Genomic DNA, 42446 nt, shown 5'->3' on the forward strand with positions numbered 1-42446 from the left:
CTGGAAGGGCAGATCGTTGTAAGTGAAGACGCCGGTCGCGGCCACCACGTTCACTCCGGACTCGCGCGCCACCCGCGCCACCCTGTCCACCTTGCGGCCGGTGCCGAAGACCGAGACGTCGAAGATCGTGTCCACACCGAGTGCACGCACCTCCCGCAGTCGTGCGACGGCCCGGGCGACCTGGGCCTCCTCGTCCCAGTCAGGCAGGAAGTTCAGGCGGTAGTCCTCGTCGACCAGGAAGATGCGCTCGTGCGGCAGTACCCGGCCGAGCCGCTCGGCGTCGATCGGTCCGGTGACCGTGTTGACCGTTGGCATGTCTCCCTCTGCTCAGCCGTCCACCCGCCGGCCTCCCCTGCCGAGCACTCCTTGATGAGAGTCAGCCTAGAGTTCGCGCGGCGGCGCCCGTACGCGATTGCCGGTACTCGAGACGGACACGGGCGAACGTGCTAGCCGCGCCCCGGTCCGGGCGTGCCGGGACGATCCGGCCGAGACGATTCGGTCGAACGACGGAGCCGATGCCTGGCGGTAAGGTGACTCGCATGCTGAACCCAGGCCAGATCTTCGCCGGCTACCGCGTCGTCCGTCTGCTTGGAGCGGGCGGGATGGGGGAGGTGTACCTGGCCGCGCATCCGCGCCTGCCGCGGGAGGACGCCCTCAAGGTTCTGCCGGCCGAACTGACCAACGACCCGATGTATCGCAAGCGGTTCACCCGTGAGGCCGAGCTGGCCGCCGGGCTCGATCATCCGAACATCGTGAGCGTCTACGACCGCGGCGAGGATCAGGGGCAGCTCTGGCTCACCATGAAATACGTGCCGGGCAGCGACGCCGACCGACTGATCAAGGAGAGCGGGCCGTTCTCCCCGGCAGCCACCGCCGAGGTGGTCTCGGCGGTCGGCGACGCGCTCGACTACGCCTACGGGCGGGGCCTGCTCCACCGGGACGTGAAGCCGGCCAACATCGTCATCGACCGCACCGAGGCCACCCGGCGCAAGATCTATCTCACCGATTTCGGCATCGCCCGGACCGTGGGCAACGAATCGCGGATCACCGCCGCCAACCTGACGGTCGGATCCATCCAGTACACCTCGCCCGAGCAGCTGGCCGGCGCCGACGATCTGGACGGCCGGTCCGATCAGTACTCGCTGGCGTGCACGGCCTTCAGACTGCTCACCGGACGCCCGCCCTATGCGGCGGCCTCCACCGCCGACGTGATCAATGCGCACCTCAGTAACCCGATTCCGTCGGTCACCGAGCGGCGCCCCGAACTGCCGGCCGCCGTCGACGCGGTGCTGGCCCGGGCGATGAGTAAGGACCGGTCCGGGCGATACCCCACCAGCAGCGACTTCGCCCGCGACCTGGCCGCGGCTCTGCGCGGCGATCAGCCCGCGGGGGTGGCACCGGTGCCGCCGCCGAGCGGAGGGTCGACCCCGGCCTACCAGCCCACGCTGATCGCCGGGGCGGCCGGGGGCGCCGGGGCGGCAGCGGCGCAGGGTGCACAGCCGGCGTCGGGCCGGCCCCACCCGGCGGCGCCGGGCGTGCAGCCGCCCGGCCGGCAGACGCCCCCGACCAAGCAGATGCCCCCGACCAAGCAGGAACCACCGGCGAGTTACCCCGGCTACGGGCCGTCGGGGCCGAATCCGGGGACTCCCGGGCAGCCCGGCTATCCCGCGTACTCCGCGCAGCAGTCCGCCCCGCAGCCTGCCGGCTACCAGCCGGCGGGCTACGGCTACCAGCCCGGGTACGGGGGTCCGGGCGGTCCGGGAGGACCCCCGCCCTACGGGCCGGGCGGCGCCTCCGGCGACGGCGGCGGCAGCAAGAAGTCGCTCCACATCATCCTCGGCCTGATCGGTCTGGTGGCGGTGATCGTCGCGGTGAGCCTGGCGGTCCTGTTCACCGGCGACGACGAACCGGCGAAGACCGCCACCAGTTCGTCGACGTCCACGACGACGAGCACCTCGACCAGCTCGCGGTCGAGTACCACCACCACCACGAGCGGTCCGGGCCTGAACGTCCCGGTGGCCAACGGGGTGCCCACCCGGTGCGTGGCCGGTAATGCGACCGGCTCCGGAAGCCGTGCCGGAGTGCGGACCGGTCCGATCCGGATTCCGGGATCGGACCTGCCGTCCGCGACGGACTGGCGGGGCGATCCCGGCAGCCGTCTGCCGTTCCTGGAGCAGGCCGACGGCATCATCGCCACCCGGCCCGCCGGGGAGACCGGCTGGATGGCGCAGATTCTGGTCGCCACGCTGCCGGCCGCGGTGACCGGCGACCCCACTGCCGTGGGCCGCAAGTTCCTCGAATGCCTGCCCGCCTCCACCGGGTACACCTCGGCCGGACCCGGACGGATGCAGATCACCAAGGAGGAGCCGGGCACCCTGGACAACAGCTCCACCAAGCTCACCCTGTTCCAGGCCTCCCTTCCGGTCCGTGACCGGCCGGGCATCGCCGGCGACGACTTCTTCATCGTCGTGGTGGACTCCGCGCCGATGAGCATGGCCATCGGCATCAGTCCGATCAACGATCAGGCGACCAGGGGAGAGGTCACGAAGGCGATCAGCGGGCTGAAGGTGCTCACCGGCAACTGAGTCCGGGGCCGGTCAGCCGGTCGCGACGGCGGCCGGCGGCTCCTCGCGGTGGTGCCGGTACTCGATGATGAAGTGCACCAGCACGATCAGGCTCAGGAAGGCTGCGAAGGTGCACCACAGCGAGGCGAAGCCCGCAGCGTTGAGCAGGGCGGCGGCGGTCATCGCGATCAGATTGCCCAAACCCATTGCGAACACGTACCGGTGGCGGCTGAGCATGGGCGCCAGACAGGTCGCGAAGACATACGGCACCGCGAGCCAGGCCGGGCTGTAGCCGATTCCCATATGGTAGTCGAGGTTGCCGTCGACCACCTCCACCCGGATACCCGGCTGCACGGAGAGATAGAGCAGGTACAGCGCCAGCGCCGTGCCGACGGCGAACGGGACGGCGATCAGCGAGCGCCGGCGGCCGGGCGGCTCCATCAGCCAGGCCGCCCAGGGCACGAAGAAGGGCAGCAGCGCCCAGGCGAAGAGCACCCAGGTGTGCACGCCCGGACCGGTCAGGCAGGCATCGGTCTGGTCACCGAGTTCGAGCCAGGTCCAGCCCTCGGTGAACTGGTGCAGTCCGAACAGCAGGGGCAGCGCGGCGAACGGCAGCTGCCGGACGTCGCGGACCAGGGCCAGGGTGCCCACCCCTGCGGCGGTGATCACCCCGGCGCCGACGAAGCTCGCCGTCGCACTGAAGCACATTCGGACATTCTCGCACGGTGCCCGGGGCCGCCGGGGTCAGGCGGCGTGATGTGCCACGTGCGCCGAGTCGCCGATGGCCACCGGGTCCCCGGCCATCGTGCGCATGAAGACCTCGCTCTCGGCGGCACCCCGCTCGGCGGCCAGGGTCAGCCCGCCGGGCCGCAGTTTGGCGATCGAGCGCATCAGGTTGATCGGCAGGCGCAGCGCCGGATACCACGGCAGCACAAAAGGATTGAGCCCCAGCGTCCGCATCGCCCGCGGCCCCAGGAAGCCCGCGGTGATCGACAGATGCTGACTGCGGGCGATCCGGCGGTGCAGCTGCGGGGCGCGGTCGTAGTGCCACTGGCGGGGGTCGTCGGCCATGGGCCGGGCGAGCAGTTTGGAGGTCTCGTCGGGGATGGCCAGCGCCGACGAGGTGTGGATCAGGATGCGCAGCGCATCCCGGAAACTGTGCGGCAGCAGGTCGTCGCGCACCCCCATCAGCCAGCCCACGTACCGGGTGAGGTGGGCGACGGCCTCGTACTCGCGGGGCCGGTTGATCAGTCCCATGCCGATGCCGCCGACGCTGGGTGCGACCAGCGCGCCGACCAAGGTGGCGGCCATGTCGGTCTGGTTGATCGGCAGCCCCCACTCGTGGTCGTCCCAGTCGGGCATCGCCTCGACGTGGCGGCGGACCATCGAGTGGATGAAACGCACATGCAGCGTGGACCTGTAGCCGCGTCCGAGCGGGCGCAGTTCGTCGGGATGAATCACGTCCAGGGCCCACTGCGAGGTCTCGGCGAAGCGGGCGTTGGAGCCCTTCTCCAGTGCGCCGGTGCGCAGCAGGGTCTGGTTGAAGCCGGAGTACTGGTAGCCGCCGATGAGGGCGACGTCGCGGGCGATGTAGAGCCCGTCCGCGCCGCCGCACCGCATCACCTGCGCCGCCAGCGCCAGCTTCTCCGGCTCGACCCAGTCGGGCAGTGTCTCGTAGGTCGCGAAGAAGGCGCGCAGCGGTTCGGGTGCGTCGGGCACGGCCGCGATGCCCTCGGTCAGTGCCCGCTGGAACAGCGGCTTGGTGGCGGCCACCCCGGCCTCTAACATCCACTCCACCAGCTCGTCCATCTCGGGGTCGCCGGCGTAGAGCAGCTCGCCGAGCCGCCGGAACTCGTCGGCCGACGGGGCGGGGGCCACACCGAGCAGCCGGCCGATCAGTCGCATCCCGCCGGCCACCGGAAGCGGTTCGGCGGGAAAACGTTTCGGCGGTTCGATACCGGCGCTCGCAGTGGGGGCAGTGCCCTGGCTCATGGATCGGTCCTTCCCCCGGAATCCGTCTGCACAATTTGGACAACGGCTGTGTTCCAAAAACTACGACCAGGATATACTGCTGTCAATGGCACGGGAAGCGGCGGTCCGCGACTACGGCGGTGTGAGCGCGCAGCGACGGCGGGAGCAGCGCCGCCGCAAGCTCATCGATGCGGGCCGGCGGCTGTGGGGGAGCGGCGGTCTCGAGGCGGTCAGTGTGCGCGGGGTCTGTGCCGCCTCGGGGCTGACGCACCGCTACTTCTACGAGCAGTTCGACGGCCGGGATGCGCTGATCGGGGCGGTCGCCGAGGACGCCCGCCGGCAACTGGCTCAGACCCTGCTCGAGCACAGCGCCGCGGCCGGCGGCAGCGTCGACGAACGATTCCGGGCCGCGCTCACCGCCTTCCTGCACACCATGTCCGACGATCCCGAGTTCCACCGCATCATGACCAGCGACCTGGCCGGGGTCGCCGGCCTGGAGAACTGGGAGTACGAGACCCTCGACCTGGTCGCCGACCTGATGGTGCAGGCGGGGGCGGCCATCCCCGGTTTCGCCCTGCCGCCCGGGGCCGAGGCCCGTCGGCGGGCGCGCTTCGTGGTGGGCGGGGTCAATCAGCTGCTGTCCGGCTGGCTCGCCGATCGCGATGTGAGCGCCGCCGAACTCGCGCAGGTGTGCACCGACTACCTGATGGCCCTCGCTCGCGTCCCGGCGGGCCGGAGTACAGTGACCACAGATTCACAGGCGATGGATCCCGCCTGAGGCCTCTGCCGGAGCGCCCGAACCGCCCGACCGGGCTGATGGTTCCTGTCACGCCGAGCGATCGGCGGGCGGGAGCGATGCCTGCCCGCGGAGAGGGACCAGCCGATGACCGACGACGCATTCCGCCTTCACCTTCCCGCTGTGGTGATGGTCTTCGCGGGCGGCATCGCCGGTGCGTGCGGCCGGTACCTGATCAGTGAGGCCTGGCCCGCGTCGACCGCGACGATGCCGTGGTCCACGCTGGGGATCAATGTGGCCGGTGCCGCGGTACTGGGACTGCTGCTCGAGGCACTGTTGCGGGCCGGTCCGGACGTGGGCCGGCGTCGGCGGCTGCGCCTGCTGCTCGGGGCCGGCTTCTGCGGGGCCTTCACCACCTACAGCGGTTTCGCGGTGGAGCTGGCGGAGATGCTGCGCGACGGGCGGCCGGCACTGGCGGCCGGCTACGCCGCCCTCGCCCTGCTGAGCGGGATGGCGGCGGTGGCGGCGGGCATCCTGGCCGGGAGATCACTCGATCGCCGGCTGGGCTGGAGCCTGCGGTGAGCGCGCTGCTGACGCTGGGCGTGGCCGTGCTCGGCGGTGTGGGCGCGGTATGCCGCTACAGCCTGGACCTGATCATCAAGCAACGGGTGAGCAGCGGACTGCCCTGGGGAACCGTCGCCGTCAACGTCTCCGGGTCGCTGCTGCTGGGGCTGATCACCGGATGGATGGTGTACGGCGGGGGCGACGCCGACGCCGGGGCCCTGCTCGGCGCCGGATTCTGCGGCGGCTACACCACGTTCAGCACGGCGATGTTCGACAGTGCCGCGCTTGTGCGCGCCGGCCGGGGCACGGCAGCGCTGGCGGTGCTGCTGGGCACGCTGGCCGTGACGGTGGCCGCCGCCGCGGCCGGCCTGGCGCTGGTCGCCGCGGTCGCTTGAGGTGTTCACGTTCGGGACGACGGCGGCGCGCGGGATTGACACCGGGGCCCGGGCCGGACAGCATGACGCGGACAACCCGGCGGCCTGCGCGGCCGTCCGGCCGGCAGAAGGGGCAGCGCATGGTTCCGACGGTCAAGGCGATGACGGCCGCCGCGGTGGTGCGCGGCCTTCGCCCCCTGGTGGATTCGCGGGCGCGGGCCTCCCGGCAGCCCTATGATGGCGACTGGACCTTTCCCCCGTACGTCGGCTCACGGCGGTTCGCGTGGACTCATTTCGGCGTCTTCGTGCCCGGCCTGCCCGAGCCCCTGCGCTACCTGAACATCATGACCCTGGTGGGCAGCACCGGCACCGAGCTCTTCGACAACGGCACCCTGGCCGCCGACGATGTACGGCAGAACTCGACCGTGCTGGCTTCGACGGCCGCCCCCGGCCACCATCACTACCGGGCGTACGACGTCGCCGCGGAGTGCGGCTTCGCCCCCGACGGATCATCGCTCACCTGGGACGACGATCTGACGCTGACGGTCGGGGCGCACGCCGTCAGCGTCCGCGGCCGATTCGCCGGCTTTTCGGTGGAACTCGACCTGACGCCCACCGACGAGGTCTCCTACTTCGTGCGCACGGGCATCTACGACCATCTGAGTCTGCTCGCTCCGTACCGCGGACAGATCACCGATGCCCGGACGGGCGAGACCACCGCCGCCGACGGCCTGGCGACCTTCGAGTACGCGCGGTGCGCGGGACCGCAGAGCCTGATCCGGCGGGCGGTGCCGCGGTGGGCGCAGCTGCCGGTGGATTTCTTCACCTACCAGATCATCGATCTCGACGCCGAGACGCAGGTGCTGCTCACCGAGGTGCTCGCGCGCGGGGCGGTGGCCCTGCGGGCGGTCCACGTGCGCGTGCGCGGCGGCCGCACCGAGATGCTCGACGACGTGGACTTCGGGGTGCATCGCTACGGTCCGCAGCGGCTCGATCCGGAGGGCAGACCGATGCGGATACCCGAGCGGATGCGCTGGACCGCCCGCCGCGACGGCGCCACCGTGCTCTCGATCGAGGCGACGGTGCATCCCGTGCTCCGATACGGGCACGGTCACGGATATGCGGGCAGCTACGACTACCGCGGAACCTTCGAGGAACGTGACGTCGCGGGTATCGGATACCTGGAATGGATAGACCTGCAAGAGTTTCCACTGCAGGCGGAGCGCAGCGCCCGGTCCGCCGGGAACCGAAAGGATCGCCGATGACGCTGACCGAATACACACGGGCGGGACTGACCTTCGACGTGATCGACCGGGGAACGGCCGACCGGGGCACCGTAGTGCTGCTGCACGGCTTTCCGCAGACCTCCGCGAGCTGGTCGGCGGTGAGCGAACGGCTGAATGCGGAGGGCTACCGGACGCTGGCACCGGATCAACGCGGCTATTCTCCCCGGGCCCGGCCACGCGGCCGTTTCGCTTACCGGACAGGCGAACTCGTCGCCGACGTGGCAGCGCTGATCGATGCGAGCGGAGACGCACCGGTGCATCTCGTCGGCCACGACTGGGGTTCGCTGGTGGCCTGGGCACTCTCGGCCGAGCGCCCGGAGACCGTGGCGAGCCTGACCGCGGTCTGCGTGCCGCACCCGGCCGCCTTCCTGCAGTCGATGCTCAGCAGCGACCAGCTGCTGCGGTCCTGGTACATGGCCGCCTTCCAGATCCCCTGGCTGCCGGAGCTGGCCGTCTCCGATCCCCACCGGCTGCGGAGCGCCCTCGCCGGGACCGGTATGCGGGCCGCGGAGATCGACGCTGTCCAGCGCGACGTGGTCGAGGCGGGTGCGCTCACCGGCGCTCTCAACTGGTACCGCGCCATGGCGCTGAGCACGCCGGGACGGCTGCGCCGCCATGTCACGGTGCCCACCTTCATGGTGGCCGGCGCTCAGGACACGGCACTGGGCGTCCGCGGCGCCCAGCTCAGCGAGCGCTACGTCGACGCACCGTTCGAACTGCACATCCTGGACGAGGCCGGCCACTGGATTCCCGAGCAGCAGCCCGCCGAGCTGGCCGCACTGATCCTGCAGAACGCCGGCCGCTGACGGCGCACCCCGCCCGCGTGCTCAGCGACGATCGGGCAGCGGCTGTTCCCAGCGCTCCTGCGCGAACTCCCAGGGCTGGGCATAGACGCCGGACCGCCGGCGGTAGGGCGTCATCCGGTTCATGAACAACCGGATCGCCGGCACCAGCGGCCGCAGCAGATGCCTCGGCCAGCCCACATGCGCCGAGACCTGTGCCATGAGTTCGTCGAAGCTCACCGTCTGGAATTGCAGCAGCTGCTGGCTGCGGGCGGTGTCCATCCAGTCGGTGCCGTACCAGGCGGCATCGTCACCGGGATCGCCCGGCCGCGTCGGCGGCATGGTGCCGGGGATGCTCAGGGCCGCGGTGATCGCCCGCCCGATGTCCCGCTGCCGGATCAGGTGAGTGGCGTCGCCGCCGATCAGGTACACCGGGTCGTTGTCCGGCCGCAGGGCCGCGTTGACGAAGGCCCGCGCCACATCGGCCACCGCCACCGTGTGGATGCGTCCGTCGCCCGGCAGCATGCCCTCGAAGGCGATCACATCGGCGTCCACCCCGTAATCGCCGGCCGGACTGAGCACGCCGCCCACCCGGAGGATGCTGGCGTCCAGACCGGAATCACGGACGGCCGCTTCGGCTTCGAGCTTGTGCGCCCCGTACAGATCGGACGGCGCGGGCGGGGTGTCGACGGTCACGGGGTCGGGGTGGGTGTGCGGATTGCGGGGGCCGTAGACGGTCACCGAGGAGGCGAGCAGGAAGCGCGGCGTCTCCGGCACCGCCCGGCAGGCATCGAGCAGATGGTGCGTGGCGTCGACGTTGACCCGCCGGGCCGCGCCCGGGGAGGCGTAGGCGGCCGGCGGGATCACCGCGGCGAGGTGGATCACCGCGCGGGGCCGGTGCTGCGCGATCATCGCCCGGACGGCATCCCGGTCGGTCAGGTCGGCCCACGCCGGCACCGGAGCCACCGGATACCGCCGGCCAAGCGCGGCCAGCAGCTTCCGGTCGGACTTCTTGCCGCGGGCGGCGGCGACGGCGGGCAGGCCCCGCGCACCGAGTTCGTGCAATACGGCGGTCCCGACCAGACCGCAGGATCCGGTCACCAGAATCGGCCGGTCGTCCGGGGCCGGGGTGGAAGCTGCGTCAGTCACGGGACAGATCGTACGGACCGGCCCGCGCCGGACGCAGCGGCCTGTGGATAGCTGGCGGGACTTCGCCGACGTACCCGGCTAGCGTTCGCTCCATGGGGGAAGAGAACAAGATCACAGCATCGTTCGGCACGGCCAGTGGGACCGATCCCGGCACACGCTGGCGGCCGGACTGGGGGCCCGAGCATCTCGGTCGGGTCCGTACCGAACTGCTCGCGGCCTATCGGGACATCGAGTGTGCGCTGGCCGACGAACCGCCCGGCTCGCCCGCCCTGCGGATTCTCGAGAACGCCACCCGGGTCCTGGCCGAGCAGGCGCCGGTGTGGGTGTCGGCCCGTGCCCACGAGGAACTGTGGGCGTTGCCGCCGAGTCCGCTCTACAGCGAGGATCTGACCGGACTGTCCGGCTCGGGAATGGCGGTCTTCGCCGACCCGGTGGCGCAGACGCGGCTGAGCGAGCCGGTGCCCTACGGCATCGCCGCCGTCGAAGGGGCCCTGTGGTGGAGTACGACGGCCGGAGAGCTCACCGGCACCGAGGAGGCGCCCGATCCGGGCGCGCCGCTGGTGGTGATCCATCCGCTGGCCCGGCAGGCGCCGTCGGGCACACCGTTCCCCACCGGGCTCTGGGAGGGCTCGACCCTGCGGGACCTGGGCATGGTGGTGGTGCCGGTGGGGTCGCCGATGCTGCCGGAGAACGACGACGATCTCGCACCGCTGCTGTGTGCACTGGCCATGCTCGGGTGCGCGGCGGCCTTCGGTGACGCATCGCTCGAGCCGATCGGGCCGCGGCCGCACTGCCGCGCGGCCGCCCGCCGGCCGGTGTCGGTGCTGCCCCGGCCCGTGCAGGTGCTCGTCGGCTCCGGCGCCGCCGCATGCTGACGGTACCGTCCGGTGGCGGCCGGACCGGTGGAGCAGGTCAGTCGTCGATCCAGTCGACCACCTCGGCGAGCGGGGCGCGGTCGGTGCGGTAGCCGTTGATCGGATGGTCGGCGTCCGGGTAGCCGAACGAGATCCCGCACACGACGGTGCGGTCCTCGCCGAGACCGAGTTCGCGGCGCAGTACCGACGGATACATGGCCAGGGCCGCCTGCGCGACGGTGCCGATGCCCAGTGCCGTCGCCGCACTGAGGAAGTTGGCCACATAGCCGCCGCAGTCCACGGCGCCGTACGCGCCGAGCGCCTCGTCGCAGTGGATGATCGCCACGTGCGGGGCGCCGAAGAAGCGGAAGTTCTCGGCCATCTGCAGAGCCCGGCGCTCCTGGTCGTCGCGTTCGATACCGAGCGCCGAATAGAGCTGGTAGCCGCTGGTGCGGCGCCGGTCCTTGTGCACGCCGCGGTACTCGCGCGGGAAGTCGATGTCGGCGCGGTCGGCGGCCCCGGTGGTGGCCGCCGTGTACAGCGCCGAGCGCAGCCGCTCGGTACCGGCTCCGCGGGTGACGGCCACCTGCCAGGACTGGCTGTTGCACCACGAAGCGGTGCGCTGTGCCGTGGACAGGATCTGCTCGATCGTGCCCGTCGGTACCTGGTCGGGGCGGTACGCGCGGCAGCTGTAGCGCGCGGCCAGCACGGCGTCGAGGGTGCCGAGGGCATCGGCGGGCAGTGCGGTGGTGGGGAGGTCGGAGTGGGCGGTGCTCATCGGAATCCTTTCGCCGGCAACGGTGACGGGCATCTCAGGCGATGATGTCAGGGCCGCCCGGGTCACTGCTCTGCGGGGCCGACCACCCCGGATCGGATCAGCTCGGCGATCCGATCGTCGGGAAGGCCTGCCCGGCGCAGGATCTCGGCGGTGTGCTGGCCGAGGGCCGGTACTGCGCCCATGACCGCGGGGCTGTCGGCGAAGGTGGCCGGGGGCAGCAGCGCCGGGGCCCGCCCACCGGGAATGGTCACCGAGCGCCAGCGGTCGCGGGCGGTCAGCTGCGGATGGTCGACCATGTCGCCGACGAGTTTGACCTGGCCCGCGGGCACGCCGGCCGCCGCCAGCCGGTCATCGAGGTCGGCGGTGGTGAGCACGGCGGTGCGTTCGGCGACCGCGGCATCGCAGGCGGCGCGGTTGGCTACCCGGGCGATGTTGGTGGCGAAGCGCGGATCGTCGGCCAGTTCCGGTGCTCCGAGGACCTGTTCGACCAGATCGCGCCAGCCGCGATCGCTCTGGACGCCGATGAGCACCTCGCCGTCGGTGGTGGGGTAGGAGTCGTAGGGCGCGATCGAGATGTGGCTCACGCCCAGCCGCGGCGGCTGCACCCCCGTGAACATCTGCGTGTACATCGGATGGCCCATCCACTCGACGGTGGCCTCGAGCATCGAGATCTCCACGGCGGCGCCCTCGCCGGTCCGCTCGCGGCGGAGCAGGGCGGCGAGCACGGACTGCGCGCAGTACATTCCCGAGGCGATGTCCGAGACCGGGATCCCGGTCTTGGCGTAACCGTCGGCCGTGCCGTTGATCGAGATCAGGCCGGCCTCGGCCTGGACCAGCATGTCGTAGGCCTTGCGCTGTTCGTACGGTCCGCCGGTGCCGTATCCGGAGATGTCGACGGTGATCAGGCGGGGATTCCCGACGCGCAGCGCGGCCGCGTCCAGCCCGAGCCGGGCGGCCGCGCCCGGCGCCAGATTCTGGACGAAGACGTCGGCACCGTCGATCAGCTCCCGCACGACGGTCCTGCCCTCGGCCGCCTTCAGGTCGACGGCCAGGGACTCCTTGCCGCGGTTGAGCCAGACGAAGTGCGCGCCGGTGCCGTCGACCACGTGGTCGTAGTCGCGGGCGAAGTCGCCGCCGTCGCGACGCTCGATCTTGATCACCCGGGCGCCGAGGTCGGCGAGATTGCGGGTGGCCAGCGGTGCGGCGACGGCCTGTTCGAGGGAGACGACGGTGCAGCCGTCCAGGGGAGCGGTCATGAGACGGACGCTACCGGCTCGCCGACGGGCCGGTGCGCGCTCACGACCCGGGGCCGGGCGACTCCTGCTCGTCGGGATCCCGGCGGCCGGGGTCGCCGGCGCCGTGGTCGCGGTGCGGTCGGAAGCGGACGTCGACGATCTCGAAACCTTTGTTGCGCTGCGCCTTCGCCAGATTGCGGTAGACCGCGCGGTCGCCGCGGGTGAGCACCACGTTGTCGGTGAACGGGGTCAGCAGAGAGCGCGGGTAGAGGCGGTCGACCCGCACCGCGTTGATCTCGAGCGAGAGGACCACCAGCACGCCGGCGACGTAGGCGAAGGCGATCAGACCCAGAACCACGGCGAAGACGCTGTTCACGGCGCTGGCGCGGGCGACGACGCGCAGCACGTAGTAACTGCCGAACTCCTGCAGGAACTGCCAGCCGACACCGGCGACGACGGCTCCGGGCAGCACATCGACGACCCGCAGTTCCCGGACCGTGCCGAGACGGAAGGCAACGGTGAAGACGATGATCGCCAGCACGATGGTCCCGGCCCGCAGGAAGCCGCGGCTGAGGCCTTCGACCTCGATGGTGGCGGCCATCGTGTTGAGCACCACCAGACCGGTCACCGCCACCCCGATGGTGCACAGCAGGAAGAATCCGCGCACGCGCACCTTGATCGGATTGGGCCGGTCGTTGCGCGGCACCGCCCAGATCACGTTCATCGCGTTCTGCGAGGCCACCGAGACGCCGAGACCGCCGTAGAGCAGACCGGCGAGGGCGATGGAGGCCGAGACCCAGTCGCCGGGCAGTTCGCCGGTGTCCTTGAGCTGTGAGCCGATCACCGGGATCTGCTGCAGCACCGAGTCGACGATGCGGTTCTGCAGCTCGGGATCGCCCTTGAGCACGATGCCCAGAATCGCGGTGAGAAGCATCAGCAGTGGGAAGAGCGAGACCACGGCGTAGTACGCGATCAGCGCCGCGAGGTAGCCGCCCTGATCGTCGAAGAACTTGTAGAGCACCGCCAGCGGGTAGCCGGAACGCGGATGACGGCGGGTGAAGGCGTCGACACGAGCGACTATCGACACGTCCAAGCCTCCCGATCCGCGCGGCACTGCTGCGCCACAGCCTAACCGGCCGCCGTGCCCGTCCCGTCCGACACGTCGGGCGGTGCGGGATCGCGGTCAGGAACCGTCGACCTCACGCACCAGAGCCGGTGCGAGCTGCTCCGGCCCGGGATTGCGGCCCCGGCGCAGATCGGCGCCGAGTGCGGAGGCGTAGGCGAGCAGGCCGGGGACGTCGATGCCGTACGGGGCGGATCCGCCCGTCGCGGCCAGGCGGGCCGCGGCCCGCTCGAGCAGCGTCAGCGCGCCGGTGACGTTGCCGCGCTGCACATGGGTGATGCCCACCGCCAGCTGCGCCAGGCCCTGCCACAGCTCGCGTTCGTCCTCCGGACAGCTCTTCCACGCGCCCTCGAGGACTTCGTGCGCGTGGAAGGCGAGGCCGCGGTCGAGCAGATCCTGTGCCCAGGACAGGGATTCGGCGGGCGGCAGATCCAGATCCTCGGGAATCCGCTCCACCCCGGCGCTGCCCGGCGGCAGCGGACGGCCCAGAGCATCGCGCGGGCGTGCGTTGCGGGCGCGCCCCTGCTCGTCACGATCGCGGTCGAGCGGCTCCCGGGTACTCATACGTCCATGGTGGCACTCGCGCCGCAACCCCGATTCGGGGGCCGCCGCGGACCGATAGGCTGGAGACCGTGCCCGCTCAACCTGTCCGCGACGCCATGCTCGCCCGCCGCTCCTGGTCCAAGGTGTCCGACGACGCTCCCACCCACGAGGAGCTCACCGCTCTGGTCGCGGCCGCGGCCGGGGTGGCCGATCACGCCGCTCTGCGCCCGTGGCGGCTGATCGAACTGCGCGGCGACGACCGGGTGCGGCTCGGGGAGGCGCTCGGTCGGGCGGCCGGCGACGGGCCGTCGTCCAAACCGCTGCGCGCACCGCTGCTGATCGCGATCGTGGTCAGCCGCAAGGCCAGCAGGAAGGTGCCCGACTGGGAGCAGGACGCGGTCGCGGCCGGGGTGGCGCACGCGCTGAGTCTGCTGCTCGACGAGGCCGGATACGGTGTCATGTGGCGTACCGGCGCTCTGGTGCGCGAGCCCGAGGTGGCTCGCGCACACGGACTGACCGAGAACGAGGACCTGCTCGGCTGGCTCTATGTGGGCGGGCGCCCCGATGCGACGGGCGTCCGCAGGCCCGTGGACGGCGAGACCCTGATCGGCCGGATGCCCTGATCAGCTGGATGCCCCGACCGGCCGGTGCGCACTGCCGGCGCAGTCAGCGGCGCGGGGTCAGCGTGAACGAGCCGATCACCGTTCCGCCGAGGTAGGCCGGGCCGCGGTAACCGCCGTGTCCGTCGCGGTTCATGAAGACCCGATGGCCGGGGAAGAAGTCGACGTAGCCGCCGCGCGCCGTGGGGTGGATCCGGTACCGGCCGATCAGCACCAGGTCGCCGCCCTGGACGCGCCCGACCCGCTGCAGCAGCACCACTCCGCCGGATCGGGTGGTGGACGTGTACGTGCCGGGCTCGACCCGGGCGGCGGCCTGACCGGCGCCGACGGCCGACGCTGTGCCCGCGAGGGCGGCGGCGACGACGATCGTGCCGATGAGGCGGAGGCGGGCGGCATCGAGGCCACGGTGGGGTGCCATGATCTTCTCCTCTCGTCGCCGGCGCCGGTTCTCAGGCCGCCAGCAGGGTGCGGAGCACGTACGGGAGGATCCCGTCGTGGAGGTAGTAGGCGGCCTCGGCCGGGGTGTCGATCCGGACGGTGGCCCGGAATTCGCGGGAGCGCCCGTCCTTCTCGACGCCGACGGTGACCTCGTCGGCCACGCCGTCGCCGTCGGCGATGCCGGTGATCGAGTAGATCTCGTCGCCGTCGAGGCCCAGGGAGGCCGCGGACTGCCCGGCGGGGAACTGCAGCGGCAGCACGCCCATTCCGATGAGGTTGGAGCGGTGAATGCGTTCGAAGGATTCGGCCAGCACTGCGCGCACCCCCAGCAGCCGGGTGCCCTTGGCGGCCCAGTCACGCGAGGACCCCGAACCGTAGTCCTTGCCGGCGATCACGATCAGCGGCACCTGCTCGCGCCGGTAGGCGGTGGCGGCGTCGTAGATGCTCAGCTGCTCCCCGTCGGGCCAGTGGGCGGTGACGCCGCCCTCGACGCCGGGGACCAGCTGGTTGCGCAGCCGGACGTTGGCGAAGGTTCCGCGGATCATCACGTGGTGGTTGCCGCGGCGCGATCCGTACGAGTTGAAGTCCTTGCGCGACGTCCCGTGTTCGGTGAGGTAGCGCCCGGCCGGACTGTCGGCGCGGATCGCGCCGGCCGGCGAGATGTGATCGGTGGTCACCGAGTCGCCGAGCCGGGCCAGCACTCGCGCCCCGGTGATGTCGTCGACGGGGGCGGGCCGGCGGTCCATGTCGTCGAAGTAGGGCGGCCGCTGGATGTAGGTCGAGGTCTCGTCCCAGTCGTAGACGGCGCCGTCGGGGACGCTCATACCCCGCCAGTTGTCGTCACCGGCGTAGACGTCGGCGTAGCCGTCGGTGAACATCCGGGCTTCGACGTTCGCATCCACGGCCTGCTTGATCTCCGCGCCGGTGGGCCAGATGTCGCGCAGATACACCGGGCCGCCGTCATCGCCGGTGCCCAGCGGTTCGGTCAGCAGGTCGGTGTGCAGGCTGCCGGCGAGCGCGTACGCGATCACCAGCGGCGGTGAGGCCAGGAAGTTCATCTTCACCTCGGGATGGATGCGGCCCTCGAAGTTGCGGTTGCCCGAGAGCACGGCCGAGACGTTCAGGTCGTTGTCACCGACGGCCGCACTCACCTCGGGGATCAGCGGACCCGAGTTGCCGATGCAGGTGGTGCAGCCGTAGCCCACCAGATCGAAGCCGAGCCGGTCGAGGTAGGGGGTCAGGCCCGAGCGTTCGAAGTAGTCGGTGACCACCCGGGACCCTGGGGCGAGGGTGGTCTTGACCCACGGGCGGGTGTGCAGACCGCGTTCGACGGCCTTCTTGGCCAGCAGCGCGGCGCCGAGCATGACGGCCGGGTTGGAGGTGTTGGTGCACGAGGTGATGGCCGCGATCACTACGTCGCCGTGGTCGACGATGGCCCGGCGGCCGTCGATCACCACCTGTGCGGGGTCGCTGGGCCAGCCGAGGCGTTCGTTCGCAGTGAGCTCTGCGGCGGTGATCCGGTGGGGCGGTTCGTCGTCGCCGTCGCCCGAGCCGAGCGCGATCGGATCGCTGGCCGGAAAGGAGTCCGCGGCCGCGGTGTCCAGCCCGGCCCGGCCCGAACGCGCCTGGTCCTGCTCGCCGGCGAGCAGACCGAGGACGGCGCGAGGGGCATCGCCGAGCGGTATCCGGTCCTGCGGGCGGCGCGGTCCGGCGATGGAGGGCTCCACCGCCGCCAGGTCCAGATCGACGATCCGGGAGAAATCGGGCAGGTGTGCCGGGTCGTGCCAGAGCCCCTGCTCGCGGGCGTAGGCTTCGACGAGCGCGATCCGGTCGGGGCTGCGGCCGGTGAGCCGGAGGTAGTCGAGGGTTTCGTCGTCGATGGGGAACATCGTTGCGGTGGAGCCGTATTCGGGGCTCATGTTGCCGATCGTCGCGCGGGTCGCGAGGGGGACGTTGGCCACGCCGGGACCGAAGAACTCGACGAACTTTCCCACCACGCCGATGCCGCGCAGGAGTTCCGCGACCGTCAGTACCAGGTCGGTGGCGGTGGTGCCCTCGGGCAGTTCGCCGCTCAGCCGGATACCGACGACCTGCGGGATGAGCATGCTCATCGGCTGGCCCAGCATGGCCGCTTCGGCTTCGATACCGCCCACGCCCCAGCCGAGGACGCCCAGACCGTTGACCATCGGGGTGTGCGAGTCGGTGCCGACGAGGGTGTCCGGGTAGGCCTCCAGGTGACCGTCGCGTTCACGGGTGAAGACGACCCGGGCGAGGTATTCGAGGTTGACCTGGTGGCAGATCCCGGTGTCCGGTGGAACCACGGAGAAGTCGTCGAAGGACTGCTGTCCCCAGCGCAGCAGCTGGTAGCGCTCCTTGTTGCGGTCGAACTCGAGCTGCGCGTTGATCCCGAAGGCGTCCGGACCGCCGAAGGCGTCGGCGATCACCGAGTGATCGATGACGAGTTCGGCGGGGATCTGCGGGTTGATCGTCGACGGATCGCCGCCCAGGGCGGTCATCGCATCGCGCATCGCGACCAGATCCACCACACAGGGGACGCCGGTGAAGTCCTGCATCAGCACCCGCGCCGGGGTGTACTGGATCTCCGGATTGTGGTCGGAGGCCGGATCCCAGTCCCGCAGGGCCTCGATCTGGGCCGGTGTCACCAGGCGGCCGTCCTCGTTGCGTAGCAGGTTCTCCAGCAGGACCTTGAGACTGTAGGGGAGTCGGGCCGAACCCTCGATCCGGTCGAGCCGGTGGATCCGGTAGGACGTGCCGGCCACGTCGAGCTGTTCACGGGTGCCGAAAGTATCGTCGCTCATCGTCAGTGCCGCCTTTCGCGTCGCACGCGCGGCCCCGGTGGGCTGGGAGGCCGTGTGGGCTGATCGACTACCTCCAGTGTACGACGGCTGTCCAGAGGCGGACGGCCCTCAGGACGGCCCGGTGAGCACTTCGGCGCCGCTGTCGGTGACAGCGACGGTGTGTTCGGAGTGTGCGGTCCGGCAGCCGGTCGCGCTGCGCAGTGTCCAGCCGTCGTCGTCGGTGATCAGCCGATCGGTGTCGATCATCGCCCAGGGTTCGAGGGCCAGGACGAGTCCGGGACGCAGTCGAAGCCCGCGGCCGGGACGGCCGGCATTGGCCACGTGCGGATCCTGGTGCATGTTGCTGCCGATGCCGTGACCGCCGAATTCGAGGTTGACGGGATAGCCCGCTGCGGTCAGGACGGCGCCGATCGCCGCGGAGACGTCACCGAGCCGGCCGCCGGGAGCGAGTGCGGCGATGCCGGCGGCCAGTGCCTGTTCGGTGGTGGCGATCAGCCGCAGGTCCTCGGCATCGGCGGAGGAACCGACCACGAAGCTGACGGCGGCATCGGCGGCCACGCCGTGCAGCCGGACCGCCAGATCGAGGGTGAGCAGGTCTCCGTCGGCCAGCGCGTAGCCGTGCGGTTTGCCGTGCAGTACCGCGTCGTTGACGGAGGTGCAGACGTAGTGGCCGAACGGTCCGCGACCGAAGGACGGCGCATAGTCCAGGTAGCAGGATTCCGCGCCGGCGTCGCGGATCATCTCGCCGGTCCAGCGGTCCAGGTCGAGCAGGGATGTGCCGACCTCGGCCCGCTGCCGGAGCGACCGGAGGATGTCGCCGACGAGGTGTCCGGTCTGCCGGGCCCGGTCGAGCTGCCGGCGGCTGAGAATCTCAATCATGCAAATAACAATACCGGTTATTAAATACCGGTACTAGAATGGGGGCATGGTGAGACTTCCGCTCCGGCCCGATGAGATCGCCCGGGGGCAACGGCTGGGCGCCCTGCTGCGCATCGCGCGAGCCGAGCGGTCCATCCTCGACGTCGCGGTCGCCGCCGGCGTATCGCCGGAGACGCTCCGGAAGATCGAGACCGGCAGAGTGGCGACGCCGTCGTTCTCGACCGTCGCCGCGGTGGCGGACGAACTGGGTCTGTCGCTCGACGGCATCTGGGCCGAGGTCGCTGCGTCGGACGAGCTTCCGCGGCGGGCCGCCGGGCAGTAGGGGTATACGCCGCTCGCAGCTCGGCTCAAGTCAGCCGGGCGGCGAGGCGCGGGAGCTGCCGGAGCGGATTGAGCCGCTCGACCTCGCGTCGCTGACTCGCGGTGAAGACCTCGCTGAGGCCCGGAGCCGGATCACCCCTGCCGGTGAAGGTCAGCGCGCTGAACGGCCAATCCGAGCCGAATACGACGTGCGAGCGATCGGTCACCGCAGTCACTGCGCTCATCGCCGCCTTCGAGGCGCTCAGTGCGGTGTCGTAGAAGAAGCTGCCGACCAGGTCGTCGGTTTCGAGGAGGGAGGGGCGTGCGGCGTTCTCCGGCCACAGCCTCCCCGGTGCGGACCGGGAGATCACGCCCAGTCGGTGGGACAGGAAGGGCAGGGTGCCGCCGAGCCGCAGGTGGCGGTCCTGCTGCTCACCCGGCCGATCCGGACGATGACCGGGCTGACTCTGACCGACGACGCCCTGGGGGTCCTGCGCACCGCCGGATTCGGTCCCGACGAGGCGGTCTTCGCGTTCCGCAGCGTCTTCGCCTTCCTCGTCGGCACGGTGCTGCGAGAGGCATCGATCGGGCCGACCTTCGCCGACCGGAACCTCGGCGGCATCCACGAGAGGATCGGCGAGATCGACGCCGCCGGGCTGCACAATGTGATGGAGTCGGCGGAGGCGCTCTCGATCGTCGACCACGATCAGGAGTTCGAGTTCGGTCTGGACGTACTCGTCCGGGGCCTGGAACGGCGACTCGCCACGGGCGGCTGACCGGAACGAGGTGCGCGATGGGCTCTGCTGAGGGGTGGCGGCCGTGGATCGTCGTTCCCACGTCCGGCTTCGTCGTGGACGACCGCGCCGGCGAGGTGGCCATCGCACAGATCGATCAGCGGCACTTCGTGGTGCGGAATGCGTTTCGCTACGAGCAGCCTGCCGTCGAGGAGGCGCTGATCGCCGCGCTGCGGCGTGACGGGTGGGATCACGCGGCGGCGCGTGGCGCCGTCGACCGGGCGCGCAGCTTCACCCCGCACCTGGACAATCCGACGGACCTGGCGTCGATCCCGCGGTTCCTGCGCTGGTTCGAGAACTCCTACGGTCGGCACTCGCTGGCTGCACTGATCCACGACGAACTCATCACCGAGCGGACCAACGGCGGTGCGCTGGGCAGTGATGTGCTGGCCGACCGATTCTTCCGCGAGATGATGCGCACCTCGGACGTGCCGTGGCTCAAGCGGTGGATCATGTGGGCCGGGGTGGCGCTGCGGACCCGGTGGGCCGCCGGTGGGCTGCGCCGGGCCAGCATCGTGTGCTGGCTGCTGTTGAGCGTGGCCGGTATCACGGGATTCATCTGGGCCGCAGGAAGTTTCGTGTTCGGCTGGCCACTGCCCGGCCTGCACCCGGCCGCGCTGCTGACCGCTGCACTGCTGCTGATCTTCGTGGCCGCGCCGCTGTGGGGCCGCCAGATCGGTGCCGCGCTGATCGCCGCCGTCGCGGGGTTCTGGGTGGTGCCGGCCGCATTGGCCGCCGGTCTCGCCTGGCTCACCTACCTGATGCTCGAGCGCGGCGCGCGGTGGCTGTCACTGACTTGAGGTATCGGTCGGTTGCGTCGCCGGATTGCTCGGCCGGCGATCGGCATCTCACGTTCGGCCGGTGCGACGCGTCTACAGTGCATGAGCAGAGAACCGGCGAGGAGTTGACGACGATGACCAGGCGGGACCCCGAGGTGGTTCGACCGCCGTCGGACACCGGCGCCGGCAGCGAGAACGGCACCTGAGATGAAGCCGACCTTCGAGACCGTCGTGGAGCAGTACGGCGCGACCGTCCTACGGGTGTGCCGGGCCGTGCTCGGGCTGCACGACGCCGACGACGCCTGGTCGGAGACGTTCCTGGCGGCGATGCGCGGCTATCCGGAGCTTCCGGCGTCGGCGAATGTGGAGGCGTGGCTGGTCACCATCGCCCGGCGCAAGGCCGTCGACATCCACCGCGCCGCCCGTCGCAACCCGATTCCCGCTGAGGAACTGCCCGAGGCGCCGACGGAGCTGGGGCTCCCGGGTCGGGTCGACGATCCGGTATGGGAGCACGTCGGGCGGCTTCCGGATCGGCAACGGAGCGCGATCACCCTCCGCTACCTGGGCGGTATGTCGTATGCGGAGATCGCGGCCGTCGTGGGCGGCAGCGCCGACGCCGCCCGCCGGGCATCGGCCGACGGCCTGAAGAAGCTGCGACGGACCTACCCGGGCGCGGCTGCGAAAGGAGCACAGTGATGAACCATCCCGAACACGATGCGGTGGCGGCCGTGAGCGCACCGATCACGGCCGAGCAGCTGGCCCGGCTGCATCGCCGGCTCGAAACCGATGCCGCGGCGCACGAGCTGCTCGACCTCGCGTACACCACCGTCGATTCTCCGGTGGGGGAGTTGCTGCTGGCGGCGACACCGGCCGGTCTGGTCCGGGTGGCGTTCGCGGTGGAGGACCACGACCGGGTGCTCGCCTCGCTCGCCGAGAAGGTCAGCCCGCGCATCCTGCGCGCACCGTCGCGCCTCGATGCCGTGGCGCGCGAGCTCGACGAGTACTTCTCGGGCCGGCGCCGCGGGTTCGACGTACCGCTGGACCTGTCCCTCTCGAGGGGCTTCCGCAGGCTGGTTCAGGAACATCTGCCGGAGATCGGCTACGGGCAGACCCGCAGCTACCGGGAGATGGCCGAGTTGGTCGGGAATCCGAAAGCGGTGCGAGCCGTCGGGACGGCCTGTGCGACGAATCCGCTGCCGGTGGTGGTGCCCTGCCACCGGGTGCTGCGGACCGACGGCTCGCTGGGCGGCTACATCGGCGGCCTCGAGGCGAAGACGGCGCTGCTGCACCTGGAGGCCGCCGCGTGACCGCGGCTCACGGATACGCCGCACACCCGCGCCGGTGTCTGTGCCTCAGTGCTCCGGCTGGCGGCGCACCCAGAGCATCCGAGTCAGTGTGATAACTGGACTGATATAGTCACAGGTATGACGCGTGTTCCATTCGATCAGTGGCCGTGCTCCGTCGCGCGGACCGTCGACGTGATGGGCGACCGGTGGACGCTGCTCGTGCTGCGCGAGTTGTTCTACGGCCAGACGCGCTTCGAGCAGTTCGTCGGCGTGCTGTCGATCCCGCGGACGACGCTGGCGGACCGGCTCGACAAGCTCGTCGGCGCCGGCATCGTGACGCGTGAGGTGTACCAGCGGGAGCCGACCCGGCATGAGTACGTGCTCACGGAGAAGGGTCGCGATTTCTTCCCTGTGATGGCGGCGATCAACGCGTGGGGCGACAAGTGGGCGGTGGACGACGCCGGAGTTCCGGTGGTCCTCACGCACACCACCTGCGGCGCGCAGATGGAGCCGGTCGTGGTCTGCTCGGAATGTCATGAGCCGGTCAGTGCCGACGACCTCAAGGCCTCGATCGGTCCGGGATATCCGGAGCACCTCAGGGAGCGCCGCGCGGTTGCGGCGCGATTCTCGGAAGCCGACGTCGACGGTCGGTGACCGTGTCGCGCTGAAGGTTGCCGGCAACTGGGCGGTGCGGTCTGGTGTCGCACGGAAGCCCTACGCGTTATTGCTGATTCGTGTCCGGTGTCCCGCGGGCCTCCATCGCTCTGTCGGACCCGCCGGGCGCTCGTCTTGTCGTGATGATCCACTGGCTTCAGTTGCATGAACTAATCGGGAGATATAGCTTTATAGAAGTAAAGTCAGATGGAGGTAGCGTGATGCGTTTCGAGGAGGCGCTGGCCGACCGGTCATCGTGGAGCACGGCAGGGCGCTGCCCGATCGAGCAGACGATGAAGGTGGTCGGCTCGCGCAACGCGATGTTGATCATGCGTGAGGCGTTCTATGGGACGACGCGCTACGAGGACTTCATGAATCGCGTCGGCATGTCGTCGGCGACGGCTGCCTCGAACCTGAAAGCACTGACAGCCGCGGATTTGCTCGAGCGACGGCCCTACCAGGAGGAGGGGGAGAGGGTCCGGCAGGAGTACGTCCTCACCGACGCCGGTAGCGACCTCATGCCTGTGATCATCGGTCTGTTCGAGTGGGGCAGCAAGCATGGTCAGCGTCGATCCGGGGTCGAGTCCGTCCACGTCGGATGCGGCGAACCGGCGGAGGTGGAGGTGCGTTGCCGTGCCGGGCATCTGCTGTCCTCCGAAGACGTCGAACTGCGAGTGCGCACGGCGGATCGCGAGACGCGTTGATGGATGTCGTCGCATCGACACGGTCCGCTGGACGGCTCACCGACAGTCATTGATAGGCCGCGCAACTCACCCGGCCAGACCGGTCGTCTAACACAAGGAGAAGCAATGTCCCACCCTGATACCTCCCTCGACGCCGCGAGTGACTTCCTCAAGGCGGCCGGGCTCCACGTCGATGAGGCTTCGGCCGAGCGGGTGGCCGGCCATATCGATCTCGGACCCCAGCATCACACGCCCTGGGGTGTGGTCCACGGAGGTGTCTTTCTGACCGCGGTCGAGTCAGCCGCCAGCATCGGGGCGAGCATGGCCGTCGCCGACAAGGGGCAGATCGCCGTGGGTGTGCACAATGGAACGGACTTCCTCCGCGGCGCCTATGACGGACGCGCGGACGTGGTGGCCGTCCCTCTGTTCCAGGGCAGCACTCAGCAGCTGTGGGAAGTGACCATCACCCGAGCGAGCGACGGAAAGGAGCTCGCGCAGGGAAAGCTCCGGCTGCAGAATGTCGCGCCCCGCGCAAAGAGCTGAACGTAATTCACCCAGATCTTCAAGGCCTGCTCGCTGACATGTTCGCGACCATTACCGCCGAGGACGGCAACGTCTGACATTCGCCGCCTACCAAGCCCATCGGTGCTGCCGTCAATCGGACGGCGTGCTGAATTGCGACGTATCTTGCCCTACTCGGAGGTGCTTGCCGCGACTGTCGCCGATCGTGCCGCCGGGATCGAAACAGTAGGTGGGGCCTTCTACTCAGCTACCTCGTCATGCTTCGGGCCTGGTCGATGATCGATGAACATGGCGGTCGGAATGACCGCGAGGAATACGACGACCGCTGCGATGACGACGCCTACATGGAGGGAGTCGGTGAATGCTGCCGGAACATTGTGGTCGAGCAGTTGCGTGAGATGGGGTGACTGGTTCTGGGTCTGTGAACCCTGTTCCACATCGTGAACGACTTCACTCGCGGAATCGGCGTTCAATCCGTCACCACGTAGCCGATTCTCCAGGTGCTGCGCATAGCCGGCGGTGAGTACAGTCCCGAGGACACTGGTTCCGAGGACGTTGCCGAGTTGCCGAAACATGTTGACCGCTGCGCTGGCCATACCCTGTCGTTCGTGATCGACGCTGAGTACCGCCGCTGCCGTAGACGGCGCGAGGAGCAGGCCGGCGCCTAGCCCGATCAAGACCAGGCCCGGCCACGCCGCCACGATGGTGAAGTCGGACTCCACGAGCAGGAGCAGAAGAAACCCGATTCCCATGATGCTCAGCCCTGCGCTGAGGAGGCGTTTGAATCCGGTGAAGCGGACCAGTTGTGCCGACAGGGGACTGACGATCAAGAACGGGACGAACATCGCAAGCATGACCGCACTCGCACGCAGGGCGCTGAAGTTCTGTCCCTGCATCAGGTAGAACACGCCCATGAAACCCATCCCGGTGAAGGCGAGCATCGTGACGACGGCTACGCCCATGACCGTGGAGAACGACGCTGAGGTGAACAGCCGCATATCGAGCATCGGATCGTCGACGCGGAGTTCGTAGACGACGAACGCCGCGATCAAGCCGATCGCGACGGCGAAGGTCACCAGAATGGGCAGTGACGCGTATCCAAGGTGCTTGCCTTCGATGATGGCGTACACCAAGGCGAACATTCCGAGGGTGGCCAGGATGATTCCGCCGGGGTCGATCCGTCGCCCCACGCTTCGGCTCTCCGGAAGGAACGCGACCGCACCCGCGACAGTGACCACGCTGAGCGCTAGGTTGATCATGAACACTGTGTTCCAGCCGAAATGTGCGAGCAGGAGGCCGGCGCCCACTGGCCCGACGACCAGCCCCAGGCCCGAGCTGGTGGCCCACAGTGAGACGGCCTCGGTTCGCTGATGGGGGTCGACGAAGAGTCTGCTGACGATCGATAGGCCGGCGGGAAGGATCATCGCTCCGCCCAGGCCCATCACGACTTGTGCCCCGATGAGTGTCAACGGCGTCGACGACAGTGAGGCGATGATGCTGCCGACGAGGAACAGCGACGCTCCGGTGATGAAGATCCGGCGCCGCCCGAACAGGTCGCTGAGGGTTCCCGCGGTGAGAATTCCACCGGCGATCACAAGGCTGTAGGCGCTCGACACCCAGACCACCTCGGCGGAGGACGCGTGCAGGTCCCGCTGAATATCGGTCAGGGCACCGATCGTCGCCGACACATTGACGAAGGACATCATGGCGCCGATACAGATGACGGCCATGGCGCACCAGCGGGCACTTGCGCTCACATCGCACTCAACCCGACCACAACGACCTGCTGACTTTAGTTGCATAAACTAAGGCTATGACCTAACTTTAGATTGGTAAAGTCAAATGGAGGTGCCCCGATGCGATTCGAGGAGACACTGGCCGATCGCTCGTCGTGGAGCACGGCAGGACGGTGCCCGATCGAGCAGACGATGAAGGTGGTCGGGTCGCGCAACGCGATGCTGATCATGCGTGAGGCGTTCTATGGGACGAGCCGCTTCGAGGACTTCATGGACCGAGTCGGCATGTCATCAGCAACGGCTGCCTCACATCTGAAAGCACTGACTGCGGCAGGCTTGCTGGAGCGTCGCCGATACCAGGAACAGGGGGAGAGGGCCAGGCAGGACTACATCCTCACCGCCGCCGGCACCGACCTGATGCCGGTGATCATCGGCCTATTCGAGTGGGGTATCAAACACGGTCGGCTTCGCTCTGGCGTCGAATCCGTTCACGCTGGGTGCGGAGAGCCCGCAGAGGTGGAGGTGCGTTGCCGTGCCGGGCACCCACTGACGTCCGACGACGTCGAGCTGCGAGTGCGCCCCACGGACAAGGATGGGCGCCGGTGAGTGCAGTGAACACGACCGCGACGGCTGCCTTCTCGGAGATTTCCGCCGTGTCCCGGGTCTTCCCGGGACGCTACCGTGCCGATATTGAACCGCTGTGGGGTTTCGGAGGCAACCCGAACGGCGGCTACCTTCAGGCCACGATGGCGCGCGCCGCGCTGGACGCCGCAGATCGGGAACACGTACTCGCCGCCAGCACCCACTTCCTGGCCGCGCCTGGTCCCGGCGACGCCGACATCGACACCGTGGTTCTGCGAGCGGGAAAGTCGACCACGCAGGTGCGGGTCACCCTGTCTCAGGGCGGGGAGCCCAAGGTCGAGGCCCTCGTCATTCTCGGTGTGCTGCCCGATCCCGTGGAGTCGCCCAGGTGGCAGTCAACGCGCCTGCAGCCTGCCGGCGCCGCATACGAGGAGTGCGTCCCGCACGCGCCGGACCTTGAACAGGTCCCGGCTACCTTGATGCATCAGATCGATCTGCGTATGGAACCGGCCTCGTTGAGGTTCTACGACGGCGAGCCACAAGGTATCGGAGAACTCCGCGGCTGGATCGCTTTGCCCGCCGGCGAGGAGTTCGATTCGGTGTCTCTTCTCTTCGCCGCCGATGTCATGCCGCCGGCGACCTATGACGTCGCCTTCTCCGGCTGGGTGCCGACACTGACCATGTCCACGTACATCCGGGCGGTTCCGGTCGCGGGGCCGCTGCAACTCGTCATCGACACCACCCTCATTCAGGGAGGGAAAGGCGACGAAACCTGCACCATTCGTGACAGCGCGGGCACCGTCGTCGCCCAAGCCCACCAACTCGCCGGCGTCCGGCTTCCCTGAACTCATCACAGACAAGGCCACCACCATGACCAATGAATCACTCTGGACACCGATCACCGAACACCGGTCGCACCGTCGGCGATCTCCGAGGACCACGCGCCGTTTGGGCGTTTCGCGCTAGCCAACCCGGACGTCGTCGAGCGATTGCGTTCCGACGCGCCGTTCAACGACCTCGACCCTGCGACTGTCTACGGCGGCGGTGCCGCCGGCTACACCGATTACCCAACCCTGACGACCGTGGTGCCCAGCACCAGACAGGAGAACTGAACCATGACCTCACTTGACGGCGCCGTCGTTCTCGTCACCGGCGCTAACGGAGGTATCGGCACGCATTTCGTCCAGGAGGCACTGTCCCGTGGCGCAACGAAGGTCTATGCCTCCGCTCGCAGCCCTAAGGCCTGGGGTGACGATCGCATTGTTCCGCTGAAGCTCGACGTCTCCGACGTCGCGTCGATCCGCGCCGCGGCGGAGGCGGCTACGGACGTATCGATCCTGGTCAACAACGCCGGGATCGCGCCGTCGACCACCAGTCTCATCGACATCGACGATGACGAACTCCGTGCGGTCATGGAGACGAACTTCTTCGGTCCGTTGGCAGTGGCCCGGGCATTCGCCCCGGCCCTGTCAGCTCAAGGAGACGCCACCCTCATCGACGTTCACTCGCTACTGGCGTGGTACGCGACCATGGGTGTCTACAGCGTTCCGAAAGCGGCACTGTGGTCCGCAACGAACGCACTCCGGCTCGAACTCGCTCCGTCGGGAGTCCACGTCGTCGGCGTCCACGTGGGCTATGTCGACACAGCCATGGCTGCGCACGCTGCGGCCCCGAAAGTAGACCCGGCCGATCTGGTCCGACAAGTCTTCGAGGCCACTGAGGCAGGTCAGTACGAGGTGCTCGCCGACGACTTGAGCATTCAAGTCAAAGCAGGCCTGAGTCGGCCCGTCGAGGAGCTCTATCCACAACTGCTGAAGCGGTAGGCATACGCGTCCTGGGTGGGACCCCGCCGATCGCCAGCTGAAAGATTGTCACACCCGACACGACCGACTACACGGCAAACCCTAAAACGTCACAGTGACGATTAGCAGGGTATAGGGGCGGGGCGTCGGGAAGGGTTTTTCAGTGACATCCAAAGAAGATTAAGGGCTGACTTGCGTGCTGTCGGGAGCGGCTGTCAGCGGGTCGCACATCATTCGCCAATTCGACGGGCAACATCCGCCGAGTAGTCTGGCGATTCGCCAACCAACCAGGCCGCATCGGGTGACGGTTCACAATGATGATGATGATTGTGAACGGCCAAGGGGAGTGGCAGACTGCGGCACTCTGACCTGCAATTCGCCATCTCAAGTGAAGACGTAAGGCCTGGATCGTTGCCACAATCAGTGGCGAACGTTCAAGCAGTGCCGTGATCTGAAGTCAATTCTGCCCTGGTGGTCGGCCGTGCTTGTCGGACCCGTGCGTCATGATGACCTCGTGGACTTGGAAGAACTGTTTCGTATGGATGACGGTAGCCCTCATGTCGTCCGATCGGATGAAGTCGAGGCGATCCAGCACCTCGACGAGCATGCGCGGCGGCGCCTCTGGAAGCGGGTCGGTGTCGTGCCTACGTTCGAGTGGCTGTCACGAATGTTTGCGGACCTGGATCTGTCCCGCATGACCAACAGTGATGACGACGTAGTACTCGACTTCTTGTCTGAAGTGAGCGAGCCCGCGAGATCGCAGACAACGCGCAAACTGACTGCTGGGCACGCAGTCCTGCACCCTGTACCGCTGTTCCTCGCGATCAAAGAGGTGATCGTCCATGCCGATATGGACGGGGAGGACGCACCGACGCACGACGAGCTGTTAGCCGTGTTCCTGAGCCTGTCGGCCGAAACTCATGAGTCTGCTATGCCGGCTGATCCCACGCAGTTCGGTCCGGCGTTCGGCGAGATGACGCTGAATCGGCTCATGCAGACCTCGCTGCTTTACCCCGATCCGCTCGAGCTGGTCGCTGGCACTGCACATGCAACCTGGCACAGGGGCTGGTCGGAGCGCACGTCGGCCAGGTCATTGAGCGATCTCGCCGCGGGGCCGTCCGAGCAGTGGACAGAGGTAATGGGCGTCGAGCTCGATGACTTTCTGGCGCTAGGGTGGCTGTTCTACAACCTGTGGAAGCACGAAGGCGTCACACGCTTCGACCCTGACCTCTTCGAACGTGACCGTCTACCATCAAAACCCCTGAAGTTTCTCGTCGACCATTGCAGCATCTCGCTCGTTGCGCTGCGGGACGCGTTGCAGCAGCAGCGCAACGACAAGTCGTTGCTGTGGACGCGCTACCAAATGCAACAACATCCGTTCGTGCGGCTCGACGACGGGACGCTGATCCCGATCAGGTTTCAGTTTGTGATTCAGCGGATCTTTGGTGACCACCTCTTCCTGGAGTCCGCCTTCACCTTGCGAGGCGAAGACAAGAAGAAGGCCAAACACTATGAGGACGCGATGCGGGACATCTTCGAGGAGCGAGTCGGCGACGTTCTCACGCGGATCTGTGAGCATGACCAGTCGGGCAAGACGGTGCTCATTGAAGAAGCTGAGATGAAGGACGCGTGGCGCACCAGTAAGGCTACGGAGCCAAAGGTATGCGACTTCGCGGTGTTCCGTGAACACGGCTGTCTTCTGGTCGACGCAAACATGCGAAGTCTTCCGCAATCGTTCGCAGAGGGCACCGCCACAATAGAACAGTTGCAAACAGAGATCCGCGACCGTTTCACCTCAACCAAGTTCCAGCAGCTGCTCAGCACTGTCGACCAGTTCATGGCGAAGGGGTGGGAAAGTCCAGAGGTTCCTCTGACGAGCAGGACGAGGTTTGTTCCGGTCGTGGTTGTGCCTGACGCAGGCATGCCAAGTGAGCTGACAGTCGAGAACTTGATGTTTGCTGAAAGCTTGCCGCTCGTCGTGAAGTACAACGACAACCCTCGCTTTTATAGGGTGCACGTTCCGGCGGTGCTGACCTTCCGCGACCTACTCATGCTTGACGGATTGGCAGAACGCGGCGTTGACGTGTTCGCTCTGCTGAAGAGGTGGCGCAACATCCACCCGCTCGGGAGAAACGGACGTCAGCCACTGCCAGTCGCACTGAAGGAGTTCGTCGACGAACGACACCCCGGTGCGCCGATGGGTCAAGCCGAACACAGGCGGGGTTGGGACATGGTCGAGTACCTGCGATCCCATCTGGCGCAGATGGCAGTCGACGCCGCGCCGCCAATCCTGCGTGAGTCGCTTGCGCAGTTCTTCGCTGAGCAACAGAAGCTGCTTCCGACGTTTGAGAATCGAGGGGAGTTCGTTGAGCGCAATGGTCGGGCGGTTCGGAGAACCGGTAGCGGCTCCGATGAAACCTGACGCGCTAGGTCGCGCAACTTCGGTCCGGGTCGATGGATGACGCGTCGCCAACGGTCCCGGTCTGCAGTGACAGTCGGAGCGACCGAAACCGTCAGGGGCCACTGTGCGCTATCGCAGCGGTGAACGTCAGTGCAAGCCGGCACCCTCGGATGTCGAGGAAATGCTAGGCCACTACGACACGCTGAGGGTAAAAATAAGCACGTTATATACTGATGTGGGATAACATCTATATATGACCGCTGAAACCGATGCAATCAACAGCCTCAGGGCTTCGGGCCTCATAGATGTCCTGACCTGGGCGGCGCCTGTGGCATTCATGGCGACAGATGAGCTCTATGACGAAGACCAGGGCCACGGCCAGGGTTTCGTCGGCTACGTCAACTTCACGCACTACAAGGACCTGGTAGATCGTGCGACGTCGAACGGTCGATTCAAGCTGGGGGACGGCCTCGACGGTCTCGGTGAGGACGTGCTCAAACGTGGTATCACACCGGGCGCTTTCGGTTCGATGCCGAGACTTCCGGCGGGCGCGGTCGTGCGCCGGGACTTCGAGCAGTCGCCGGGCTGGGCGATCGAAGGCTACCGGGTTCTGCTTCAGTCGTATCCATTCGGGAAAATCGACAAGATCAAGTGGGGGCAGCGCAGCGATGCGAAGAAGCATGTCGCCGACCAACTGTTCCTTGAAGATGGCAGTCTGTTCACCAAAGAAGAACTCGGCCTCGAAGTGATCCCCGGCATCCCGAACGACGACTTCGATGGTGTGACACTCATTGCGGCACATGCATTTAACCCGACGACTAAGCAGTTCGAGCTCTACCTAGGCCAGAGCAAGAACCCAGCGTACGCAGACGATTCTTGCTGGCACTGGAAGATTCTGCTGCTTGCCGGTGGCACTCCGGCCGGCGGACCCGGCCTGCCTGCCGCGCCCACCATGCCCAGCCGCGGCGCCTCACCGGACGTAGAGGATGTCCCAGTGCGGATCAAGCCTGCTGGGGCGGGCGAAGGATCGGGCGTAACGGGTGGCTGAGGTACGTCGTCGGTCTCAGACGCTCGCGGCTGCCGCCTCGTTCTTCAACGGCGAGCGCCTCACCATGGCGCGTCAGCTCAAGGGACTCAAGAAGTCTCACCTCGCAACCCTCATCAAGATGTCGCCTGCCTCGGTGACCGCATGGGAAAGTGGCGCCAAGCAACCAAATCGAGCGACGGTCGCGAAACTGGCACTTGCTCTGCAGGTCGAACCGCAGTTCTTCGCGGGTGGCGCTCCACCGAAAACGGACAAGCCAAATTTCCGTTCGCTGCGCTCGACACCCCAGATCGCGCAGGACGAGGCGGAAGCATATGGCCGGTTCGTTGCCGAGGTCGCAGGGATGCTGGAGAACGCCGTCGAGTTTCCTGACGCTCTGCTCCCAGACCTTCCAACTGACCCGGATGAATGTGTGAGAACGCCCGAAGAGGCGGCCCGGGCGTCGCGGAAGTACTTCGGTATTCCGCCAGGGCCAGTGCAACACGTCGTACGCCTTGTTGAGCGTCGCGGTGTGGTTGTGGTGTTCAGCGAGCCGGGTGTGGCCGCCATCGATGCCTACTCGCTGCACTCAGCAACTCGTCCGATCATCGTCCTGAACCCAGTGAAAGACGACTACTACCGGCAGCGCTTCGATGTTGCTCACGAACTCGGGCACCTGATCATGCATCACGACGCGGAACCCGGCGGCAAGGTCGCAGAGGAGCAGGCCAATCGATTCGCGTCGGAGTTCCTTATGCCAGCCGAGGAAATCGCAGCTTTCCTTCCTGCCTCGATGGCAGGCAAGGCTTGGGCGCAACTTGCAGATCTCAAGGAATACTGGGGTGTCAGCCTCGCGGCGTTGCTGTACCGGGCTCGTGCGCTTGGAGTCATGGGCGATGTTTCGTACCGCAACGCGGTAATCCGCATGTCGCAGAATGGTTGGCGGCGCGCCGAGCCTGGACGGATCTCGTCATTAGAGATGCCTTCGATGCTCCCGCGCGCCCGTGAAGTCCTTCGCGAGGCAGGAGTCGACGAAGAGTCATTCTTGGCTGGTTCGGGGCTGCCCGTCAGCTTGTACGAGGTCGCGGCATCACGTGTGCCTACCTCGGCAGTGCAGGAGCCGCCGTCGTGAGCGACAACGTGATTGACCGTTTCCTAAACGCAGACCGACACCGCTAATCGACGAGAGACGAGTCTTGGCATGGCACAGACGAAAGACCAGCAGGTCAAGGCCATCGTGATCGGCATGGCACTCGGTGTGCTCGCGCAGGACGTCGACGCCGTGACAAGTAACAAGATGTCACTGGAGTTCGCATTCAACCGCGCATGGCGAAACTGGCCAGCGGCGAGACGCTTCCCAAATGTCAACGGTAATCATCCAGGAAACCTCTTCTGGATCGGTCTCGACAAGTCTGAACGACGAGCAGGCGGATACGCAGCCTGGAAACTCGACAGGTGGTGCAAGCCATACATCAACTACGACCGGACTGTCGGAGAAGCGCTCGACCACCACGCCACCACGGATGTAACCGTGCAACAGTGGATCGATTTGGGCAGGTCCTTCGTGGACTACTTTAAGCCCGAAGATGTTCGGAAATTGTAGTGGCCGCGACGGCCGTCGCTCGCCTAGGCAAGATCGAGGTGCCGCCAGACAGCTTCGCCTACTGCTATTGAATTCTCTGCAGATACAGAAGGTCATCGGCGTTCAGAGTCGAAGAGCATCTCGCCGAGAAGAAATTGTTTTCGGGCTGAACACGGTGTCGCTCGAATCCATTCTCGGGCCGTTGGGGCACCCCGCGATGAGGCAGTCCAATGGAGCATAGTTGCAGTTGCCATTGCGCGTGACAAGTGAGGGAAAGACGTGGTAGATAGTGGCGGTACCGCCGCAGCGTTCGGGTTCAGCTTTCAGTATCTGGCAACAGCGGCCTACGTACTCAACTTGTTGTGCACCACGGAGATCGATCCGCGCACCGTGACGTTGGTCGTCGAGCCGCCTGGCGCGATCGAATCGGACGTGCCTGACGACGACATCGTGGACTTCGCGGTCCTGGTCGATGGTGTGGTGTATCGATCGGTTCAAGTGAAGGCATCCCGACGCCCAGCCGACCGTACACTAGCGCCCGCGGAGGCGAACCGAGTGTTCGAGCGTCTCGAAACGCTCGGCGACACCGGTGCCTCGCTGCTAATTACGAATCGTCATCTCGCGCCAAGTCTGTCGGCACAGTGCAGCACGGCAGTCGACGATCCTGTGGGGTCGGCCGTCCGCTGGACAGGCGGAGCAGATGCTCAGGCCGCGTCAGAACGACCAATCCTCATCACCAAGAACGTTGCCGATCTTGAGGCGATCTACGAGGATCTCGTTCGCGCCTTCCGGCGCGACAACGCTCGGAGTCAGGGAATCGTTTCGAGCAGACTGGTCGGTGTCTTGTTGCGACACAGAATCTTTGAGGCCGCAGCAGGTCATCAACCAAACCGTATCAGTGGTGACGAACTACTGGCGGTGCTGACTATGCGCGATGCGCAGATAGCGCACGCTGTGGGCGGATTCGACTGGGGCAATCCCGAGTCTCGGATCCCGAACGTGAAATCGCCGGTGCCAAGACTCGACGTCCTCAACGATATTGGCGCGCAGCTGGATATCGACGACCGCACACCGCCGGTCGTCGTGCTGACCGGACACACCGGGATCGGGAAGTCGATACTTGCGACTGACTTTTGCCATCTCAACCACAATCGTTACGAGCATGTGCTGTGGCTAGATGCCCGAGACGACGGCCTACTGCTCGCGCAGATCCGTGAGTACGCCGCCAGGCTCACCGACACCCCTGAAGACGCGGTGACTGATCCGGTGAACTTGTTCTCTAGGGCGCTTGGCGCGCAACGAGGCCCGTGGTTGGTGGTGTTCGACGCGGCGCCAGGGCGTCGAGAGATCGAGCGATTCGTACCAACGCTAGGGCATGGCGCTGTCCTGGTAACGACGACCAACAGCACGGGTTGGTGGCCGACTGCACATGTCCGCGAGGTCGGGCCCTTCGATTCCGCCGAGGCGATGATGTGCTTTGCCAGCTACGCGGGAATCAATGACGCCGACGTTCCCGCGGTCGCGGCAACGATTCAAGCGATCGTCGATCGGCTCGGGTCGATACCGCTCGCGATCAGCATGGCAGGCCTCTACTTCCGCAACGCCGACAGCGACCTCGCCGAGCTCGCCCCCACCTACTTCGCGACGCTCGACGCTCTTGACGACACTCTCGCGATCCCGCCGGGTTTCAATCGGACCGCGTTTGCGGCAGTGACCACAGCAGTCAATCAAATCGGTGCCGACAGTAACTCTCCCTATACCCGCAACGCGAGGATATTGATGCACACCGCTTCTTTCCTTGCGCCGGAAATGATCCCACTCAATCTGATGATCCCCGCGACGTCTGACCCGATCACGATCGACATGGCGCGTCTTCCGGCCCCCTCCGCCGCCGATCCACACCAGATGCGTGCGATCGTAAGCCTGCTGCGGACTCAAACGATCGCGCACCGCGTTCTGGCCTCCGCACACGCAGGCAGCGAGAACCTCAGCGCCGACTGCATTCAGATCCATCCGCTGATCAACGAGATTCTGCGTACGCAGTACGTGGCGTCTGCACCGCCCGGCGCAGTGCAGAATGCGGTGACAGTACTTCTCGGCCACTTGATCCCATGGTTGGGACTGATGCGCACCACGGGCTCGTTCCTCGCCCTCGAGCAACTCAGAATCCATGCCGAAACACTCATCGAGTATCTCGACTCCCAGGAGCCACTAAGCAGCCTGTCAACTCAGCACGACAGGGTGTACCTGACAGCGAAGGCCGGGGTGATGGGCGAGTTGGCAAACTGCTACGGCAATACCGCCCGACTCGATCAAGCCATCAAATTACAGAACCGGTTGGTTGTTCACTATCTCCGGCACTTTCCGAATGAGGAGTGGGCCCAGGTCCTCGCCATGATCCACGCGGGCAACATGCTGACGGACATGTCTCGGGCCTCCGTAGCGCCACAGCCGCTGTTTCAGATCGCCGGGCGCGTGCTCGGATTGATGGAGATCCTCGAAGGCCGCGAAAAGCCGTCCACCAAAGCGGCGGTCTACAGAACCGCTCACCTGTCGGTTCAGATGGTGACGCGAGAACAGGAATACCGCGAGAACTCCATGCTCGCCGGGGTCGCTGCCGCAATGGGCGAGATTGCCGAACGAGACCCCAACAAGGGAGTAAGCCCAGAATGGCTTATGCGGCAGATGAATACGCGCATTGAGCACGGCGACTATGGCGCGGTACTCGCTGCTCTGCAGCAATTGCGCGCAATCGACAGCTCACTCAACGACGCCATCGCCCTCGACGCTCTCGAAATCACCGCGCTGCTCCATACCGGCGACCTCGACACCGCCTTCGCGCAGGTCGACCGGCTGCTGAGCACCGAAGTCATTCAGAACCATTTAGTTCTCGATCTCCGGAGTGCGCTGGCTAAGGTCTTCCAGGCCCTCCATCAAGTCGGCGAGCAGCACTGTTCCGATCCACGGTTCCGGCACAACGCGGACCGCGTGCGGACACAGATTGCGACACTTGACGCAGCGATCGCCGCGGTGCAGCCGCCGCAGTCGTGATCGGTGACGCCGAGATGCTCGGCCCCCGATACTCTCACGTTCGACGAACTCGGCGATCAATGAACTGTCGAGGACTTCCGCGCCGGCGGGATCCAGCGATTGCGGTGCAACTCATCGACGAACTGAGCAGGTGATGACGGTGGTTCGTCAGCGGCTCCGGAAGATCCACACCGCCGTCATCGACGGGCACCACGTCATCGTCTGCACCCCACTCGAGGCCGACGCCGCGACAATCATCGACGCGCTCAGATCCAGGCACTAAAGAGGTCCAACTCAGGTCTGGCGGACAGGTCACACTGGTGTGTGAACACACAGACGGAACACGAAGGACCTGATCCTGCTTGCTTGTCATGTACTGAACGTCGCAAAGATCGGTCCCGATCACTAGAACCAGTCACCGGCATACTCTTCTACCTATGGCTGAGAGCTATCGCGACCAAGTCGTTATCGAGATCCGTCAGATCGCCGACCTCACCGACCGGCGGATCGTGGCCGGCTATCGCATCGTCGTCAGCCCCGGTGGGACGATCGATCTCGACTGGCTCAGTGATCAGCTGAAGGCAGCATTCATCGTGACCGATGTGGAGACGGGCGAACGGCGACAAGAGTCCTACTGGTTTACAGATCTCCGAACCGAAACGCACTGGGGAGCCGCAGGTGCACAAGCCCAGTTTCTTATCGAGACGGCGGCCACCCTGGGAGTTGGCGCCGGCGGTGCAGTCATCGGCAGTGAGATTCTCAACGTCGTTACCAAGCTGAAGGCTAAGGGTTACGAGGTACGGCACGGTGAGCTTGAGGCCCTCACTGACGATGAGATCGGTGACTATGGTCTACGCGCCATTGAGACGACCTTCAACGTGCCGATATCGACACTGACCCTGCGATCCGCTGGTGCGCGCGAGGACGGCGAGTACACCGTGCGTGCGACCGGACGAGACGGGACTGTCTACACCATTACATTCGTGGTCCGCGGCGGCGTGACCCGCGTCTGCGCGCACCATAAGGAACTGCCGTAGCCGCCCGTCGAACTGTGTTCGGACGCTGTAGGTGCGCGGGTAGTGCCATCGAGAAGCTCGCGTCCGACAGTCGACATGACGAAGCACCAGCAACGGCTCTTCACCACGTAACCGCGGGCGGGTGGGTGCACCGCTAGGGTGATGGCTCCTGGACGTTAGTTATCTGGTCCGGTCGGGCTCGCTTGGGTCGGGATCGGAAGTAAGTGGCGTACTCGTCGGGTGTTGGCCGCAGAGATGGATCGACAGCGACGCACTTGAGTGCCGGGTCGTAGATTGCGGTGCGGTAGCACTGTCGGCAGCCATTGCTGTATTTGCCGCATGTCATGCGATTCTTTGGGCTGGCTTGGAAGTGGTGGCCGGCGGGGCAGGTCCACCAGTAGTGGATGTGGCTGCCGGCGTCGACCTTGTCGGGTGTGGTGCCGTTGCGTTCGGTGTCGAATTGCGCTGCGAGAACTGGGTTGCGTGAGGCCAGGTCGCTGAACCCACGGTTCAGTCGTTTGTGGTTGTTGCAGGAGCATTCGTTGCGATGGTCGTGGGCCATCTTGGCGAACGAGGTGATGAACTCGTGCCCGTGATCGCAGCGCCAGGTTGCTATTGCCCGAGATCGTGCGGACCTGGTTTCGGGGGTTGCTCCGGTTGGCCCGGGTCTGATGAAGCACGCGGACTGGGCGGGGTGGGTGGTTGCGAAGTCGTTGACTCCCGGCACGAAGGTCTGATTGGTGCACACGGGGCACTGCGCCGATTTCGCAGTGCCATGGATCGTTGCTTTGCGCTTGTAGACATGAAAGCGGTCGCAGATCATCCAGACGATTGCGTGGGAGCTCGCTCGGATCTCGTCTGCGCGTAGGCCTCCTTGTGTGAACCAGTAGTCTTCGACGGACATGCTGTCGGCCAGCTTCTGCTGCCCGGGGCCGGCGGGGGCTGTGGGTGCCATTGTTAGTCGCCGCCGAGTGTGAGGTCGATGTCGTGATGCCAGACCGGTAAGGGCGGGTTCTGTTCGTAGTCGTTGTAGTGCCGGTACGGGCCGTGGGTGTGGAAGTAGCGTGCGATGACCGGTTTGAGTTCCTTCATGATCAGCGCAGCTGGGTGTTCGGTGTGTTGCGGTATGAAGTCCTGGATCTTGTTGGTGACGGCCTCGAGGATTGCGGCGTAGGCGTGTGTTTGCGCGAGGATGTCGCGGAGCCAGGCCCCGTCGGCGAAGATGGCCATCACGCCGACGGCTTCGGGGTAGGTGACGATCTCGGTCTGAATGTCCTCGGGTAGCACTGTGATGTGGGGGAGTTGAGCCCGACGTTCAGCGACGATGGCCGGCGCTGCGCCGAGTGCCCAGCGGGCGGCTACCGAACGGGCAGCGATGACATTTGTCGGACACAGGCCGAGGCGTTGGTGTCGGAAGTGTTGTTCGGCGGTGATCAGTGCGGGCAGGTCGACACGAACGTGGCGTAGGGGTGGGGTGCCTGGGCCGGTCCAGCGGCGGTGGCGTAGGCAAATGGTGTGCCTGTGGTGGCGCACCTGCTCGACGATTTGTCCCTGGGCGCATTGGAGGCATTGCCATCGGGGTCGGTCGTTTCGGTCGCACTCGTAGCAGCGTCGTTGCGGTTGCATGGCGGTGGCGGCGTCGTCGGTACGGGTGATCGTGCCAGGCGCCAATCCCGCGAGCGTTTCGAGGCGATCGGTGGCGATCTGTGCTTGCTCGCGTGGCGGGCGTCCTCGGATCTGGTAGTGCAGGGCGGCGTGAGTTGTCACTGGGTCGAGGTGGTTAGTGGCGCATAAGCGCCGCAGGTAGCTGCCGGCGGTTTCGAGTGGGTAGTAGGCGATCGGGTTGGCTACCTGGAGGATCATCGTTTTGCCTGCCGCTGGCGTTGCTCTACCTCGACCGCGGCTACCGATTTGATCGAGCGAAGGAGCTGGAGGTCGATGCGTTCTTTGCCGATGATGCCGAGGTTACGAAGGTCCTCGGTTGCCGTGTCGGGGATTGTGGTTGCGCGGATCGCCGCGGTTTGGAGGAGTTTGTTGAGGGCGTTGATCGAGCCGCGGGTGCGGTTGTAGAGCAGCGCGAGCATCTTCTGCGTGGTCAGGGCTCCGGGGCGGTGGCGCAGCAGCCGCAGGTTCGATTCGAGTGCGGAGACCACGTTGCACCATTCCTCACGGGCAGGGCCCGGTTCGTTGGTGAAGGGCTGGAGTTGCAAGAGTGCGCCGCGGCTGGCGATCTGGCTGCCGGCATCACCGTTGAAGAACCCGGACGCTGTCAGGTTGACACCCATGTACACGTAGCTTGCGGTCGAGAGGTCCAGATACTCCTTGAGGAGGTCACTGGTCTCAATCGAGAGTGCGCTGCGCTGTTTGAGTCGATGCAGGTCGTCGATGATTACCAGCTGTACGTGATGGCTTCGCAGAGCGTGGATTACCTGCGCCTTGAGTTTGTCGTGGGTGAAGCTGTCGGGGAACGGGTGGTGCATGAACGTGAGGATCGCTTTGTCGAACGCGGTAGGGGAACAACGCGCGGGGGTCGCGATGACGACGACGGGTATTTCACCCGAGCTCAGGTATCCAGGATGCTTGGTGGCGTATTGACGCTCGAACTCGCGCGCGATGGACCGGCCGATGGTCGTTTTGCCCGAGCCTGCGGGCCCTGAGATGAGGTAGACCTCTCTGTCGTCTGGCCGGTGCCAGTTGAGGCCGGTGAGGATATGCACATCGTTGAATGCCTCGATCATCGCGTTGGTCATTACGACATGGCTATGACCATGGTGTTCATCGCGGTCAGCGAGCCACTGCTCCCGTTCGTCTGCAGGCAGTCGCTTCAGGCCGGCCACGGACAACGCTGCGGGTGCCTCGGTGTGCTGTTGAACCGCGCGCCGGTGCCCGTCGAGGTCGTAGATGGTGGTCTCTGTGGCGCTGGGGGTGCGCGCTTTGGTGTTCATACGGCACCTGGCCTTTCCGGATGTCACACGGTCCATGGGGTGAAGTTGTTGTGGGAGTTGATACCGGGGTCTGGCGACTCGATGTCATCGGTGCCAGTCGGGGGCGAATCGGGTTCGTCAGGTTCGTCAGTCTGGGGGAGCGGCGCGTGGGACTGGGCGATTCGCTGTGCTCGGTCGATGCCCTTTGCCTCTCGGAGGGAGAGGCGCTTGGAGGCCTTCGCTGACGTGCGGTGGATCTCGTCGGCGGCGGCGGTCAGTGCCCAGGCCTCGTCGCTTGTGTCCGGTGCGGGCCAGACTTCGTCGGTGTACGGCGTTTCGGCGCGTGGGTAGCGCGTGTTGAACGCCGTGATCCATTCGTCGGTGGACGGGTTGTAGACCCAGACGCAGGCGCGGTTGTGCTTGTTATACCGGATTTCCCACTTGTTCCCGTGCTCGACGATTCCGGACGGCTTCCCCCGCAACTCGTTCAGATCATCGCAGTCGAAGCGATGGTGCTCGATTTGAATCCCATAGTGCTGAATCGTCTGCCACACGACGGGGTAGACGCGATAAAGCATGTGACTAGTCAGGGGAAGCGGGAAGCGCGGTGCGAAAGCCATCGCGGCTGACCACATGTCGTTGGGGGAGAGCTTGACCGACGGGCGCTCCGGGTCGACCAAGCCGTCGTTCGGTTGCATCCGGTACACGGTGAGTACCCACTCCTCGAACAGCTCACGAACGGTATCGATGCCGATGGTGACCTGTTCGGGTTTAGTGTCGCCGCGATGGCGTGGGTCAGTACCGAGGTAAGTTCCGAAGTATGAGGTGAACTCGCTGTTGATCGTTCCGAAAGCGCGTTCTATGACGCCTTTCTCCCACGGACTGAAACCATTGCACCAGGTCACTGTCGTGCCGAATGCGGTGGTTACGTCGTCGAGTACCTGACTGCGAAAATTTCCGCCGTTGTCGAGCACGAGCTGCTCGAATGGTATCGCCGGACGCGCGAGCGAATCCTGGTAGCGGTCATCGAGGGCCAGCATTTGACCGACCGGAAGCCGCGAGCTGACGAGACGGTACCGTTCGGCGACCCCGTCTTTCATCGGGAGCGGGATCACACCTTCGGCGAGGGCGATCGCGAGGTCGGTTCCGTCGGGATCCCCAGCGGTGATTGTCCATGTGGCGAAGTCGCGTGTGTGTTTGTCGATGACGAGGACCAGGTGTGGCCGGATCTCATTGCCACGTTCGTCCAGACACCACAGGTCCATGGTGTGGTCGTCCGCGATGCCTTCTCCTCCCGGTCGTCCCGGCATGGTCGGACGGTGAACGGTGTGTGGCGTCCTGCTGTGGCTTCGTCGATCGGCTGCCGGCTTGTCGACCCACAAGTGCGCCCCGCGCAACTTGATCAGCCGACGAAGCGTCGACTCGGACGGGAATTCGAAGTAGTTGTCCGCATGCGCGTCGTAGATGTTCAGCTCCGGATGTGCGTCCGTAAACTGAACTCGGATCTTGCCGATGATCGTCGTAACCTTGGTATCGGTTTCGTGCACATACGCGATGAGTACTTCGTCGAGCGCGCGGATAACCTCGGGATCCTGGTTCCCGCAAAGCTTTTGGCCACGACGATTGCGAGGGACCAGACCTTCCGGTCCCTCGTTGCGGTAGCGCATGGCATACCGCTCAACGGTCCGCGGTGAAACAGTATGCGACTGGCCGTCCGGCCAGAGGATCGACGAAAGCTCATGCGCCTTCGCAATGATCCGAGCGCTCTTCGGCTCGGTCAACCGATACTCGGGGCGAGGCACTTCCGCGCCTGGAAAGTATCCCGACTCGAGTTCAGCCAAGTGATCAACGAGGAATCGGACACGCGGGCGATCTTCCTCAGGGATCGACAGCATCGCCACACTTGGATCGAGCGGATTGAAGGTTGCGATACCCGACCCAGTGCTATCGGGTTCGAGGTCGAGCTGAGTGAAGTACATGCACTCACCGGTGGTGCACTGCTGGGCACATATATGGCGAGGCGAGATCCCAACGACGCGGAAGCGCTGCCCGGCGACGGTGATCTCATCGTCGAGCCCGTAGTCGGCGTGGCCGTTCATGGCTGGTCACCCCGCTCGACGTTGGGCCGCACGGGACTGCTGCACGGTTAGGTGACAGGTTGTAGTCACGCCGCCAGTGCGGCGGTCGTGTTCATGATGGTCTCGAACTCGATGGGCGTCAAACGGCCCAGGCGGGCCTGACGACGGCGACGGTGGTAGGTCCTCTCGATCCAGGTCACGATCGCGATGCGTAGCTGCTCGCGGGTGGTCCAGGAGCGGCGGTCGAGGACGTTCTTCTGCAGCAGCGCGAAGAACGATTCCATGGCGGCGTTATCGCCGCTTGAGCCGACTCTGCCCATGCTCCCGACCATGCGGGGACGGGCCAGCGCGCGCAGGAACTTCCTGCTTCGAAATTGAGATCCTCTGTCGCTGTGGACGATGCAGCCGGCGACATCACCGCGCATGGTGACGGCGTTCTCGAGCGCCTGGACGGCCAGTCTTGATTTCATCCTGGAGTCGATCGAGTACCCCACGATCCGGCCAGAGAACGCGTCCTTGATCGCGCAACAGTAGAGCT

44 protein-coding genes and 1 riboswitch (1 of these 45 cut by a window edge) are annotated in these 42446 nt (G+C 66.5%); of the genes, 26 read left to right on the forward strand and 18 right to left on the reverse strand.

Annotation, left to right across the window (positions count from 1 at the left end):
- Window positions 1-315, reverse strand: partial view of a phosphotriesterase gene (locus ACJMNC_RS10745; RefSeq protein WP_408947937.1) — the 5' end (the start) only. Its footprint begins 717 nt before the window's first position; 315 of the gene's 1032 nt are visible here — the first part of the coding sequence; its start codon is at window positions 313-315; the stop codon falls past the left edge of the window.
- Window positions 316-539: 224 nt separating this feature from the next.
- Between ACJMNC_RS10745 and ACJMNC_RS10750 the strand changes: the two genes are divergently transcribed.
- Window positions 540-2585 carry a protein kinase domain-containing protein gene (locus ACJMNC_RS10750; protein WP_408947938.1) on the forward strand — a complete coding sequence of 682 codons (2046 nt, stop codon included), beginning with the start codon at window positions 540-542 and terminating at the stop codon, window positions 2583-2585.
- Between the two features lie 12 nt (window positions 2586-2597).
- On the opposite strand, the gene ACJMNC_RS10755 is transcribed toward ACJMNC_RS10750, so the two are convergent.
- Window positions 2598-3272, reverse strand: coding sequence for a DUF6629 family protein (locus ACJMNC_RS10755; protein WP_408947939.1), 675 nt, complete (start codon window positions 3270-3272; stop codon window positions 2598-2600).
- Between the two features lie 36 nt (window positions 3273-3308).
- Window positions 3309-4556 carry an oxygenase MpaB family protein gene (locus ACJMNC_RS10760; protein ID WP_408947940.1) on the reverse strand — a complete coding sequence of 416 codons (1248 nt, stop codon included), beginning with the start codon at window positions 4554-4556 and terminating at the stop codon, window positions 3309-3311.
- An 85-nt stretch (window positions 4557-4641) separates the two neighbouring features.
- Between ACJMNC_RS10760 and ACJMNC_RS10765 the strand changes: the two genes are divergently transcribed.
- The 5 genes from ACJMNC_RS10765 to ACJMNC_RS10785 all read left to right on the forward strand — a co-directional run bounded on the left by ACJMNC_RS10765 (window position 4642) and on the right by ACJMNC_RS10785 (window position 8301).
- On the forward strand, window positions 4642-5313 hold the full coding sequence (locus ACJMNC_RS10765) for a TetR/AcrR family transcriptional regulator (RefSeq protein ID WP_408947941.1): 672 nt from the start codon (window positions 4642-4644) through the stop codon (window positions 5311-5313).
- A riboswitch (Fluoride riboswitch) is annotated at window positions 5286-5368 on the forward strand. It overlaps the preceding gene by 28 nt.
- A gap of 50 nt (window positions 5369-5418) precedes the next feature.
- Window positions 5419-5853: a fluoride efflux transporter FluC gene (locus ACJMNC_RS10770; protein ID WP_408947942.1), complete on the forward strand. Its 435-nt coding sequence runs from the start codon at window positions 5419-5421 to the stop codon at window positions 5851-5853.
- On the forward strand, window positions 5850-6230 hold the full coding sequence (locus ACJMNC_RS10775) for a fluoride efflux transporter FluC (protein ID WP_408947943.1): 381 nt from the start codon (window positions 5850-5852) through the stop codon (window positions 6228-6230). Before ACJMNC_RS10770 ends, ACJMNC_RS10775 begins: the two co-directional genes overlap by 4 nt.
- Window positions 6231-6349: 119 nt before the next feature.
- The gene (locus ACJMNC_RS10780) at window positions 6350-7474 is read left to right on the forward strand and encodes a DUF6670 family protein (protein WP_408947944.1); all 1125 of its coding nucleotides are present in this window, start codon (window positions 6350-6352) and stop codon (window positions 7472-7474) included.
- A complete protein-coding gene (locus ACJMNC_RS10785; RefSeq protein WP_408947945.1) occupies window positions 7471-8301 on the forward strand; it encodes an alpha/beta fold hydrolase in 831 nt (276 codons plus the stop codon). The genes ACJMNC_RS10780 and ACJMNC_RS10785 overlap by 4 nt, the downstream gene beginning before the upstream one ends.
- Before the next feature lie 21 nt (window positions 8302-8322).
- Here the strand turns inward: ACJMNC_RS10785 and ACJMNC_RS10790 are convergent, their stop codons facing one another.
- Entirely contained in the window at window positions 8323-9426 is a 1104-nt protein-coding gene (locus ACJMNC_RS10790) for an NAD-dependent epimerase/dehydratase family protein (protein WP_408947946.1), read from the reverse strand.
- Window positions 9427-9518: 92 nt separating this feature from the next.
- Between ACJMNC_RS10790 and ACJMNC_RS10795 the strand changes: the two genes are divergently transcribed.
- Window positions 9519-10301, forward strand: coding sequence for a hypothetical protein (locus tag ACJMNC_RS10795; protein ID WP_408947947.1), 783 nt, complete (start codon window positions 9519-9521; stop codon window positions 10299-10301).
- 37 nt (window positions 10302-10338) lie between these two features.
- Here the strand turns inward: ACJMNC_RS10795 and ACJMNC_RS10800 are convergent, their stop codons facing one another.
- The 4 genes from ACJMNC_RS10800 to ACJMNC_RS10815 form a co-directional block, all read right to left on the reverse strand.
- The gene (locus ACJMNC_RS10800) at window positions 10339-11058 is read right to left on the reverse strand and encodes a nitroreductase (RefSeq protein ID WP_408947948.1); all 720 of its coding nucleotides are present in this window, start codon (window positions 11056-11058) and stop codon (window positions 10339-10341) included.
- 62 nt (window positions 11059-11120) lie between these two features.
- Window positions 11121-12314: a CaiB/BaiF CoA transferase family protein gene (locus ACJMNC_RS10805; RefSeq protein ID WP_408947949.1), complete on the reverse strand. Its 1194-nt coding sequence runs from the start codon at window positions 12312-12314 to the stop codon at window positions 11121-11123.
- Between the two features lie 40 nt (window positions 12315-12354).
- Window positions 12355-13380 (reverse strand): YihY/virulence factor BrkB family protein, encoded by a 1026-nt coding sequence (locus ACJMNC_RS10810; RefSeq protein ID WP_408947950.1) that lies wholly within the window; start codon window positions 13378-13380, stop codon window positions 12355-12357.
- 96 nt (window positions 13381-13476) lie between these two features.
- Window positions 13477-13980: a DUF309 domain-containing protein gene (locus ACJMNC_RS10815; protein WP_408947951.1), complete on the reverse strand. Its 504-nt coding sequence runs from the start codon at window positions 13978-13980 to the stop codon at window positions 13477-13479.
- A gap of 68 nt (window positions 13981-14048) precedes the next feature.
- Between ACJMNC_RS10815 and ACJMNC_RS10820 the strand changes: the two genes are divergently transcribed.
- A complete protein-coding gene (locus ACJMNC_RS10820) occupies window positions 14049-14582 on the forward strand; it encodes a nitroreductase family protein (protein ID WP_408947952.1) in 534 nt (177 codons plus the stop codon).
- Between the two features lie 43 nt (window positions 14583-14625).
- Here the strand turns inward: ACJMNC_RS10820 and ACJMNC_RS10825 are convergent, their stop codons facing one another.
- The 3 genes from ACJMNC_RS10825 to map all read right to left on the reverse strand — a co-directional run bounded on the left by ACJMNC_RS10825 (window position 14626) and on the right by map (window position 18715).
- The gene (locus tag ACJMNC_RS10825; RefSeq protein ID WP_408947953.1) at window positions 14626-14997 is read right to left on the reverse strand and encodes a hypothetical protein; all 372 of its coding nucleotides are present in this window, start codon (window positions 14995-14997) and stop codon (window positions 14626-14628) included.
- 31 nt (window positions 14998-15028) lie between these two features.
- Window positions 15029-17836 (reverse strand): aconitate hydratase, encoded by a 2808-nt coding sequence (locus ACJMNC_RS10830; RefSeq protein WP_408947954.1) that lies wholly within the window; start codon window positions 17834-17836, stop codon window positions 15029-15031.
- Window positions 17837-17944: 108 nt separating this feature from the next.
- Complete coding sequence (map, locus tag ACJMNC_RS10835) at window positions 17945-18715, reverse strand: type I methionyl aminopeptidase (protein ID WP_408947955.1); 771 nt, start codon at window positions 18713-18715, stop codon at window positions 17945-17947.
- A 46-nt stretch (window positions 18716-18761) separates the two neighbouring features.
- On the opposite strand from map, the gene ACJMNC_RS10840 reads away from it, so the two are divergent.
- On the forward strand, window positions 18762-19037 hold the full coding sequence (locus tag ACJMNC_RS10840; RefSeq protein WP_408947956.1) for a helix-turn-helix transcriptional regulator: 276 nt from the start codon (window positions 18762-18764) through the stop codon (window positions 19035-19037).
- Between the two features lie 25 nt (window positions 19038-19062).
- Here ACJMNC_RS10840 and ACJMNC_RS10845 read toward each other — a convergent pair whose 3' ends face one another.
- Window positions 19063-19386, reverse strand: a complete 324-nt coding sequence (locus ACJMNC_RS10845) for a hypothetical protein (protein WP_408947957.1) — start codon at window positions 19384-19386, stop codon at window positions 19063-19065.
- A 9-nt stretch (window positions 19387-19395) separates the two neighbouring features.
- On the opposite strand from ACJMNC_RS10845, the gene ACJMNC_RS10850 reads away from it, so the two are divergent.
- The 7 genes from ACJMNC_RS10850 to ACJMNC_RS10880 all read left to right on the forward strand — a co-directional run bounded on the left by ACJMNC_RS10850 (window position 19396) and on the right by ACJMNC_RS10880 (window position 23754).
- Window positions 19396-19791 (forward strand): TetR/AcrR family transcriptional regulator C-terminal domain-containing protein, encoded by a 396-nt coding sequence (locus ACJMNC_RS10850; protein WP_408947958.1) that lies wholly within the window; start codon window positions 19396-19398, stop codon window positions 19789-19791.
- Between the two features lie 17 nt (window positions 19792-19808).
- Complete coding sequence (locus tag ACJMNC_RS10855; protein ID WP_408947959.1) at window positions 19809-20609, forward strand: DUF1353 domain-containing protein; 801 nt, start codon at window positions 19809-19811, stop codon at window positions 20607-20609.
- 186 nt (window positions 20610-20795) lie between these two features.
- Window positions 20796-21284, forward strand: coding sequence for an RNA polymerase sigma factor (locus tag ACJMNC_RS10860; RefSeq protein WP_408947960.1), 489 nt, complete (start codon window positions 20796-20798; stop codon window positions 21282-21284).
- Window positions 21284-21895: a methylated-DNA--[protein]-cysteine S-methyltransferase gene (locus tag ACJMNC_RS10865; protein WP_408947961.1), complete on the forward strand. Its 612-nt coding sequence runs from the start codon at window positions 21284-21286 to the stop codon at window positions 21893-21895. Before ACJMNC_RS10860 ends, ACJMNC_RS10865 begins: the two co-directional genes overlap by 1 nt.
- Window positions 21896-22069: 174 nt before the next feature.
- Window positions 22070-22528, forward strand: coding sequence for a winged helix-turn-helix transcriptional regulator (locus ACJMNC_RS10870; protein WP_408947962.1), 459 nt, complete (start codon window positions 22070-22072; stop codon window positions 22526-22528).
- A gap of 221 nt (window positions 22529-22749) precedes the next feature.
- A complete protein-coding gene (locus ACJMNC_RS10875) occupies window positions 22750-23232 on the forward strand; it encodes a winged helix-turn-helix transcriptional regulator (RefSeq protein ID WP_408947994.1) in 483 nt (160 codons plus the stop codon).
- A gap of 105 nt (window positions 23233-23337) precedes the next feature.
- Window positions 23338-23754: a PaaI family thioesterase gene (locus ACJMNC_RS10880; protein WP_408947963.1), complete on the forward strand. Its 417-nt coding sequence runs from the start codon at window positions 23338-23340 to the stop codon at window positions 23752-23754.
- 218 nt (window positions 23755-23972) lie between these two features.
- Here the strand turns inward: ACJMNC_RS10880 and ACJMNC_RS10885 are convergent, their stop codons facing one another.
- Window positions 23973-25490 (reverse strand): MFS transporter, encoded by a 1518-nt coding sequence (locus tag ACJMNC_RS10885; RefSeq protein WP_408947964.1) that lies wholly within the window; start codon window positions 25488-25490, stop codon window positions 23973-23975.
- A gap of 99 nt (window positions 25491-25589) precedes the next feature.
- Here ACJMNC_RS10885 and ACJMNC_RS10890 point away from each other — a divergent pair, with 99 nt between their 5' ends.
- The 10 genes from ACJMNC_RS10890 (at window position 25590) to ACJMNC_RS10935 (ending at window position 36927) form a co-directional block, all read left to right on the forward strand.
- The gene (locus ACJMNC_RS10890; protein WP_408947965.1) at window positions 25590-26075 is read left to right on the forward strand and encodes a winged helix-turn-helix transcriptional regulator; all 486 of its coding nucleotides are present in this window, start codon (window positions 25590-25592) and stop codon (window positions 26073-26075) included.
- Window positions 26072-26896, forward strand: a complete 825-nt coding sequence (locus ACJMNC_RS10895; RefSeq protein WP_408947966.1) for a thioesterase family protein — start codon at window positions 26072-26074, stop codon at window positions 26894-26896. The genes ACJMNC_RS10890 and ACJMNC_RS10895 overlap by 4 nt, the downstream gene beginning before the upstream one ends.
- A 270-nt stretch (window positions 26897-27166) precedes the next feature.
- Window positions 27167-27874, forward strand: a complete 708-nt coding sequence (locus ACJMNC_RS10900; protein WP_408947967.1) for an SDR family oxidoreductase — start codon at window positions 27167-27169, stop codon at window positions 27872-27874.
- 493 nt (window positions 27875-28367) lie between these two features.
- Entirely contained in the window at window positions 28368-30275 is a 1908-nt protein-coding gene (locus ACJMNC_RS10905) for a hypothetical protein (RefSeq protein ID WP_408947968.1), read from the forward strand.
- A 232-nt stretch (window positions 30276-30507) separates the two neighbouring features.
- Window positions 30508-31302 (forward strand): hypothetical protein, encoded by a 795-nt coding sequence (locus ACJMNC_RS10910; RefSeq protein WP_408947969.1) that lies wholly within the window; start codon window positions 30508-30510, stop codon window positions 31300-31302.
- Window positions 31295-32410, forward strand: coding sequence for a helix-turn-helix domain-containing protein (locus ACJMNC_RS10915; protein WP_408947970.1), 1116 nt, complete (start codon window positions 31295-31297; stop codon window positions 32408-32410). The genes ACJMNC_RS10910 and ACJMNC_RS10915 overlap by 8 nt, the downstream gene beginning before the upstream one ends.
- A 69-nt stretch (window positions 32411-32479) precedes the next feature.
- Window positions 32480-32881, forward strand: a complete 402-nt coding sequence (locus tag ACJMNC_RS10920; RefSeq protein WP_408947971.1) for a hypothetical protein — start codon at window positions 32480-32482, stop codon at window positions 32879-32881.
- Between the two features lie 258 nt (window positions 32882-33139).
- Entirely contained in the window at window positions 33140-35911 is a 2772-nt protein-coding gene (locus tag ACJMNC_RS10925) for a hypothetical protein (RefSeq protein WP_408947972.1), read from the forward strand.
- A gap of 133 nt (window positions 35912-36044) precedes the next feature.
- Entirely contained in the window at window positions 36045-36173 is a 129-nt protein-coding gene (locus ACJMNC_RS10930; protein ID WP_408947973.1) for a hypothetical protein, read from the forward strand.
- Window positions 36174-36327: 154 nt separating this feature from the next.
- Complete coding sequence (locus tag ACJMNC_RS10935; protein WP_408947974.1) at window positions 36328-36927, forward strand: hypothetical protein; 600 nt, start codon at window positions 36328-36330, stop codon at window positions 36925-36927.
- Window positions 36928-37060: 133 nt separating this feature from the next.
- On the opposite strand, the gene ACJMNC_RS10940 is transcribed toward ACJMNC_RS10935, so the two are convergent.
- The 5 genes from ACJMNC_RS10940 to ACJMNC_RS10960 all read right to left on the reverse strand — a co-directional run.
- Window positions 37061-37861, reverse strand: a complete 801-nt coding sequence (locus ACJMNC_RS10940) for a zinc-ribbon domain-containing protein (protein WP_408947975.1) — start codon at window positions 37859-37861, stop codon at window positions 37061-37063.
- A 2-nt stretch (window positions 37862-37863) separates the two neighbouring features.
- Window positions 37864-38769 (reverse strand): hypothetical protein, encoded by a 906-nt coding sequence (locus ACJMNC_RS10945; RefSeq protein WP_408947976.1) that lies wholly within the window; start codon window positions 38767-38769, stop codon window positions 37864-37866.
- A complete protein-coding gene (locus ACJMNC_RS10950; RefSeq protein ID WP_408947977.1) occupies window positions 38766-39851 on the reverse strand; it encodes a TniB family NTP-binding protein in 1086 nt (361 codons plus the stop codon). Before ACJMNC_RS10950 ends, ACJMNC_RS10945 begins: the two co-directional genes overlap by 4 nt.
- A gap of 23 nt (window positions 39852-39874) precedes the next feature.
- Window positions 39875-41929, reverse strand: a complete 2055-nt coding sequence (locus tag ACJMNC_RS10955; protein ID WP_408947978.1) for a hypothetical protein — start codon at window positions 41927-41929, stop codon at window positions 39875-39877.
- A gap of 65 nt (window positions 41930-41994) precedes the next feature.
- On the reverse strand, window positions 41995-42446 hold a 452-nt coding region (locus ACJMNC_RS10960; protein ID WP_408947979.1), incomplete at its 5' end, for a transposase.

This window comes from Gordonia sp. VNK21, from assembly GCF_046098115.1.
Classification (GTDB): Bacteria; Actinomycetota; Actinomycetes; order Mycobacteriales; family Mycobacteriaceae; genus Gordonia.

Excerpts from the sequence above, each read along its gene's own strand:
- ACJMNC_RS10875 (WP_408947994.1), top strand. The coding sequence starts at position 22,750 with ATGCGTTTCGAGGAGGCGCTGGCCGACCGGTCATCGTGGAGCACGGCA.
- ACJMNC_RS10785 (WP_408947945.1), top strand. The coding sequence starts at position 7,471 with ATGACGCTGACCGAATACACACGGGCGGGACTGACCTTCGACGTGATC.
- ACJMNC_RS10930 (WP_408947973.1), top strand. The coding sequence starts at position 36,045 with ATGACGGTGGTTCGTCAGCGGCTCCGGAAGATCCACACCGCCGTCATC.
- ACJMNC_RS10900 (WP_408947967.1), top strand. The coding sequence starts at position 27,167 with ATGACCTCACTTGACGGCGCCGTCGTTCTCGTCACCGGCGCTAACGGA.
- ACJMNC_RS10910 (WP_408947969.1), top strand. The coding sequence starts at position 30,508 with ATGACCGCTGAAACCGATGCAATCAACAGCCTCAGGGCTTCGGGCCTC.
- ACJMNC_RS10755 (WP_408947939.1), bottom strand. The coding sequence starts at position 3,272 with ATGTGCTTCAGTGCGACGGCGAGCTTCGTCGGCGCCGGGGTGATCACC.
- ACJMNC_RS10795 (WP_408947947.1), top strand. The coding sequence starts at position 9,519 with ATGGGGGAAGAGAACAAGATCACAGCATCGTTCGGCACGGCCAGTGGG.
- ACJMNC_RS10765 (WP_408947941.1), top strand. The coding sequence starts at position 4,642 with ATGGCACGGGAAGCGGCGGTCCGCGACTACGGCGGTGTGAGCGCGCAG.
- ACJMNC_RS10780 (WP_408947944.1), top strand. The coding sequence starts at position 6,350 with ATGGTTCCGACGGTCAAGGCGATGACGGCCGCCGCGGTGGTGCGCGGC.
- ACJMNC_RS10840 (WP_408947956.1), top strand. The coding sequence starts at position 18,762 with ATGGTGAGACTTCCGCTCCGGCCCGATGAGATCGCCCGGGGGCAACGG.
- ACJMNC_RS10890 (WP_408947965.1), top strand. The coding sequence starts at position 25,590 with ATGCGATTCGAGGAGACACTGGCCGATCGCTCGTCGTGGAGCACGGCA.
- ACJMNC_RS10825 (WP_408947953.1), bottom strand. The coding sequence starts at position 14,997 with ATGGCACCCCACCGTGGCCTCGATGCCGCCCGCCTCCGCCTCATCGGC.
- ACJMNC_RS10940 (WP_408947975.1), bottom strand. The coding sequence starts at position 37,861 with ATGGCACCCACAGCCCCCGCCGGCCCCGGGCAGCAGAAGCTGGCCGAC.
- ACJMNC_RS10800 (WP_408947948.1), bottom strand. The coding sequence starts at position 11,058 with ATGAGCACCGCCCACTCCGACCTCCCCACCACCGCACTGCCCGCCGAT.
- ACJMNC_RS10870 (WP_408947962.1), top strand. The coding sequence starts at position 22,070 with ATGGGCGACCGGTGGACGCTGCTCGTGCTGCGCGAGTTGTTCTACGGC.
- ACJMNC_RS10865 (WP_408947961.1), top strand. The coding sequence starts at position 21,284 with ATGAACCATCCCGAACACGATGCGGTGGCGGCCGTGAGCGCACCGATC.
- ACJMNC_RS10760 (WP_408947940.1), bottom strand. The coding sequence starts at position 4,556 with ATGAGCCAGGGCACTGCCCCCACTGCGAGCGCCGGTATCGAACCGCCG.
- ACJMNC_RS10955 (WP_408947978.1), bottom strand. The coding sequence starts at position 41,929 with ATGAACGGCCACGCCGACTACGGGCTCGACGATGAGATCACCGTCGCC.
- ACJMNC_RS10935 (WP_408947974.1), top strand. The coding sequence starts at position 36,328 with ATGGCTGAGAGCTATCGCGACCAAGTCGTTATCGAGATCCGTCAGATC.
- ACJMNC_RS10920 (WP_408947971.1), top strand. The coding sequence starts at position 32,480 with ATGGCACAGACGAAAGACCAGCAGGTCAAGGCCATCGTGATCGGCATG.
- ACJMNC_RS10770 (WP_408947942.1), top strand. The coding sequence starts at position 5,419 with ATGACCGACGACGCATTCCGCCTTCACCTTCCCGCTGTGGTGATGGTC.
- ACJMNC_RS10950 (WP_408947977.1), bottom strand. The coding sequence starts at position 39,851 with ATGAACACCAAAGCGCGCACCCCCAGCGCCACAGAGACCACCATCTAC.
- ACJMNC_RS10830 (WP_408947954.1), bottom strand. The coding sequence starts at position 17,836 with ATGAGCGACGATACTTTCGGCACCCGTGAACAGCTCGACGTGGCCGGC.
- map (WP_408947955.1), bottom strand. The coding sequence starts at position 18,715 with ATGATTGAGATTCTCAGCCGCCGGCAGCTCGACCGGGCCCGGCAGACC.
- ACJMNC_RS10750 (WP_408947938.1), top strand. The coding sequence starts at position 540 with ATGCTGAACCCAGGCCAGATCTTCGCCGGCTACCGCGTCGTCCGTCTG.
- ACJMNC_RS10860 (WP_408947960.1), top strand. The coding sequence starts at position 20,796 with ATGAAGCCGACCTTCGAGACCGTCGTGGAGCAGTACGGCGCGACCGTC.
- ACJMNC_RS10945 (WP_408947976.1), bottom strand. The coding sequence starts at position 38,769 with ATGATCCTCCAGGTAGCCAACCCGATCGCCTACTACCCACTCGAAACC.
- ACJMNC_RS10805 (WP_408947949.1), bottom strand. The coding sequence starts at position 12,314 with ATGACCGCTCCCCTGGACGGCTGCACCGTCGTCTCCCTCGAACAGGCC.
- ACJMNC_RS10855 (WP_408947959.1), top strand. The coding sequence starts at position 19,809 with ATGGGCTCTGCTGAGGGGTGGCGGCCGTGGATCGTCGTTCCCACGTCC.
- ACJMNC_RS10815 (WP_408947951.1), bottom strand. The coding sequence starts at position 13,980 with ATGAGTACCCGGGAGCCGCTCGACCGCGATCGTGACGAGCAGGGGCGC.
- ACJMNC_RS10880 (WP_408947963.1), top strand. The coding sequence starts at position 23,338 with ATGTCCCACCCTGATACCTCCCTCGACGCCGCGAGTGACTTCCTCAAG.